The sequence below is a fragment of the Stenotrophomonas sp. A3_2 genome (assembly GCF_036624925.1).
Classification (GTDB): domain Bacteria; phylum Pseudomonadota; class Gammaproteobacteria; order Xanthomonadales; family Xanthomonadaceae; genus Stenotrophomonas; species Stenotrophomonas hibiscicola.
In genome coordinates, this window is record NZ_JAZKVY010000277.1 from 1 (window position 1) to 55,161 (window position 55,161).

General features: G+C 66.7%; 55 protein-coding genes (1 of these 55 only partly in view). 36 read left to right on the plus strand and 19 right to left on the minus strand.

Translation table 11 applies throughout. The features are described 5' to 3' along the window. Positions 1-83 precede the first annotated feature (83 nt). On the minus strand, positions 84-530 hold the full coding sequence (locus tag R5H29_RS13300; RefSeq protein WP_134730360.1) for a copper chaperone PCu(A)C: 447 nt from the start codon (positions 528-530) through the stop codon (positions 84-86). A 34-nt stretch (positions 531-564) separates the two neighbouring features. Between R5H29_RS13300 and R5H29_RS13305 the strand changes: the two genes are divergently transcribed. The 4 genes from R5H29_RS13305 (at position 565) to R5H29_RS13320 (ending at position 4,276) form a co-directional block, all read left to right on the plus strand. Further along, the gene (locus R5H29_RS13305; protein WP_019659300.1) at positions 565-1,341 is read left to right on the plus strand and encodes an enoyl-CoA hydratase/isomerase family protein; all 777 of its coding nucleotides are present in this window, start codon (positions 565-567) and stop codon (positions 1,339-1,341) included. Positions 1,342-1,420: 79 nt separating this feature from the next. Further along, entirely contained in the window at positions 1,421-2,320 is a 900-nt protein-coding gene (gene tesB / locus R5H29_RS13310; RefSeq protein WP_032953622.1) for an acyl-CoA thioesterase II, read from the plus strand. A gap of 4 nt (positions 2,321-2,324) precedes the next feature. Further along, positions 2,325-2,834 (plus strand): pathogenicity-like protein, encoded by a 510-nt coding sequence (locus tag R5H29_RS13315; RefSeq protein ID WP_332329275.1) that lies wholly within the window; start codon positions 2,325-2,327, stop codon positions 2,832-2,834. A gap of 224 nt (positions 2,835-3,058) precedes the next feature. Further along, the gene (locus R5H29_RS13320) at positions 3,059-4,276 is read left to right on the plus strand and encodes a sigma-70 family RNA polymerase sigma factor (protein ID WP_332329276.1); all 1,218 of its coding nucleotides are present in this window, start codon (positions 3,059-3,061) and stop codon (positions 4,274-4,276) included. 51 nt (positions 4,277-4,327) lie between these two features. Here the strand turns inward: R5H29_RS13320 and R5H29_RS13325 are convergent, their stop codons facing one another. Then, positions 4,328-4,888 carry an EF-hand domain-containing protein gene (locus R5H29_RS13325; protein WP_164145504.1) on the minus strand — a complete coding sequence of 187 codons (561 nt, stop codon included), beginning with the start codon at positions 4,886-4,888 and terminating at the stop codon, positions 4,328-4,330. 156 nt (positions 4,889-5,044) lie between these two features. Here R5H29_RS13325 and R5H29_RS13330 point away from each other — a divergent pair, with 156 nt between their 5' ends. Together R5H29_RS13330 and R5H29_RS13335 are read left to right on the plus strand one after the other, a co-directional pair. Beyond that, the gene (locus R5H29_RS13330) at positions 5,045-5,800 is read left to right on the plus strand and encodes an arginyltransferase (protein ID WP_005408547.1); all 756 of its coding nucleotides are present in this window, start codon (positions 5,045-5,047) and stop codon (positions 5,798-5,800) included. Between the two features lie 38 nt (positions 5,801-5,838). Next, a complete protein-coding gene (locus R5H29_RS13335) occupies positions 5,839-7,053 on the plus strand; it encodes an endonuclease/exonuclease/phosphatase family protein (protein ID WP_332329277.1) in 1,215 nt (404 codons plus the stop codon). Positions 7,054-7,182: 129 nt separating this feature from the next. Here the strand turns inward: R5H29_RS13335 and purT are convergent, their stop codons facing one another. After that, complete coding sequence (purT, locus tag R5H29_RS13340) at positions 7,183-8,370, minus strand: formate-dependent phosphoribosylglycinamide formyltransferase (RefSeq protein ID WP_155029135.1); 1,188 nt, start codon at positions 8,368-8,370, stop codon at positions 7,183-7,185. A gap of 137 nt (positions 8,371-8,507) precedes the next feature. On the opposite strand from purT, the gene R5H29_RS13345 reads away from it, so the two are divergent. From R5H29_RS13345 to R5H29_RS13365, 5 genes are read left to right on the plus strand one after another with little or no spacing between them, the layout of a single operon-like run. After that, the gene (locus R5H29_RS13345; protein WP_332329278.1) at positions 8,508-9,389 is read left to right on the plus strand and encodes an SPFH domain-containing protein; all 882 of its coding nucleotides are present in this window, start codon (positions 8,508-8,510) and stop codon (positions 9,387-9,389) included. Positions 9,390-9,434: 45 nt separating this feature from the next. Further along, entirely contained in the window at positions 9,435-9,614 is a 180-nt protein-coding gene (locus R5H29_RS13350; RefSeq protein WP_019659309.1) for a hypothetical protein, read from the plus strand. After that, entirely contained in the window at positions 9,611-9,790 is a 180-nt protein-coding gene (locus tag R5H29_RS13355) for a DUF4177 domain-containing protein (RefSeq protein WP_019659310.1), read from the plus strand. Before R5H29_RS13350 ends, R5H29_RS13355 begins: the two co-directional genes overlap by 4 nt. A 3-nt stretch (positions 9,791-9,793) precedes the next feature. Continuing rightward, complete coding sequence (locus R5H29_RS13360) at positions 9,794-10,387, plus strand: PH domain-containing protein (RefSeq protein WP_019659311.1); 594 nt, start codon at positions 9,794-9,796, stop codon at positions 10,385-10,387. A gap of 9 nt (positions 10,388-10,396) precedes the next feature. Next, complete coding sequence (locus R5H29_RS13365; protein ID WP_332329279.1) at positions 10,397-11,206, plus strand: M15 family metallopeptidase; 810 nt, start codon at positions 10,397-10,399, stop codon at positions 11,204-11,206. A 383-nt stretch (positions 11,207-11,589) separates the two neighbouring features. Here the strand turns inward: R5H29_RS13365 and R5H29_RS13370 are convergent, their stop codons facing one another. From R5H29_RS13370 to R5H29_RS13385, 4 genes are all read right to left on the minus strand, one after another. Next, positions 11,590-11,961: a DUF423 domain-containing protein gene (locus tag R5H29_RS13370; RefSeq protein ID WP_019659313.1), complete on the minus strand. Its 372-nt coding sequence runs from the start codon at positions 11,959-11,961 to the stop codon at positions 11,590-11,592. Positions 11,962-12,064: 103 nt separating this feature from the next. Beyond that, complete coding sequence (locus R5H29_RS13375; RefSeq protein WP_021203110.1) at positions 12,065-13,138, minus strand: SRPBCC family protein; 1,074 nt, start codon at positions 13,136-13,138, stop codon at positions 12,065-12,067. A gap of 234 nt (positions 13,139-13,372) precedes the next feature. Continuing rightward, positions 13,373-14,014 (minus strand): response regulator transcription factor, encoded by a 642-nt coding sequence (locus R5H29_RS13380; RefSeq protein WP_021203109.1) that lies wholly within the window; start codon positions 14,012-14,014, stop codon positions 13,373-13,375. Continuing rightward, complete coding sequence (locus tag R5H29_RS13385) at positions 14,014-15,216, minus strand: sensor histidine kinase (protein WP_019659315.1); 1,203 nt, start codon at positions 15,214-15,216, stop codon at positions 14,014-14,016. Before R5H29_RS13385 ends, R5H29_RS13380 begins: the two co-directional genes overlap by 1 nt. 151 nt (positions 15,217-15,367) lie before the next feature. On the opposite strand from R5H29_RS13385, the gene R5H29_RS13390 reads away from it, so the two are divergent. Genes R5H29_RS13390 through R5H29_RS13410 form a run of 5 tightly spaced genes read left to right on the plus strand, consistent with a single transcriptional unit; the run spans position 15,368 to position 18,394 of the window. Beyond that, a complete protein-coding gene (locus R5H29_RS13390; protein ID WP_019659316.1) occupies positions 15,368-15,964 on the plus strand; it encodes a GNAT family N-acetyltransferase in 597 nt (198 codons plus the stop codon). After that, positions 15,910-16,755: a septum site-determining protein MinC gene (minC, locus tag R5H29_RS13395; protein ID WP_019659317.1), complete on the plus strand. Its 846-nt coding sequence runs from the start codon at positions 15,910-15,912 to the stop codon at positions 16,753-16,755. The genes R5H29_RS13390 and minC overlap by 55 nt, the downstream gene beginning before the upstream one ends. Before the next feature lie 37 nt (positions 16,756-16,792). Then, positions 16,793-17,602: a septum site-determining protein MinD gene (gene minD / locus R5H29_RS13400; protein WP_019659318.1), complete on the plus strand. Its 810-nt coding sequence runs from the start codon at positions 16,793-16,795 to the stop codon at positions 17,600-17,602. 2 nt (positions 17,603-17,604) lie between these two features. Then, the gene (minE, locus tag R5H29_RS13405; RefSeq protein ID WP_005408532.1) at positions 17,605-17,865 is read left to right on the plus strand and encodes a cell division topological specificity factor MinE; all 261 of its coding nucleotides are present in this window, start codon (positions 17,605-17,607) and stop codon (positions 17,863-17,865) included. A 46-nt stretch (positions 17,866-17,911) separates the two neighbouring features. Next, the gene (locus tag R5H29_RS13410) at positions 17,912-18,394 is read left to right on the plus strand and encodes a hypothetical protein (protein ID WP_288041194.1); all 483 of its coding nucleotides are present in this window, start codon (positions 17,912-17,914) and stop codon (positions 18,392-18,394) included. Positions 18,395-18,514: 120 nt separating this feature from the next. Here the strand turns inward: R5H29_RS13410 and R5H29_RS13415 are convergent, their stop codons facing one another. From R5H29_RS13415 to R5H29_RS13425, 3 genes are all read right to left on the minus strand, one after another. Further along, a complete protein-coding gene (locus tag R5H29_RS13415) occupies positions 18,515-19,759 on the minus strand; it encodes a DUF819 domain-containing protein (RefSeq protein ID WP_019659320.1) in 1,245 nt (414 codons plus the stop codon). A 136-nt stretch (positions 19,760-19,895) separates the two neighbouring features. Then, the gene (locus tag R5H29_RS13420; protein WP_019659321.1) at positions 19,896-21,974 is read right to left on the minus strand and encodes a S9 family peptidase; all 2,079 of its coding nucleotides are present in this window, start codon (positions 21,972-21,974) and stop codon (positions 19,896-19,898) included. Between the two features lie 288 nt (positions 21,975-22,262). Beyond that, positions 22,263-24,227, minus strand: a complete 1,965-nt coding sequence (locus R5H29_RS13425) for an OPT family oligopeptide transporter (RefSeq protein ID WP_021203105.1) — start codon at positions 24,225-24,227, stop codon at positions 22,263-22,265. A gap of 328 nt (positions 24,228-24,555) precedes the next feature. On the opposite strand from R5H29_RS13425, the gene R5H29_RS13430 reads away from it, so the two are divergent. From R5H29_RS13430 to R5H29_RS13440, 3 genes are all read left to right on the plus strand, one after another. Further along, entirely contained in the window at positions 24,556-25,071 is a 516-nt protein-coding gene (locus tag R5H29_RS13430; protein ID WP_021203104.1) for a hypothetical protein, read from the plus strand. A gap of 56 nt (positions 25,072-25,127) precedes the next feature. Next, entirely contained in the window at positions 25,128-26,276 is a 1,149-nt protein-coding gene (locus R5H29_RS13435; protein ID WP_332329280.1) for a heparan-alpha-glucosaminide N-acetyltransferase domain-containing protein, read from the plus strand. A 79-nt stretch (positions 26,277-26,355) separates the two neighbouring features. Continuing rightward, a complete protein-coding gene (locus tag R5H29_RS13440) occupies positions 26,356-28,110 on the plus strand; it encodes a peptide MFS transporter (RefSeq protein WP_019659324.1) in 1,755 nt (584 codons plus the stop codon). A 57-nt stretch (positions 28,111-28,167) separates the two neighbouring features. Here the strand turns inward: R5H29_RS13440 and R5H29_RS13445 are convergent, their stop codons facing one another. Together R5H29_RS13445 and R5H29_RS13450 are read right to left on the minus strand one after the other, a co-directional pair. Continuing rightward, positions 28,168-30,150: a S9 family peptidase gene (locus R5H29_RS13445; protein WP_134730378.1), complete on the minus strand. Its 1,983-nt coding sequence runs from the start codon at positions 30,148-30,150 to the stop codon at positions 28,168-28,170. A 167-nt stretch (positions 30,151-30,317) separates the two neighbouring features. Continuing rightward, positions 30,318-30,953, minus strand: coding sequence for a LysE/ArgO family amino acid transporter (locus tag R5H29_RS13450; RefSeq protein ID WP_019659326.1), 636 nt, complete (start codon positions 30,951-30,953; stop codon positions 30,318-30,320). A 139-nt stretch (positions 30,954-31,092) separates the two neighbouring features. On the opposite strand from R5H29_RS13450, the gene R5H29_RS13455 reads away from it, so the two are divergent. From R5H29_RS13455 to R5H29_RS13525, 15 genes are all read left to right on the plus strand, one after another. Beyond that, positions 31,093-31,998 (plus strand): LysR family transcriptional regulator ArgP, encoded by a 906-nt coding sequence (locus R5H29_RS13455; RefSeq protein ID WP_019659327.1) that lies wholly within the window; start codon positions 31,093-31,095, stop codon positions 31,996-31,998. Positions 31,999-32,156: 158 nt separating this feature from the next. Beyond that, on the plus strand, positions 32,157-32,591 hold the full coding sequence (locus R5H29_RS13460; RefSeq protein ID WP_308304934.1) for a hypothetical protein: 435 nt from the start codon (positions 32,157-32,159) through the stop codon (positions 32,589-32,591). Positions 32,592-32,789: 198 nt separating this feature from the next. Then, positions 32,790-33,374 carry a hypothetical protein gene (locus R5H29_RS13465; protein WP_021203099.1) on the plus strand — a complete coding sequence of 195 codons (585 nt, stop codon included), beginning with the start codon at positions 32,790-32,792 and terminating at the stop codon, positions 33,372-33,374. Positions 33,375-33,559: 185 nt separating this feature from the next. After that, positions 33,560-34,006, plus strand: coding sequence for a GNAT family N-acetyltransferase (locus tag R5H29_RS13470; RefSeq protein WP_332329281.1), 447 nt, complete (start codon positions 33,560-33,562; stop codon positions 34,004-34,006). 191 nt (positions 34,007-34,197) lie between these two features. Then, complete coding sequence (gene mqo, locus R5H29_RS13475; RefSeq protein ID WP_100477724.1) at positions 34,198-35,886, plus strand: malate dehydrogenase (quinone); 1,689 nt, start codon at positions 34,198-34,200, stop codon at positions 35,884-35,886. Between the two features lie 357 nt (positions 35,887-36,243). Beyond that, a complete protein-coding gene (locus tag R5H29_RS13480) occupies positions 36,244-38,436 on the plus strand; it encodes a TonB-dependent siderophore receptor (protein WP_332329282.1) in 2,193 nt (730 codons plus the stop codon). Between the two features lie 187 nt (positions 38,437-38,623). Continuing rightward, complete coding sequence (gene mdcA, locus R5H29_RS13485; RefSeq protein ID WP_021203095.1) at positions 38,624-40,267, plus strand: malonate decarboxylase subunit alpha; 1,644 nt, start codon at positions 38,624-38,626, stop codon at positions 40,265-40,267. Positions 40,268-40,276: 9 nt separating this feature from the next. Next, on the plus strand, positions 40,277-40,597 hold the full coding sequence (mdcC, locus tag R5H29_RS13490) for a malonate decarboxylase acyl carrier protein (protein WP_332329283.1): 321 nt from the start codon (positions 40,277-40,279) through the stop codon (positions 40,595-40,597). Beyond that, a complete protein-coding gene (locus R5H29_RS13495) occupies positions 40,594-41,502 on the plus strand; it encodes a biotin-independent malonate decarboxylase subunit beta (RefSeq protein WP_332329284.1) in 909 nt (302 codons plus the stop codon). Before mdcC ends, R5H29_RS13495 begins: the two co-directional genes overlap by 4 nt. Next, positions 41,499-42,209 carry a biotin-independent malonate decarboxylase subunit gamma gene (gene mdcE / locus R5H29_RS13500; protein ID WP_021203092.1) on the plus strand — a complete coding sequence of 237 codons (711 nt, stop codon included), beginning with the start codon at positions 41,499-41,501 and terminating at the stop codon, positions 42,207-42,209. The genes R5H29_RS13495 and mdcE overlap by 4 nt, the downstream gene beginning before the upstream one ends. Then, positions 42,202-42,843: a malonate decarboxylase holo-[acyl-carrier-protein] synthase gene (mdcG, locus tag R5H29_RS13505; RefSeq protein ID WP_111098258.1), complete on the plus strand. Its 642-nt coding sequence runs from the start codon at positions 42,202-42,204 to the stop codon at positions 42,841-42,843. The genes mdcE and mdcG overlap by 8 nt, the downstream gene beginning before the upstream one ends. Then, positions 42,840-43,697: a triphosphoribosyl-dephospho-CoA synthase MdcB gene (mdcB, locus tag R5H29_RS13510; protein ID WP_180876126.1), complete on the plus strand. Its 858-nt coding sequence runs from the start codon at positions 42,840-42,842 to the stop codon at positions 43,695-43,697. The genes mdcG and mdcB overlap by 4 nt, the downstream gene beginning before the upstream one ends. Beyond that, positions 43,694-44,614 (plus strand): malonate decarboxylase subunit epsilon, encoded by a 921-nt coding sequence (mdcH, locus tag R5H29_RS13515; RefSeq protein WP_332329285.1) that lies wholly within the window; start codon positions 43,694-43,696, stop codon positions 44,612-44,614. Before mdcB ends, mdcH begins: the two co-directional genes overlap by 4 nt. A 104-nt stretch (positions 44,615-44,718) precedes the next feature. Continuing rightward, on the plus strand, positions 44,719-46,086 hold the full coding sequence (locus R5H29_RS13520; RefSeq protein WP_111101831.1) for an SLC13 family permease: 1,368 nt from the start codon (positions 44,719-44,721) through the stop codon (positions 46,084-46,086). 40 nt (positions 46,087-46,126) lie between these two features. After that, positions 46,127-46,846: a GntR family transcriptional regulator gene (locus R5H29_RS13525; RefSeq protein WP_171952338.1), complete on the plus strand. Its 720-nt coding sequence runs from the start codon at positions 46,127-46,129 to the stop codon at positions 46,844-46,846. Between the two features lie 92 nt (positions 46,847-46,938). Here the strand turns inward: R5H29_RS13525 and R5H29_RS13530 are convergent, their stop codons facing one another. Both R5H29_RS13530 and R5H29_RS13535 read right to left on the minus strand, forming a co-directional pair. Beyond that, a complete protein-coding gene (locus R5H29_RS13530; RefSeq protein ID WP_134970911.1) occupies positions 46,939-47,265 on the minus strand; it encodes a hypothetical protein in 327 nt (108 codons plus the stop codon). 444 nt (positions 47,266-47,709) lie between these two features. Then, the gene (locus R5H29_RS13535) at positions 47,710-48,141 is read right to left on the minus strand and encodes an SMI1/KNR4 family protein (RefSeq protein WP_245152099.1); all 432 of its coding nucleotides are present in this window, start codon (positions 48,139-48,141) and stop codon (positions 47,710-47,712) included. Positions 48,142-48,447: 306 nt separating this feature from the next. Between R5H29_RS13535 and R5H29_RS13540 the strand changes: the two genes are divergently transcribed. Further along, positions 48,448-49,395, plus strand: a complete 948-nt coding sequence (locus R5H29_RS13540) for a nucleoside hydrolase (protein WP_005415667.1) — start codon at positions 48,448-48,450, stop codon at positions 49,393-49,395. A 4-nt stretch (positions 49,396-49,399) separates the two neighbouring features. Here R5H29_RS13540 and R5H29_RS13545 read toward each other — a convergent pair whose 3' ends face one another. The 5 genes from R5H29_RS13545 to R5H29_RS13565 form a co-directional block, all read right to left on the minus strand. Next, positions 49,400-50,659: an MFS transporter gene (locus R5H29_RS13545; RefSeq protein WP_332329286.1), complete on the minus strand. Its 1,260-nt coding sequence runs from the start codon at positions 50,657-50,659 to the stop codon at positions 49,400-49,402. Between the two features lie 184 nt (positions 50,660-50,843). Continuing rightward, positions 50,844-52,157 carry a HAMP domain-containing sensor histidine kinase gene (locus R5H29_RS13550; protein ID WP_332329287.1) on the minus strand — a complete coding sequence of 438 codons (1,314 nt, stop codon included), beginning with the start codon at positions 52,155-52,157 and terminating at the stop codon, positions 50,844-50,846. Next, positions 52,154-52,894 carry a response regulator gene (locus R5H29_RS13555; protein ID WP_019659345.1) on the minus strand — a complete coding sequence of 247 codons (741 nt, stop codon included), beginning with the start codon at positions 52,892-52,894 and terminating at the stop codon, positions 52,154-52,156. The genes R5H29_RS13550 and R5H29_RS13555 overlap by 4 nt, the downstream gene beginning before the upstream one ends. Positions 52,895-52,951: 57 nt before the next feature. After that, positions 52,952-53,497 carry a redoxin family protein gene (locus R5H29_RS13560; RefSeq protein ID WP_019659346.1) on the minus strand — a complete coding sequence of 182 codons (546 nt, stop codon included), beginning with the start codon at positions 53,495-53,497 and terminating at the stop codon, positions 52,952-52,954. Between the two features lie 3 nt (positions 53,498-53,500). Then, on the minus strand, positions 53,501-54,289 hold the full coding sequence (locus tag R5H29_RS13565; protein ID WP_332329288.1) for an alpha/beta hydrolase: 789 nt from the start codon (positions 54,287-54,289) through the stop codon (positions 53,501-53,503). 342 nt (positions 54,290-54,631) lie between these two features. On the opposite strand from R5H29_RS13565, the gene R5H29_RS13570 reads away from it, so the two are divergent. Next, positions 54,632-55,161: the 5' portion of a DoxX family protein gene (locus R5H29_RS13570; protein ID WP_019659348.1), read on the plus strand. The gene runs 115 nt beyond the window's last position; the window shows 530 of its 645 coding nt (coding positions 1-530); it begins with the start codon at positions 54,632-54,634; its stop codon lies off the right edge, out of view.

The following is a 55,161-nucleotide window of genomic DNA, read 5'->3' on the forward strand; positions in this document are numbered from 1 at the left end:
GGGCATGGCCCGGCGCTACCCAGGCATGACCGCCGGATCATCACTGGTAGCGCCGGGCCATGCCCGGCGGAACGGGCGACGCGTTACGGCGCAGCCTTGCGCACGGTCAACGTCGCACTCGCTTCGCCGCCGCCTTCCAGCTGCAGCCGCAACGGCAACGCCTGGCCTTCCTTCAACGCGCCCTTGCCCTGCATCAGCATCAGGTGCAGGCCGCCGGGCTTGAGCTCGGCACGCGCGCCCGGCGCCAGCGGCAGGCGTTCGATCGCGCGCATCCGGCTGACGCCATCGACAATCGTGGTCTCGTGCAGTGACACATCATCGAAGCTGCTGCTGGCTGCGCCAGTGATCGCCACCGCCTTGCTGCAGCCGTTGTGGATCACGCCGTAACCAGCGGTCATCGGCATCGCCGGATTCGGTGGCAACCGCGCCCAGCCCTGCTCCACCGTGACGCAGGCCGGTTCGGCCGCTGAAGCCGATGCTGCGGCCGCACACAGAACCCACAGTACGCCAACGAATGGTTTGGTTATCATCGCCCAGGTTCCTTCTTCGCAACGAGACCGCAGCATGACGACGCTCATCGAGGTGATCAACCACGGCCCCATCCGCGAGCTGCGCCTGGCCCGGCCGCCGGTCAACGCACTGGACACCGACCTGTGCCGGCAGTTGATCCACGCCATCGAGCTGGCCATGGCCGAAGACGCGCACGGCATCGTGCTGTCGGGCAGCGAGCGCATCTTCACCGGCGGCATGGACGTGCCGCACCTGCTCTCGCACGGCGATGACAAGCACAGGCTGCTGGACACCTGGAACGCCTTCTTCGGCGCGGTGCGCACGCTGGCCGAGAGCCGTATCCCGGTGGTGGCCGCGATCACCGGCCACGCGCCGGCCGGTGGCTGCGTGCTGGCGCTGTGCTGCGACTACCGGGTGATGGCGCGCAGCGCCGATCCGTCGCGCCCGTATGCCATCGGCCTGAACGAAGTGCAGGTCGGCCTGATCGCGCCGGAGGGCATCCAGCGCCTGCTGCGGCGTGCGGTGGGCGTGCACCGCGCCGGCGTGCTGCTCACCACCGGTTCGCTGGTGCCGGCCGAACAGGCGCTGCAGATCGGGCTGGTCGATGAGCTGGCCGAGGGTGACCTGGTGGTGGCACGTGCCGTGGCCTGGCTGCAGAACCTGCTCAAGCAGCCGCGCCAGCCGATGCTGCTGACCCGCGCCATCGCCCGCGCCGACCTGCACGAGGCGCTGCACCCGGACCTGATCCAGCTCGACCGCTTCGTCGAGGCCTGGTTCGCCCCGGATGCACAGAACGCGCTGCAGGCGCTGGTGGCGCGGCTGGGCAAGTAGCCGGCGCTACCGATGATGGGCTGGCCTGCACCGGTATAATCGGGGCCTCTTCACTGCTGTGGCCGCCCCCTTGAACGACATGCCCGAACCCGTCGTCTCCGAGCTGATCGACCTGCTCACGCTGGAGCGGCTGGAGGACAACCTGTTCCGCGGGCAGAGCCGCGACATCGGCACCAAGTACGTGTTCGGCGGGCAGGTGCTGGGCCAGGCGCTGGCCGCAGCGCAGGCCACGGTCGACAATGGCCGCCACGTGCACTCGCTGCACGCCTATTTCCTGCGCGCCGGCAACATCGACCACCCGATCGTCTACGACGTGGACCGCACCCGCGATGGCGGCAGCTTCTCGGTGCGACGGGTCACCGCGATCCAGCACGGCAAGGTGATCTTCTTCTGCGCGGCCTCTTTCCAGCAGGCCGAGACCGGCGCCGAGCACCAGCACAAGATGCCCGAGGTGCCGCAGCCGGAAGACATCGAACCGAACCGGCCGCTGCCGGCGGAAGTGCTCGAACGCCTGCCGATCAAGGTGCAGCGCTGGCTGTCGCGCGGTGGCCCGTTCGAGTTCCGCCACGTCTATCCGCGCGACGAACTGAACCCGCCCAAGCGTCCGCCCTACCACCAGGTCTGGCTGCGCCTGAGCGAGCCGGTCGGCGATGCCCCGGAGCTGCACCAGGCACTGCTGGCGTACGCGTCCGACTTCCACCTGCTGGGCACGGCGACCTTCCCGCACGGCATCAGCTACTACCACCCGCACGTGCAGATGGCCTCGCTCGACCATGCGATCTGGTTCCACCGCCCGTTCCGCGCCGACGACTGGCTGCTGTACTCGCTGGACAGCCCCAGCGCGCAGGATTCACGCGGGCTGGCCCGTGGCCAGTTCTTTACCCGCAACGGCGTACTGGTGGCCAGCACCGCGCAGGAAGGCCTGATCCGCGTCGTTCCGGACCAGGCCGCGGCCGCCGCCGTGCCGGCCAAGGAGTAAACCGATGCGCCAGATCTTCAGCAGCCAGCGCGTGGAAACCGTCGAAGGCGTCGCCGAGCTCCTGCGCGGGCATGGCATCGAGGTCAAGGTGACCAACGGGCGCTCCTACAAGACCCGTCGCCGCGGCCAGTTCAGCTATACCGACCTGGGCAATGCCAGCGCCTATCCGGCGGTATGGATCGTACGTGCTGACGACCAGCCACGTGCGCGCGAAATCCTGCGCGATGCGCGCCTGCTCGATACCACCCGTCGCGACCATCCGACCGCCGAATTCGCCTTCCGCGACACGGCGGAACCGGGCAGCGGCGGCCGCAGCTGGGCCTGGCGCATCCGCATCGCCCTGCTGGTGGTGATTGCTGGCGTGGCGTTGGTCATCGGCCTGCGCCATCGTGGTGCCCCGGCACCGGTCGCGCCGGCCCCTGCCCCGCAGGCCCAGCCGCAGCAGGCACAGCCGGCACCGCAGGCCGCGCCGGCAGAGGAAGAAGTGCGGGTCCGCATCCAGCCCTCCAAGTAAGAGGCGGTAGCGCCGGGCCATGCCCGGCGAGCGCAGCGGCCTGTCAGCAGGGCCGCGACTTCACCGTAACCCGTCAGGATTGGCCCCCCCTTGTTGTTCAAGGGGGCGCGCCAACGGCGCGGGGATGAGGTGGAATGCGCGGACCGAAGATGCATCAGCATCTGCGGTCACACTTCGCGCGCGGCTCCGTCATGGGACACAATCCCAGCAGGAGAGCCGCCGCCATGACGACGTTCGCCGCATCGATCGACCAGACCCTGGAACGCGAACTGCCCGCCGCCGCAAGCGGTTGCCAGCACGCCTACGGGCGCATCGTGCTGGCCTGCCAGAACACGGTCACCGCCATCGCGCTGGCCATCACCCGCGACCGCCAAGCCAGCGAGGACATCGCCCAGGAGGCCTTCGTCAAGGGCTGGCAGCAGCTGCACCAGCTGCGCCGTTCGACCAGCTTCCTGCCGTGGCTGCGGCAGATCACCCGCAACCTGGCCCGCGACTGGCTGCGCGCCCAGCGCGGGCGCCCGCTGACTGGCGAGGCGGCCGAGGTGGCGATGGGCATGGCCGCCGACCCCGCCCCGGGTGCTGCCGACCGCCTGCAGCGGGTGGAAGAGGAGATCGCCGCCGAGGAGATCATCTCTGCCCTGCCCGCAGACAGCCGCGAAGTGCTGCTGCTGTACTACCGCGAGGGCCAGCGCTCGCAACAGGTGGCCGACCTGCTCGGGCTCAGCGACGCTGCGGTGCGCAAGCGCCTGTCGCGCGCCCGCGCGCTGGTGCGCGACGGCCTGCTGCAGCGCTTCGGTGAGTTCGCGCGTAGCAGCGCACCCAGTGCCGCGTTCGCTACGGCGGTGGTTTCGATGGTACTGGTGGCGGCGCCCGGCACCGCCAGTGCCGCAATCCTGCTCGGCACCGGTGTCGGCATCGGTGGCAGCAAGCTCAGCCTCGGTGGCGCCAGTGCCGCCGGCGGTACCGCGATGGGCTCGCTGACCGCCGCACTGGGGCAACTGCACATGATGCCGGCTGAAAGCTGGGGAGCGGTCATCGGTGGCGTGGTCGGCGGCACGGTCGGCAGCTACTTCGGTGGACGCTTCCTGATGTCGTACACCCGCAGCGAGGCCGAGCGCGCCGACGTCCGCCGTTTCCTCTATCTCAACATCGGCACCTGCATGCTCTGGTGCCTGACGATCCTGATGGCAGTGCTGCTGCAGGCGCCGCTCTGGGCCGTCCTGCTGGTGCAGGTCGCGGGCCTGGCCGTAGTCAACTACCAGTGCCTGGTACCGCTGCAGCGGCTGATGGCGCCGATGATCGCGCGTGACTCGCTGCAGCGCGGGCTCACCGGAACCAACTGGAAGTACGAGGCCATGTACGGCCGCACCGGCATCATCGCCATGAACCTGATGGTCATCGCGCTTGTGCTGTATTCGCTGGTGCGGAGCGGCCGGCTGTAACGGACAACGCCGGCGATGCGCCGGCGTTGTCGTCAATCACTGCATTGAAACTCAGCGCTGCGGCTTCGGCGCGCTGCCATCACGCGGGCCACCGTGGCGCGGGCCGCCGTGCATCGGACCCTTGGCCGTGTCGAACTCGGCCTTGCTCAGCTGGCCGTCCTTGTTGGTGTCGGCGGCGGCAAACCAGGCATCACGATGCTGCTTCATGCGCAGCTCGCGATCGGCCTTGTCCAGGTAACCGTCCTTGTTGAGGTCGAGCTGGTCGAAGCGCGCAGCCAGGCGCGGATCGGCCTTGGCCTCGTCGCGGCTGATGCGACCGTCCTTGTTGACGTCCAGCGTGGCCCAGCGCTCACCGCCATGGCCGCGGCGGCCGTGCTGCCAGCGCGGCAGTTCGTCGCGCGAGAGCTTGCCGTCCTTGTTCTTGTCCAGCTCGTCGAATTTCGCAGCCAGGCGCGGGTTGGCGGCCGCCTCGCTGCGGTCGATGACGCCGTCACCGTTGGTGTCCAGCTTGGCCGGGCGCGGTGCCGGCGTGGCCGGGGTGTCGGCGGCCAGCGCGATTCCGGAAGCAGAGGTGCCCAGCAGCAGGGCCAGCAGCAGGGGGGTACGGATCATGAGGTCACTCCTGGGGATGGGAACAGCGTCGGGGTGATCACTTCACCCTCGAGGGACAACAACGCCCGGACGCGACATCGGTTGACGCTGCTGCCGGTTCCGTTCATCCGGCGGACAGTCGCCGCCACTGCGACGGGCTGGGGCTATGCTGTGTCCATGGCGATCCATGGCGACAGAGACGACGAACTGCGACTTTTCCAGACCGGCGAGCACCCTTGCGGGTACTGGTCGGACCGGGTGGCACGCGACCTGGTGCTGGACCCGAACGACCGCCGCCTCGGTGCGCTCTATCCGCTGGCACTGAGCTGGGGCTTCCGCCGCAGCGGCGATCTGGTCTACCGGCCCCATTGCGCGCACTGCCAGGCCTGCGTGGCGGTGCGGATCCCGGTGGCGCGCTTCGCTCCGGACCGCAGCCAGCGCCGCTGCGCCGCCCGCAATGCCGACCTGGAGGTACGGATAACCGCCGCCACCGCCCGCGACGACCTGTTCGCGCTGTATCACCGCTACCTCACCCACCGACACGCCAATGGCGGCATGGACGACCACGGCCCGCACGAATTCGAGCAGTTCCTGATCGGCAGCTGGTCGCACACCCGCTTCATGGAGATGCGCCTGCCCGGCCACGACGGCCAGCCCAGCCAGCTGCTGGGGGTGGCAGTGACCGACGTCACCGAGCATGGCCTGTCGGCGGTCTACACCTTCTTCGACCCGGACCACGCCGCACGCGGGCTGGGTACCTTCGCGATCCTGCAGCAGATCGAGTGGGCGCGCCGCGAGGGGCTGCCCCACGTGTACCTGGGCTACTGGATCCGCGGGCACCAGAAGATGGACTACAAGCGCCGCTTCCATCCGCTGGAAGCCTACGATGGCCGCCGCTGGCACGATTTCGACAATGATCTGGACGGGCGCTGACAAACCGCTGACACCGGGCCGGGTGCACAATACGGCCCATGAACATGACCCGCCGCCATCCCCTGATCCTCGCCCTGGCCCTGCTCTGCGGCGCCACGGCCCCTGCCTTCGCCACGTCCCCTGCGATGACCGAAAAGCCGTCCGCTGCGCTGCGCCTGACCACCTACAACACCTCGCTGTACTCCGATGACGCCGGCGGCCTGATCAAGGAGCTGGAAGGCGATAGCGAGCACGCGCGCAAGATCGCCGCAGTGCTGCAGCAGGTGCGCCCGGACCTGGTGCTGCTGAACGAGTTCGACTTCGACGACGCCCATCGCGCCGCCGACCTGTTCCAGAAGCGCTATCTGGAAGTCGCCCAGCCCGGTGGCGGCAAGCCGCTGCATTTCGCCTATCGCTACCTGGCCCCGGTCAACACCGGCGTGCCCAGCGGCCTGGACCTGGACAACAACGGCGTGGTCGGCGGCGAAGGCCGCAGCCGTGGCAATGACGCGTGGGGCTACGGCCTGCACCCCGGCCAGTACGGCATGCTGGTGCTGTCGCGCTACCCGATCGACGAAGCCAAGGTGCGCAGCTTCCAGCTGCTGAAGTGGAGCGCGATGCCCGGCGCGATCCGTCCGGTCGATCCGCGCACCGGCAAGAGCTTCTACAACGACCACGTGTGGTCGCAGCTGCGCCTGTCCTCGAAGTCGCATTGGGACGTGCCGGTGAAGACCCCGGGCGGCGTGGTCCACGCGCTGGTCTCGCACCCGACCCCGCCGGTGTTCGATGGCCCGGAAAAGCGCAACGCGGCGCGCAACCATGACGAACTGCGCCTGTGGCAGGAATACCTGTCCAAGGGTGACAAGCCCTGGCTGTGCGACGACAAGGGCCAGTGCGGCGGCCTGGCGCAGGATGCGCGCTTTGTGATCCTCGGCGACCTCAACAATGACCCGGCCGATGGCGATGGCCGCCATGAGGCGATCGTCGAGCTGATCGAGAACGCCCGCGTGCTGCGCTACCCCACCCCGCGCAGCGTCGGCGGCGAGCAGACCAGCCTGGCCTATGCGGCCAAGGGCATCGAGCGCAAGGGCGCACCGTTCCACGCCACTGGCGATTTCGGCCCGAAGTCCGGCACCATGCGCCTGGACTACGTGCTGCCCTCGACCGGTTTCGAATACGTGGGCAGCGGCATCTTCTGGCCGGCCAATGAGAGCCCGGAAGCGAAGATCGCCGACGGCAGCGACCACCACCTGGTGTGGGTGGATGTGCGGTAGAGTCGACTGTTAGTCGACTGCACGGAAATCTGTACCGACCAACGGTCGGTACCCACCGGAAAAAGGGGACGGAGGGGATTAAGCCGTTTGTGCCACAAACGACTTAATCCCCTCCGTCCCCTTTTTGCTTTACGGACGCAGTTCGACGCCGATGGCGTCGGCGGCATCACGCGCGATGGCGCGTGCTTCGTCGATGGTTTCCGCGCGCGCCAGGGTCACGCCCACGCGGCGGTGGCCATGCACGCTCGGCTTGCCGAACAGCCGCACGGCGGTGTCCGGCACCTGCAGTGCGGCGGCGACGTTGTTGAAGTACGGCACGCCCTCGCCGTGGGCCAACAGCGCGCACGATGCCGACGGGCCGCTCTGGCGGATCAGCGGGATCGGCAGGCCGAGGATGGCGCGCGCATGCAGCGCGAACTCACTCAGTTCCTGCGATACCAGCGTCACCAGGCCGGTGTCGTGCGGGCGCGGCGACACTTCGCTGAACCACACTTCGTCGCCCTTCACGAACAGCTCCACGCCGAACAGGCCCCAGCCGCCAAGGTCGTCGGTGATCGCACGTGAGATCTCCTCGGCACGTGCCAGTGCCGCGCTCGACATCGGCTGCGGCTGCCAGCTTTCGCGGTAGTCGCCATCCTTCTGCAGATGGCCGATCGGCGCACAGAACGAGGTGCCACCGGCATGGCGCACGGTCAACAGGGTGATCTCGTAGTCGAAATCGATGAAACCTTCGACAATGCAGCGACCGGCCCCGGCACGGCCACCGGTCTGCGCGTACTCCCATGCCGGGGCGATGTCCGCCTCGCTGCGCAGGGTGCTCTGGCCCTTGCCCGAGGACGACATCACCGGTTTGACCACGCACGGCAGGCCAATGGCGGCCACCGCAGCACGGTACTCGGCCTCGGTATCGACGAAGCGGTACGGCGAGGTCGGCAGGCCCAGGGTTTCGGCGGCGAGGCGGCGAATGCCTTCGCGGTCCATGGTCAGGCGTGCAGCACGCGCGGTCGGGATCACCCGCAGGCCCTGCTCCTGTTCCAGCTGGACCAGGGTCTCGGTGTGGATGGCCTCGATCTCCGGCACCACCAGGTGCGGCTGCTCCTCGGCGATCAGAGCGCGCAGCGCCATCGCATCGAGCATGTCGATCACGTGCGAGCGGTGCGCGACCTGCATGGCCGGCGCATCGGCGTAGCGATCGGCGGCGATCACCTCCACGCCCAGCCGCTGCAGCTCGATGGCCACCTCCTTGCCGAGTTCGCCCGAGCCCAGCAGCAGCACGCGGGTGGCGGAGGGGGACAACGGAGTTCCAAGCTTGGCCATGGCGGTTCCAGCAGCAATGTGAAGGCGGATGGGCATTCTAGCTGGCCGCGCCCTCTGGCCATGCCATCCGACGAACGGTAGCCTGGAACTGATATCACTTTGATATCTTCCGTTCGAACCCTCAAGGACGTACCGCCATGAAAGAGAAGTCGCTGTCTTCCCTCAACGGCCTCGGCACGCTGGTCGGCGCCCTGCTCGTCGGCCTCGCCGGCGCCGCCCTGTTCGTGGTGGGCGTGGCAGCCAAGGCCAGCACCGGCTCGCCCAACCTGCTGCTGATGCTGCTGGGGGCGTTGCTGGTAGTCCTGGGCGTGTTCACGCTGGCCGGCCTGTACACCATCCAGCCCAACCAGGCGGCGGTGCTGAGCCTGTTCGGCAAGTACGTGGGCACGGTGAAGGACAACGGCCTGCGCTGGAACAACCCTTTCTATGCCAAGCGCCGGGTCAGCCAGCGCGTGCGCAACTTCGAGAGCGGCAAGCTGAAGGTCAACGAGCTGGACGGCAGCCCGATCGAGATCGCCGCGGTGATCGTCTGGCAGGTGGTCGATGCCTCCGAGGCCGTCTACAACGTGGACGACTACGAGAGCTTCGTGCACATCCAGTCCGAATCGGCACTGCGGGCGATGGCCACCAGCTATCCCTACGACCAGCACGAGGATGGACAGCTGGCCCTGCGCAGCCACGCCAGCGAGATCTCCCAGCACCTGAAGAACGAGCTGGCCGAGCGCCTGGCCGATGCCGGTGTACAGGTGATCGACGCGCGCATCAGCCACCTGGCCTACGCCGCCGAAATCGCCCAGGCGATGCTGCAACGCCAGCAGGCCAACGCGGTGATCGCCGCCCGCACGCGTATCGTTGCTGGTGCGGTGGGCATGGTCGAGATGGCCTTGGCCGAACTGCAGAAGAACGGCGTGGTGCAGCTGGACGAGGAACGCAAGGCGCACATGGTCAGCAACCTGCTCACCGTGCTGTGCTCGGACCGCGGCACCCAGCCGATCGTCAATGCCGGCTCGCTGTATTGAGCCACACTCGCAACGGGGTGCCCCACCGCCCCGCCAGGAGCCCCCATGAGTGAGAAGAAAGCCTACCCGCTGCGCATCAATGCCGACGTCCTGGCTGCTGCGCAGCGCTGGGCTGATGACGAACTGCGCAGCCTCAACGCGCAGATCGAATACGTGCTGCGCGACGCCCTGCGCAAGGCGGGACGCCTGCCGAAACCCGCGCCATCGTCGGAGGACAAGGAATGAGCAAGCGTTGGAGCTACCAGACCATCGAGGTCAAGACGTCCATGATGGGCCTGCTCAAGGCCGAGGACATCCAGGCCGAACTCAGCCGCCAGGGCCAACTGGGCTGGGAACTGGTCAACATCATCATCCCGGCGCCGATGCGCCCGGCGATGCTGGTGTTCAAGAAGGAGGCCTGACGCATGGGCGGCAGCGACCCGAAGACGTTTGAAGTGGCCGAGAGCTCGCCGTTGCGCGTGCTCTGGATCGTGCTTCCGCTGCTGGCTGCCTTCGTGGCGTGCGTGTACGCACAGCTGTACAAGGCGCCGGCCAGTGCCCCTTGGATCGAAGTAGCGCTGTCGCCGCCCTGGTTCCGGATGGGTGGCAGTGCCGCCTGGAGTCTGCTGGTGATCGCGGTACTCGGCATCGGGTTGGGCGCAGCATTCTTCCGTCGCCGGGTGGAACTGGACGACAACGTGCTGGATGTGCGCTCGACGATGTACCGCCGCCGCGTCCCGGTGGCACAGCTGCGGCTGGACCAGGCCGAGGTGGTCGACCTGCAGCGTGACCGCCGCTATGGCATCCGTGTCAAAACCAATGGCTATTCAGTGCCAGGCTTCTATTCCGGCCACTTCCGCCTGCACGGGGGCGGCAAGGGCTTCGCTCTGGTCACCGATCGTGCGCGTGTCCTCGCCCTGCCGGTCAGTGACGGCAGCACGCTGCTGCTCAGCGTGGACCGGCCGCAGGCGCTGCTCGATGCGCTGCACAAAGTGGCCGCGTCGGCGCCACGGCAGTAAGCTGCTGAGATGCAACGACGCGCCCCCCTGCTGATCAACACCGAGGCCATCGAGCTGTGGCCCGCGCACCTGCTGCGTGCACGCAGCAACCTGGATGCACGCCTGCTGTCGCAGGCACACTGGGTGCTGCGGCGCAAGCGCGATGGCCGCTACCTGGCGGCGGTATTGGCGCAGGGTGTGCACGCCATGGTGCCGCGCCTGCCACGCGAGCCCGGGGTCGAGGAAGCACTGGCGCTGCTGGATGCCGCGGCAGCGCGGCCCTTCGCCGCCGGGCTGGAAGAACAATGGCTGCCGCTGGCCGGGTTGCAGCAGCGCTTGCAGCAGCTTGGCCTGGATGCACAGCGCTACGCAGACGGCAGCGGCTTGCCGCTGGAATCCGAACCCTGCCTGCTGCACTTCGCCGGCCGCGACCGCTTCGCCCGCCCGTTGTGGCTGCACCGTGCCGCCGCGCAGGGCTGGCGGCGGATGCGACTGCACGCGGCACAGGATGGAATTGCGCTGGACGCCATCTCCGGCTTCCGCAGCCATGCCTACCAGTTGGGCATCTTCGAGCGGAAGCTGGCGCGCGGCTTGAGCGTGGCAGAGATCCTGAAGGTCAATGCCGCCCCGGGTTTCAGCGAACACCACAGCGGCTACGCGCTGGACATCGGCACACCTGGCGATGCGCCGGCCGAAGAATCGTTCGAAGCCACCGACGCGTTCGCCTGGCTGCAGGTGCATGCCGGCGGGCATGGCTTCCATCTGAGTTACCCACGCGACAACCCGCACGGCATCGTCTACGAACCCTGGCACTGGTGCTGGAGACCGGCCAACGGCTGAGCCCCTCGTGGCGAAAGCCTGGAGCGGTCAGCGCATGGCCGCGGGATGGAACAAGACAGCAAAGACAAAAGCCGGTCGCTTCGCTCGAAGCCACTACAACGGATCAGCGCGCGGCTGTTGGGTCCGCCTTCAAGCGAGCCGAGCACCGCAGGTCCGGCGAGGGCGAAGAGGTGCTTGCGATTCTGTAGAGCCGAGCCATGCTCGGCTGCTCTCCGCACCGCCCCTCGATGCGCCGAGGAGCGCAGGGGACCGGTGCGCAGCACTGGCTCGTGGCCGGCGGCGCGTTTCTTTTGGTTACTTTTCTTTTCGCGAAAAAAGAAAAGTAACGCCCATGAACGGTGCAGATCGCATCTGCATGGATCGAAGCGACAACGTCGACTCAGTTACCGCCTCAACGCATTGATCGCCAGCAACACCCATCCGGCCATCATGCTGGTGCCACCGATCGGTGCCATCCGCGTCGGCCACTGCCACAGCGCACCACCCACCAGGCTGCCGGAAAACAACAGCACACCCAGCAGCAGCACGTACAGCGCAAGGTGCGCGATCGCTCCCTGCGCGCGCGGCCCCAGCGCCACCAGCACCGCACCGTGCGCGAACGCATACAGCGCCGCCATGTTCAGATGCTGCTGCGCCAGCGGATCAGCCACGCCATGCGATGCATAGGCGGACAGGCCGATCGAGGCGGCGGCCAGCAGTGCCCCCAGGCAGGCCAGCAGCGAAGGCTTACGTGCGCGACGTTCGAGATTGAACATGTGGGCTCCTTGCGCAGCGCCCTTGCCGGGCGCCAGATGAAAAAAAACGCGCCGCAATGAGCGGCGCGTTTTCGTGTCCAGCACTACATGGGTCAGCCGAAGCTTACTTGACGGCCCAGTAGATGTCGTAGGTACCTTCCGGGGTGAACGACTTGTCGATGCCGTCCTTCCAGGTTTCGTACGGACGGTCGATCACTTCGTTGCCGGAGGTCACCGCCCAGGCACGCAGGCCGTTGCGGGCCACGTCAAGACCCGCCATGTGGCCGGTGTAGGCCGCATGCGCCGAACGGTGCGGAGCCACATGCACGTACTTGACCGGCGCGCCGCCGTCGATCTTGACGGTCAGCTCTTCAGCGGTGGCACCTTCAGCACCCTTCTTCTTCACCGGCTGGGCGATGTCGAAGGCGTACTTCTCCTGGCCGAAGTCGGTGGTGATGATGCGGAACGGACCGGCGGCTTCAAGGCCATTGGCCTCCATCACGCGCTTGATCCACTCCTGGTTGTCCTTGATGGACTTGGTGATCGTGTCCTGACCGCGGTCCACGTTACCGGCGTTGACGACCAGCAGGTCCTCAGCCGGCACATCGACGATGCCCAGATCGGTCAGCGGGGCTTCCGGCGTGCGGTAGTCGACGTTCGGGACGGTGGCCAGCATGTTGGCCATGCGCGACAGGCCCATCTTGATGTCGTCGCCGATCTGGCGGCTGACATACAGGCCGGCATAACGGCCGAACAGGTCGAAGCCGTACTTCACCGAGTAGTCCTGGGTGATCTTGACGTTACGGCCACCCTTGCCGGTCGGCTCCAGGGTGAAGGTGGTGATCTTGTCGTGACCCTTGGTGGCGTCATCGATGGCGATCGCAACACGCTTGTTCTCTTCGGCTTCGGTGATCTTCCAGGAACCGGTGCCCAGGTCCTTGGAGGTGAAGTCGAGGGTGGCACCGACGCCGGAGGCCGGGCCGGACAGCTTCAGTTCAACGGCGGGATCGCGCAGTACCAGCGGGTTCCAGTCCTTGAAGCGGCGCAGGCTGCTGACCGTGTCGTACACGATCGTCATCTTGCGGTTGGTCTCGATGCTTTCGGTGATGTGACGCTCGCCCGGCAGACATACGCCAATGATGACGAACAGGCCAGCCACGATCCCCAAGGCGATCAGGAACTCGATAATACGGGTCATTCAGAGAGTCTCCGGGGCCGATCCCACGGCCGGGTTGATTGAAGCGAAGCGCCAATCCTAGCAGGCTTCGCGGGCATTGTTTATCGGGATTGGCGCACCGGTTTCCGTGCCGGCTGCGTATTTGTATGGACAAAGAAATCGAAGGGTACCGCATACCGACGCCCCTGAAGTAGGGGGCAACCCCGCCGGAGGGCCATGAATGGACCTCAAGTCATTGTCCTGAAAAGAATTTCTTCACACCAGCTGCAGCTCGAACGCCTTCAATACGGCGCGGGTACGGTCGCGCACGCCCAGCTTGGAAAGGATGTTGGACACGTGGTTCTTGATGGTGCCTTCGGCCACCCCCAGCGAATTGGCAATCTCCTTGTTGGAGAAGCCGCTGGCCATGAGGCGCAGGATCTCGGTCTCGCGGTCGGTCAACGGGTCCGGACGGTCCAGGCTGACAAACTCGTTGCGCATGTGCTCCAGGCCGGACAGCAGCCGCTGGGTCACGGCCGGCTGCACCAGCGAACCGCCGTCGGCCACGGTGCGGATGGCACCGACCAGCTGTGCCAGGGTCACGTCCTTGAGCAGGTAACCCTTGGCGCCGGCCTTAAGCCCGGCCAGCACCAGCTGGTCATCGTCGAAAGTGGTGAGGATGATGGTCGGCGGCAGCAGGTCCTGACGCGACAGGACCTGCAGCGCCTCCAGCCCGGACATCACCGGCATGCGCATGTCCATCAGCACCACGTCCGGCCGCACCTGCGGTATCAGCTCCACCGCCTGGCGGCCGTCGCCGGCCTCGGCCACCACCTCGATGCCGTCGTCGAGCGCCAGCAGGGAGCGGATTCCCTGCCGCACCAGGGTTTGGTCGTCGACCAGGCAGACGCGAATCATCAACGCACTCCTTCAGGAACCTTGGTAAGGGCGGCCACCAGCACCGTTGCCGGTACCGTCGCCCGCAGCCGGAAGCCTTCACCGGGCCGGGTCTCGACCTGCAGCTGGCCACCACATTGTTGCAGTCGCTCGCGCATGCCGCGCAAGCCATTGCCCACATTGACCGTATCCGCGCCGACGCCGTCGTCGCGGGCCTCCACCACCACCTGGTCGGGGGCTTCACGGTACACCTTGATCCACAGGTGGCGGGCACCGGCATGGCGAACCGCGTTGGTGATGATCTCCTGGGTACACCGCAGCAGCACGTGGGCCCGCTGCGGGTCCTCCACGTTCAGTGGATCCTCGATGTCCAGCTGGATGTCCAGCGAGGGCACGTTCTCGGTCAGCGGGCGCAGCGCCGCGGCCAGATCGATGGCACCGGTCTCGCGCAGCTGGCTGACCACCTCGCGCACGTTGCCCAGCAGCAGCTTGGCCAGGGCATGCGAGCGCTTCACATGGTCCAGCGCCTGGCCTTCGGCCAGGTGGCCTGCCACTTCCAGGTTCAGGGTCAGCGCGGTCAGCTGATGCCCCAGAAGGTCATGCAGCTCCCGCGAAATACGGGTGCGCTCGTTGACGCGGGCGCTCTCGGCGAGGAGGGCACGGGTGGCGCGCAGCTCTGAATTGAGCCTGCGCTGTTCGTCGCGGGCCTCGGTCTGCTGTCTCGCAACAAGGCTGGTCACGAAGATGAACATGGAAAAGCCGCCATACAGCAACGACTGCATCACCGCTTCGAACAGCGGGAAGCGCAGCAGCAGGTAATAGACCGGCGCCACCGCCAGCTGGCTGACCAGCAGCCACAGCACGCACAGGCGTACCGAAAGCATCCACGGAATGACGCCGGCAGCCACCATCATCAGGATGCTGCCAAGGCCCGAGCCGCTGAGGAAACTGACGCCCAGCGCCGAGACCGTCAGCAGCAGCAGCAGGCCGCGGTCCAGCCAGCTGGTGTGGCTGCCGCTGTCGCTGCGCAGCAGGCGGGTCAGCCAATAGTACGCCGCGCCGAAGGACAGGTAGGCGACAAACAGCAGGATCGCCCAGCCGCCCATATCGCTGCGGCTGTGCAGGTTCTCGAACTGCGAATACGCCAATGGAAGGCCGACCATGACCCAGGTGAACAGGCCGGCCAGACGGAGAACGCGGGTATGGCTGAGGACTCCCAACATGCCAGCACTCTACGGGCCCGGCCTGCGTCGCGCACTCCCACGGAAGTCATGCATCCGCGCCCCCCTGTTCATGCCGCAGCCCACCCCGGGCATGCAATAATCGTGCGCAGGGTCCCCTGACGGACCAACCGCGTTACCCCACGGAGTCACAATGTCGATTGTCATCCGCGACGTGCGCGAGCACGAGCTCGATTCCGTCCTGGCTTTGAACAACAACGCTGGCCTGGCCATCCTTCCCCTGGATGCGGCCCGCCTGCGCCTGTTCTATGAAACCGCTGAGTATTTCCGCGTTGCCGAGCGCGACGGCAACCTTGCCGGCTTCCTGATCGGCTTCGGCAGCGACAGCCAGCACGACAGCAGCAACTTTGCCTGGTTCAAGCAGCAGCTGGACGCCCCGTTCTTCTATATCGACCGCATCGTGGTTGCCAGCCGCCGCCGTGGTGGTGGCGTCGGTCGCGCGTTCTATGCCGATGCGCAGAGCTTCGCCGAGCTGCGCTACCCGCAGATGACCTGCGAGGTCTTCCTCGACCATGGCGCCGATGCCGCCCTGCTCTTCCACGGCAGCTTCGGCTTCCGCGAGCTGGGCCAGAACACCATGCCGCAGGTCGATGTGCGCGCCAGCATGCTGGCCAAGGAACTGTGCAGCTACCCGTGGGTGAAGGAGACCTACGGCGGCAAGCTGCCGGATGTGGCATGGACACGTGCCCGGCAGCTGCCGGCGCAGGCACAGCGGCCGACGGGGACCTGAGCGTGGCGGTGAATTTCGATTACGAACAGGCCGGTGAACTGAAGATCGGCCAGGTGGGCATCGCCAACCTGCGCATCCGTACGCTTGACGTCGAACGCCTCGTGCAGGAAATGCGCGAACGCGTTACCCGGGCGCCGAAGCTGTTCGGCCGCGCCGCGGTGATCCTCGACTTCGGCGGCCTGAGCCAGGTACCGGACGTGGCCACGGCGCAAGCGCTGGTCGATGGCCTGCGCAGCGCCGGCGTGCTGCCGGTGGCACTGGCCTATGGCACCAGCGCGGTCGACCTGCTCTCGCAGCAGCTCGGACTGCCGCTGCTGGCCAAGTTCCGCGCCCAGTACGAGCGAGCCGAGGCCGAGCCGCCCCCGCCCCCGCCCGCTCCGGAACCGCGCCGCGCAGCGCGCGCCGAACCGAAGCCGGCGCCGGCCGCGCCGACAGCCAGGGTTGCCGGCGCTGCGGCACCGCAGCCGGGCCGCATGCAGCTGGGCAACGTACGCTCGGGCCAGCAGCTGTACGCTGAAAACTGCGACCTCACCGTGATGGCTACCGTCGGCGCCGGCGCCGAAGTCATCGCCGACGGCAGCATCCATATCTACGGCACCCTGCGCGGCCGCGCGCTGGCAGGGGCGCAGGGCAACACCGCGGCACGCATCTTCTGCCGTGATTTCCATGCGGAACTGGTGGCCATTGCAGGCCACTACAAGGTACTGGACGATGTCCCGGACAACCTGCGCGGCAAGGCCGTGCAGGTATGGCTGGAACAGGACCAGGTCAAGATCGCTGCGCTGGACTGACGCAGCTCCAAACTAATGCAGAACCAGGAGAAGTCCTTTGGCTGAAATCATCGTAGTCACCTCCGGCAAGGGCGGCGTGGGCAAGACCACTTCCAGCGCGAGCCTGGCCTGTGGCCTGGCGAGGCGCGGCAAGAAGGTGGCGGTGATCGACTTCGACGTCGGCCTGCGCAACCTCGACCTGATCATGGGCTGCGAACGCCGCGTGGTGTACGACTTCGTCAACGTCGTGCACGGCGAAGCCACCCTCAAACAGGCCCTGATCAAGGACAAGCGCTTCGACAACCTGTACGTGCTGGCCGCCTCGCAGACCCGCGACAAGGACGCACTGACCCAGGAAGGCGTGGGCAAGGTTCTGAAGGACCTGGCCGCCGACGGCTTCGACTACATCATCTGCGACTCGCCGGCGGGTATCGAAAAGGGTGCCTTCCTGGCGATGTACTTCGCCGACCGCGCCGTGGTGGTGGTGAACCCGGAAGTGTCCTCCGTGCGCGACTCCGACCGCATCATCGGGCTGCTGGATTCGAAGACCCACAAGGCCGAATCCGGGCAGAACGTGCCAGCGTTCCTGTTGCTGACCCGCTATACCCCGCTGCGCGTGGAAACCGGCGAGATGCTCAGCATTGCCGACGTCGAGGAAGTGCTGGGGCTGAAGGCGATCGGCGTGATCCCCGAGTCGGGTGACGTGCTCAATGCCTCCAACAAGGGCGAGCCGGTCATCCTGGATGTCGAATCCGCAGCCGGCCAGGCCTATGAGGACGCCGTTGCGCGCATCCTTGGCGAGGAGCGGCCGATGCGCTTCACCACCGTGGAGAAGAAGGGCTTCTTCAGCAAGCTGTTCGGAGGGTAAGCATGGGCCTGTTCGATTTCCTCAAAGCGAAGAAGACCACCGCCGAAACCGCAAAGAACCGCCTGCAGATCATCATCGCGCAGGAACGCAGCCACCGCGGTGGCCCGGACTACCTGCCCCTGCTGCAGCGCGAGTTGCTGGAAGTGATCAAGAAGTACGTGAACATCGACGTCGATGCGGTGAAGGTCGACCTGGTGAAGGATGGCCAGCACGACGTGCTGGACATCTCCGTGGCGCTGCCTGAAGGCCCGGACAAACCCTGATCCCCCGCCCCGCCCGTGCCTGCATGGGCGGGGCTGCGTGACCTGCATGACCGATACGACAACCACCGTGGGCATCACCTGCGTGGGCGACATCGCCTTCGCCGACGCGCAGCGCCTGCTCGCCGCGCATGGCCTGCGGCTGCACCACGTGGCGCCCGGCGAACCGATTCCCGGCAGTTACTGGGGCGAGCCAGAGGCCGGCATCATCGCCAGCAACGTGTACGTGCGCGACGACACGCCCGTGCATTCGATGCTGCACGAAGCCTGCCACCTGATCGTGCTGCCGCCGGAGCGGCGTGCGCAGGTGCATACCGACGCCACCGACTCGGTGGCCGAGGAAGATGCCACCTGCTACCTGCAGATCGTGCTGGCCGGGCAGCTGCCGGGTGTTGGCAGCGCGCGGTTGATGGCCGACATGGACGCCTGGGGGTACACGTATCGGCTGGGGTCTACACAGGCATGGTTCGAACAGGACGCCGAAGACGCGAAGGCGTGGTTGATCGAACGCGGGTTGCTGCAGGCGGCGTAACCGCCATCCACGCATGGCGTGGATCTACTGTAGAGCCAAGCCCATGCTCGGCTGCTCTTCGCTGTCACGAGCGCGAATGCAAAGCCAGAAGCAGCCGAGCATGGGCTCGGCTCTACAGGATCACCCCTGCCCGGCCAGCGCGCGCAGGGTAATACCGACGATGTAGGCCAGGTAGGTGCCGGTGGCATAGCCCATCGTGCCCAGCAGCACGCCCACCGGCGCCAGCGCCGGATGGAACGCGGCGGCCACCACCGGCGCCGAGGCCGGGCCACCGATGTTCGACTGCGAACCGATGGCGAAATAGAAGAACGGCACCTTCAGCAGCTTGCCCAGGCACCACAGCAGCACGATGTGCACGGCGATCCAGATCAGGCCGAGCAGGAACAGCCACGGGCGGTCCAGCAACGCCAGCAGATCCATCTGCATGCCGATGCAGGCGATCAGGAAGTACAGCAGCAACGAACCCAGACGCGAGGCACCCGCGCCTTCCAGGTTGCGTGCGCGGGTGAAACTCAGGCTCAGGCCCAGGGTGGTCGACAGCACCACCACCCACACGAACGGTGCGTCCAGGCTGAACTGCGCGGCCCAGCTGACATTTGCCTTGAACCACGCCGCCAAGGGCGCACCGATCGCGTGTGCCAGTCCGACGCCACCGAAGGCCACGGCCACGATCAGCATCAGATCGGTGAGGCTGGGAATGCGCTCATGCTCGGCCTGGAAGCGCGCGATGCGCTCCTTCAGTTCATCGATGGCCGAGGTATCGGCGCCACTGCGTGCATCGATTTTCGCCGCACGACCGGCGAGGAAGATCAGCGCCGCCATCCACACATAGCCGACACCCACGTCGACCACGGCGAACTGGCCGAAGGTGGTCGCGTTGACGTCGAACACTTCGCGCATCGCCAGCATGTTGGCGCCACCACCGATCCAGCTGCCGGCCAACGCAGCCATGCCGGCCCAGGTGTCACCGGCCACGGTTTCCGGATGCACGGCGCGCATCAGCAGGAAGGCCACGACCGCCCCGAGCATGATGCTGGCCGATGCCCCCAGGTACATCAGCACCAGCTTCGGGCCCAGCCGCAGGATGCCCTTGATGTCCACCGCCAGGGTCAGCAGGATCAGCGCCGCCGGCAGCAGGATGTCGCGTGCGATCGGGTTGTAGAGCCGGGTGTTCTGCCCGTCGATCAGGCCGACGGTGTTGTAGATGCCGGGAATCAGGTAGCACAGCAGCAGCGCCGGCACGAAGGTGTAGAAGCGTTTCCACAGGCCCTGCTCGCGCGAGGCGGTCCAGAAAACGGCGCCGAGCGTGGCGGCGATCAAACCGAAGACGACGATGTCGTTCTGGATCAGGGCAGTCGAAGGCATGCAGGCGCTCTGGTAGAGCCGGCCGCTGGCCGGCTGCTGTTGGCGGCAGATAAGGTGTGCCGACCAACGGTCGGCACCCACCGGTAAAGCAGATGGTGAAACAGAAGCGCCGCCCCGGAGGGCGGCGCCGCAACCATCAGTTGCCGATGTGCTGCTTCAGCCAGGCATTGACGGTGTCATGCCACAGGATGCTGTTGTTCGGCTTCAGCACCCAGTGGTTTTCATCCGGGAAGTACAGGAACTTCGATTCGATGCCCTGGCGCTGGGCGGCGGTGAACGCGGCCAGGCCCTGCTCGACCGGGATGCGGAAGTCCTGCTGGCCGTGGATGACCAGGATCGGCTTCTTCCAGTCCGCCACGTGGTTGACCGGGTTGAACTTCTCGTAGTTCGCGGCCTTCTGGTACGGCGTGCCGCCCTGCTCCCACTCGGTGAACCACAGTTCTTCGGTGGCGTAGCCCATCATGCGCTGGTCGAACACGCCGTCGTGGTTGACCAGGCACTTGAACGGGCTGTTCCAGTTGCCGGCGATCCAGTTGACCATGAAGCCGCCGTAGCTGGCGCCCAGCGCACAGGCCTTGTCACCGTTGAGGAAGGAATACTTCTTCAGCGCCGCATCCCAGCCCTTCTGCAGGTCTTCCAGCGGGCGGTCGCCCCAGTGCTGGCTGATCGCATCGGTGAACGCCTGGCCGTAGCCGGTGGAGCCGTGGAAGTCGATCATCACCACCGCGTAGCCCTGGCCCGCATAGGTCTGCGGATTCCAGCGGTAGCTCCAGCCATTGCCGAAGCTGCCCTGCGGGCCGCCATGGATCAGGAACGCCACCGGGTAGGACTTGCCTTCCTGATAGTTGTGCGGCTTGACCACGTAGCCATGCACGGTGTCGTTGTTCCAGCCCTTGAACTCGAACTGTTCGTAGTCGCCGAAGGACACGTCCTTGAGTACGTCGCCAGCAGCCGGGGTCAGCGCGCGCAGTTCGCCGATCGGCTGGCCTGCGGCCGGCAGCAGTCCGACCAGCACCTGGTCGTTGCTCTTCAGGCTGTTGCGGGTGATCGCCACGCTGTTGCCGGCCACATCGACCGAGGTCACGCTGCCGTCGCCAACCAGCTTGGTGGCCTTGCCGCTGGCCACGTCGATCTGGAACAGCGGATGCTCGCCGAGGTCGTCGGCGGTGGTGTAGATGCTGGCGCCGTCGGCGGACAGGGTGATGCCGCCCGCCGAACGGTCCCACTGCGGCGCGATCTCGCGGGTCTTGCCGCTGGCCAGGTCCATCGCCATCAGGCCGAAGCGGTCGGCCTCGAAGCCCGGGCGCTTCATCGCACGATAGAACAGCGTCTTGCCGTCGGCGCTGAACACCGGGCCGGCATCCCAGGCCGGGTTGGAGGCGGTCAGGTTGACCGGCGCCTGCTTGCCCGCGGCGTCGAAGCGGTACAGATCGAAGTTGGTCGACCACGGTTCCTGCTTGCCGGCCACACGGATGCTGGCCACTACGCTGGCGCCGTCCGGCGACCACGCGAAGTCATCATTGCCGCCGAACGGCTTGGACGGCGCATCACCATCGATGGTCGCGCTCAGTGCCGAGGCGCCCTTGACTGCACCGGCCTTGGCCGCAGGCAGCGGAGCGACGAACAGGGTGTTGCGGCGGCCGTCGTTCCAGGTGTCCCAGTGGCGCACGAACAGCGAATCCCATACCTGGCCGCTGGCCTTGGCGTCCTTCTTTTCCTTCAGCTTCTTCTCGGTGCAGGCCAGGTCCGAGGCGCAGGCCTGGAACACGCCGGCGCTGAACAACACGCGGTCGTCCTGCGGCGACACGTGGTAGCTGTCCACGTCGACCGGGAAGTCGGTCAGCTGGCGCGGAGTACCGCCGTTGATAGGCTGCGCGTACAGCTGCTGGCTGCCGTTTTTGGCGCTCAGGAAATACACCGTCTGGCCATCGGCCGACAGCGAGGCGGAATTGACGTTCCAGCCGGCCGGGGTGATCTGCTTCGGCGGCGCTGCGTCGCGGGTGCGCAGGTTGCGCGCGAACAGCGCGGTGGAGGCCTTCAGGTTGGCGTCCACGCTGCGCTTGGCGAACACCACGGTGCCACCGTCTGCGGTCAGCACCGGCGCGGAAACGCGGTCCATCGCCACCATGTCGCGGACTTCCAGGCCACGGGCAGCGGCAACACTGGGCAGGGCGGCCAGCAGGCTCAGTGGCAGCAGGGCATGACGCAGTTTCATCGGGGTCTCCGCAGGACGGCAAAAAACCGATGGTAGGCCCGCATGGCCGGGGCTGCCAAGGCCATCGGTCATGGCTGCAGGCGGGCAATCGCCATAAACAGCAAACCCCGCCGAAGCGGGGTTTGCGGTACTGCCGGGCGCGGGGCGGGCACCCCGGGGGTGAAGGGGGTGCGGGCGGGGCCGCCCCCGGGGGCGCCCCCTCCCGTACTTGCGGCCGCCCGGGGGCGGCCACCCCGGGGTATCCGGGGTGCCCGGGTTGGCGGGCCCGCGGTCGGCACTACCCGTCCCTTACGCCTTGGCGTACTTGCCGGTGCGGTAGATCAGCCAGCCGACCAGGAACAGCACGGCCAGGCCGATCCACTGTGCGCCCGGCAGGTGGAACGGCACTGCCAGCACATCGGCGCGGCTGCTGACCACGATCGGAATCGCGATGGCGATGCCCATCAGTGCCTCACCGGTGATCAGGCCGGCGGCAAACAGCACGCCCGGCTTGTGCACGCGGTCGCGGCCTTCTTCGTCATCGGCGCGCACCCTGTGGAAGCGCTCGACCAGATGGGCGATCAGGCCGCCGAGGAAGATCGGCACCATCAGTTCCAGCGGCAGGTAGATGCCGATGGCGGCGGCCAGCACCGGCACGCGGAAGCGCGCGTTGCGGGACTTCAGCCAGCTGTCGAAGGCGATGATGGCAGCGCCGACCACAGCACCGATGCCGATGAAGGTCCACGGCAGTTCACCACCGAACAGGCCCTTGGCCACCGAGGCCATCAGGTTGGCCTGCGGCGCAGCCAGCGCGTTCGGGTGCAGCTCGGACTTCACGCCGATGCCGTAGGCAGTGGCCAGCAGGTTCAGTACCGGGGCCATGATCAGCGCGCACGAGAACGCACCGATGCCCAGCATCAGCTGCTGCTTCCACGGGGTGGCACCGACGATGTAACCGGCCTTGAGGTCCTGCAGGTTGTCACCACCGACCGCAGCGGCACAGCACACCACCGCACCGATCATGATCGCGGCCACCGCGCCCAGCGGCGCCCCGCCGGCACCGACCGGCTTGAGGCCGTCAGCGCCCAGCAGCACGACCAGCACGGCCGACGCGAACAGGATGGTGGAGATGGTGATGCCCGAGACCGGGTTGTTGGACGAACCGATCAGGCCGGCCAGGTAGGCGGAGACCGAGACGAACAGGAAGCCGGCGACGATCATGATGAGGGTCATCGGGATCGACACGTGCCACTGGCCGACGATGGCCTGGTACAGGGCCAGCAGCGGCAGCACGAACGCCACCAGGGCAACCAGCATCCACTTCATCGGCAGGTCGCGCTCGGTATGCGCCAGCACCGGGCCACCGCTCTTGCGGGCGGCGGCAAAGCCGCTCTTGACGCCGTTGAGCAGCGACTTGCGCAGCGAGATCAGGGTCCAGATGCCACCGATCAGCATCGCGCCGACACCCAGGTAGCGCATCTTCGCGCCCCAGATGGCGAACGCCGCCTCGGTGGACGAAGCCGCGGCAACCGACGCGGCCAGCGCCGGATCGGTGTTCATGAAGAACGCCTGGTAGATCGGGATGGCGATGTGCCAGGTCAGGATCGAACCGGACACCACCACGATGCCGACGTTGAGGCCGACGATGTAGCCCACGCCCAGCAACGCCGGTGACAGGTTGGTACCGATGAAGGCGGTGACCTTGGAGCTGCCGACATAGGCCGAGGTGGCCCAGGCATCTGGAATCAGGCGCATCCCGCTTTCCGCGGCCAGCTTGACGAAGGCGCCGATCACCGCCGACAGGCCGAGGATCTTCAGGCCCGGGCCCGGGTTCTCGCCGGCCTTGAGCACTTCGGCCGCCGCCTTGCCTTCCGGGAACGGCAGCGGATCTTCGACGATCATCGAACGGCGCAGCGGCACCGAGAACAGCACGCCCAGCAGGCCGCCGAGGCCGGCGATGCCCAGCACCCACCAGTACTTGAAGTCCGGCCAGTAGCCCATGATCACCAGCGCGGGGATGGTGAAGATCACGCCGGCGGCGATCGACGAACCGGCCGAAGCGCCGGTCTGCACGATGTTGTTTTCAAGGATGGAGCCACCGCCCAGCAGGCGCAGCACGCCCATGGAAATCACCGCGGCGGGAATGGCGGTGGCGATGGTCAGGCCTGCGAACAGGCCGAGGTAGGCGTTTGCGGCCGACAGCACCACCGCCAGCACGATGGCCAGGGCCACTGCGCGGAAGGTGAGCTGCTTGGGCGCAGCGTCGTGGTTCATGGAAGCCCCTGCTGGCAAAAAATCCCTGCCACGCTAGCGTTCAGGGGGCGGCAAGTCCAGTGCGGTTGGTACCGGCTGGCAAGCCCTCGCCCAGCGCTGCGCCCTAGCAGGCCCCTGGCCCCTTCAGATGTGTCGTGTTTGACCAAGTTGTGCACAGGGCACCGGTGCGTCGGAGCGGGGGGGCCCTTGACCCCAATCCCCCGACGCCCCCGGCCCATCGGGCGATGCGCGCCAGGCGGGGGGGTTTGCGATTCAGCACCTGCTTGAGTCGATTCCCGGAATCCAACACCGTGCACTGCCACCAACACAACGTCGGCAAGGAGACCGCATGGCAGACGCACCATTGATCACGATGATGCGTGCCCTCCTCGTTGCAGCGGGCGCGATGCTGTGCCTGCTGCTGGGTATAGGCAACGTCAACGCCTACAGCGGGTTCGGCACCGCGGTGATCGAGGATCGGGAAGGAATACCTTGTTTCGGCCTGCCGCCGCGGGCACTGGAATGGGTCCGATCGCCCCGTATCCTGCAAGCGGTGATCGTGTATCACCACGACACGGTGAAGGCATGGTCGTTCATGTACGACCTGACTCCCGTAGAGCCTTTGGCACCGGGCCAGTGCATCGTCTACGGCGATCTGCCAGCCTCGGCCACGCTGCGCACTTCTCCACAGCCATTGATTCCTGCAACCTTGTACGAGGTCTACCTCAACGCTCCCACCAATGGCCCAATCAGGGGCTACACGGCGAAGTTCTGCCTGAAAGCTGCGCCTGACGGATCGACTCGGGTGATCCCCATCAGGTACGACAAGCGGACGGGTTGGAGCGCAGCTGTCTGCCAACCCTGACGGGCTACGCAGCAGAACGTTATGTTATATCCTGTCACGCCGGTCGAACATCCCACGTGGCCTCTTCCCCCTCCCTCCGCCTTGCCTCCATCGACCAGCTGCGCGGCACCGTGATGCTGTTGATGTTGCTCGACCACGTGCGCGAGACCTTCTTCCTGCAGCACCAGGTAAGCGACCCGATGGACGCGGCGACGGTCTCCCCTGCGCTGTTCACCTGCCGTCTGCTGGCGCACCTGTGTGCGTCCGTGTTCGTCCTGTTGACCGGCCTGTCGGCCTGGCTGTACGGCCAGCGCCAGGCGGATCCGCGCCGGGCCACCGCAGCCTTCCTGCTCAAGCGCGGGCTGTTCCTGGTCGTGCTGGAACTGACCCTGGTGAACTTCGCCTGGACCTTCCAGCTGCCGCCGGACACGCTGTACCTGCAGGTGATCTGGGCCATCGGGCTGAGCATGATCGCGCTGGCCGGGCTGCTTTGGCTGCCACGCCCGGCACTGCTGGTGCTGGCAATCGCGGTGGTGGCCGGGCACAACCTGTTCGACGGCTTACGGGTGCAAGGCAATGGCCTGCTGGCGGTGCTGTGGAAAGTGCTGCACCAGCGCGACTGGATCGAGGCCGGTGCGCTGCGCCTGCGCACGTCCTATCCGCTGCTGCCGTGGATCGGGGTGATCGCACTGGGCTACCTGATGGGGCCGTGGTTCGGTCGCGAGCGCGCGCCAGAGCAGCGCCAGCGCTGGCTGCTGTGGGCAGGCATCGGCGCGCTGGCCCTGTTCGCACTGCTGCGGTTCGCCAACCAGTACGGGGATGCACCGTGGCAGTACCAGACCACCACGCTGCGCACCTGGCTGAGCATCCTCAACATCACCAAGTACCCGCCGTCATTGCAGTTCCTGCTGCTGACCCTGGGCGTGGGCCTGCTGTTGCTGCGCCTGTACGAATGGCCGCCCCTGGCGCTTGCGCTGCGCCCGCTGGCCGATATCGGCGCCGCGCCGATGTTCTTCTACCTGCTGCACCTGTATGTGCTGAAGGGGCTGTACTTGGCCGCGCTGGCGATCTGGGGACCGACGCACGGTGACCTGTACGCACTGGATTCGGTGACCGGCCTGCTGCTGGTGGCCTGTGCGCTGGCGGTGGTGCTGTACCCGCCGACGCGGGCCTTCGCGCGGTTCAAAGCGCGAAGGCGCGATCTGCCGTGGTTGCGATACCTGTGATCGCCCAGACCAGTCCGGCAATCCACGCATGGCGTGGATCCACTGAAAGCGGATCGGGCCACAGGCCTATAATTCCGCGATGAATTCCACCGCTATCGCTTCCGACGATTTCCTGGGCCACCCCAAGGGCGTCTACGTCTGCTTCTTCACTGAAATGTGGGAGCGCTTCTCCTTCTACGGCATGAAGGCGCTGCTGCTGCTGTACCTGACCAAATACCACCTGTTCGGCGACAAGGCCGGCCTGGACCTGCTCGGCGCCTACGGCGGCCTGGTGTACTGCATCCCGGTGTTCGGCGGCATGCTGGCCGACCGCTGGCTGGGCATGCGCCGGGCGGTGCTGTTCGGCGGCATCCTGCTGGTGCTCGGCCACCTCGGCATGGCCTTCGAGGGCCATGCAGCCTACCGGGTGAACGGCGAAGTGGTGCGCGACACCTCGGCACTGGCGGTGACCTACCTGTCGCTGGCGCTGATCATCATGGGCGTCGGCTTCCTCAAGCCGAACATCTCCACCATCGTCGGCAAGCTGTACGCCAAGGACGATCCGCGCCGCGATTCGGGCTTCTCGCTGTTCTACGCCGGCATCAACCTCGGTGCGCTGTTCTCATCGCTGGTGTGCGGCTTCCTTGGTGAGGCCTACGGCTGGAAGTATGGATTCGGTGCGGCCGGCGTCGGCATGCTGGCCGGCCTGGCAATGTTCCTGTGGGGCCAGAAATACCTGCAGGGCCACGCCGAACCGCCGCAGCCGGCAGCGCTGAAACAGAAGGTGCTGGGCCTGCCGCGCGAATGGCTGATCTACCTGTGCGCGGTGCTCGGTGTGCTGCCGGTCGCCTGGCTGATGTGGGCCGCCGGCAATGGCGCGTTCGCGCTGGGCGGTGAAATCAGCCTGGCGCTGATGCTGATGCTGGTGGTGCTGGGCGGCGTGCTGGTCTGGTTCGCCTGGTTCACCGGCACGAAATGCACGCCGGTGCAGCGTCAGCAGATGATCGCGCTGATGGTGCTGATCTTCATGGCGCTGGTGTTCTTCACGATGTACGAGCAGTCCTACGGCTCGTGGGTGACCTTCACCGACCGCCTGCTGACCAAGGACATCGTGCCCTCGCTGGTGATCACCGGCGGCACGCCGCTGCCGTGGTCGATTCTCTCGCTGCTGCTGGCACCGCTCGGCTTCGTGGTCAGCGCGCGCCTGTCGGAACGGCGCCCGGGCTCGGCTGCGCCGCGCACGTTCTTCGCCGCCATCGTCGTGCTGATGCTGGTGCTGCTGGTGCGCGACTGCCTGGTGATCCCGCAGACCGCAGGCTCGCTGACCTACCTGGGTGGCCTGTTCCTGGTGCTGCTGGCACCGGCCTTCGCCGCACTGTGGACGTGGATGGACCGCCGCGGCTGGGAACCGGGCAAGCCGGTCAAATCGGCCTGGGGTCTGGTGATCGGCGCGCTGTCGTTCGTGCCGCTGGCACTGGCCGCACAGCAGGTCGGCGCTACCGGCGAGATGGCCAGTGTGTGGTGGCTGGTGCTGGCCTACTTCCTGCTGGCCAGTGGCGAGATGTGCCTGTCGCCGGTCGGCCTGTCGGCGGTCACCCAGTTGGCCGTGCCGCGGGTGATGAGCCTGATGATGGGCACCTGGTTCCTCGCCACCGCCTTCTCGGAGACGCTGGCCGCGCTGTTCGGCAAGCTGGCCGCGATCGAGGTGCCGGAAGGCGAATCGCTGGACATGGTGGCCGCCGCCGGCGCCTATGCGCACCTGTTCTGGCTGCTGATGTGGATCGGTTTGGGCTGTGCGCTGGCCGCCTTCATTGCCGCGCCGCTGCTGAAGAAGATGATGCACGGGGTCAAGTAAGCCCGGTGCAGGCGAAATCCGGGGCGGCGGATCGATCATCCGCCGCTCCCGGCGTGCTCAGGGCGCGCTGCTCTTTTCCGCAGGCGCGGCCTGCGCGGCCACCTGTCCCCCCAGGCTGCGCGAGAGGAAGGCCAGCAACCTGCTGTAGTACGTGCGTTGGTTGGCAGGCGAATAGAAGCCATGCCCTTCGTTCCTGACGTACAGGGTTTCCACCGGCGAACCCGCCTTCTTCAATGCCGCTTCCATGCGTTCGCTGTGCACGATCGGCGCACGCTGGTCCTGGCCACCTGCGGCCAGGAATACCGGCACCCGTACCTGCGCAGCCAGATTCACCGGGGAACGCTCTGCCAGATCCTTGGGCGATCCCAGCCAGTTGCGCAGGTAGGCCAGGCCTGACTCATCACTCTGGATATCTCCGCGGGCGTACATCAACGGCAGATCGTAGATGCCGACGTAGCCGGCCGCGCACTGGTAGAGGCCTGGTTCGCGCACTGCCCCCATCATCGCCGCATAGGCACCGTAACTGGCCCCGTAGATGCAGATGCGGTTCTTGTCGGCCACGCCCTGGTCGATCGCCCACCGCGTGGCATCGGTGACGTCATCCTGCATCGACAGCCCCCATTGCTTGCGCGCAGCCTGCATGTGGGCCCGGCCATAGCCGGAAGATCCGCGGAAATTCACCTGCAACACCGCATAGCCTGCCGCCGCCAGCATCTGTGCCTCGGTGTCGTAGGTGCCATCGTCGGCAACGCCGATCGGGCCTCCGTGTGGCACCACTACCATCGGCAGCGCACCGGCCTCGTGGCCATGCGGGACGGTAAGGAAACCATGCAGCGGACGCCCGTCACGCGCCTTCAGGCTGATCGGACGCACCTGCGCGGCCAGCGCAGGGTCGATCCAGTCGCTGCGGCTGATCAGGTGCCGAGCACTCTTGGCCACCGTGTCATAGAGATAGAAATCGCCTGGGTTGCTGCCTGACCAGGTTTCCACCAGCACCGTCCTGCCATCGCGCGTGCTGGAGGTGATGTAGACCGCTCCGCCCAGGCCCGCTTCGAGGCTGCGGTAAAGGCGGGCTTCGTCCGAGGCATCATCGAAGAATGCCGTTCGCGGTGCACTGCCAAGGAACAGCGCCCCGACCGGTACGCGGCTGCCGGGGCGCCGGATGATGCGCGCAGGGTCGGCCGTCCCATCGCGCAGCACGGTGCGTCGCTCATTGCTGTGCGGATCCCAGCTCACAATGGCGTCAGGCCCGTCTGCCTGCTCGACCTGCAGGTACGCCAGGCGACCATCGGCCGAAAAGCCGAGCGGCAGCTCGATGCGCTTGCTCAGGGATTCATCGTTGAGCAGGATCCAGTCGCTGTTGCTGCCCGTGCGGTAATAGAGCTTCTGCGTGCCGTCGGTAACGACAGCGCGCGCGAACCGCACCTCGCCCTGCTCATCGGTCGTGAAGTCCGCATCGGGAATGGGAGCCCGTGCCACCGCATTGCGGCGACCGGTGATCACGTCCATGCGCTCGACCTGTGCATGCGAACTGCCGACCAGCGGGATTACCGTCACCAGTGCGTTGCGGTCGTCGTCCTTGAGTTCATCACTGAGGTACGCGGCCACCAGGCCCGCCGGCTTGACCTTGATGTTGGTACCCAGGCTCTGGTCGGCAACCCGGTAACCCACCAGCAGCTCGCCGCCCTTGCCATTGGCATTGATGCCGAACAATTCGCCAGTCGGCGTCGGCCGCTCCAGCACCCCGAACTTCTGTGCCATGCCGACCAGAAGCCGCTCGTTGCTGACCCAGTCGAAGGTGTGGGCGTGATCGTTGCGGGGCGGGCGGAAGCTGCCCACCATCTTCATGTCGGCAATGCGGTAGATCGCCAATGCGGTCCCGGCCTCCAGCGGAACCGTCGCGGCGATGTACTCGCCCCCCGGTGAAATCTTGATGTCGGTAAACGACTCCTGCCGCAGATAGCGATCCAGGTCCAGCGTCGCCGCCGATGCTCCGCCCACAACCGCTCCCAGCAGTACAGCAAGCACAATCCTGCGCATCCTTCCCCCATGGAAAACCGGACACCCTGTCCGGATGCACGATTCTAGGCACGTGACCGTTTGCCGCGCCACATCGGCAGAAAAAACGACGGCACCGTTGCCGGTGCCGTCGTTACCACTACCTTGGAGAGAGAGTCAGGACGTGGGTTCGGGGGGCATGCGCCGGGTCAGTGGACCCCGCGCACCGCCAACGTTAGGGCCAGGATGCTGAGGATCACGGCGATGGTGCCGTCAAGCACACGCCAGGTGCTGGGCTTGGTGAACAGCGGCGCCAGCAGGCGTGCGCCCAGTCCCTGCGCGGTCAGCCAAAGGCAGCTGGCGGTCACCACGCCGGCGGCGAAGGCCATGCGGGCGTTGCCGAAGTTCTCGGCGATCGAGCCGATCACCATCATGTCCAGCCAGAAGTGCGGGTTGATCAGCGAAAAGCCGACTGCGGCCATCAGCACCGCGCGGCGGCTGCCGTCGTCGCTGTCAGCCTCGCCCATGCCACCGCCACCCGCGATCGCACGGCGTGCCGACTTCATCGCATACCAGGCCAGGAAGGCCACGCCGGTCCACAGCACGGCGCTGGTCAGCCACGGCAGCGCCGAGGTGAGCGTGCGCAGGCCGGCCACGCTGGCGAAGATGAAGATGGCATCGATGGCCGCGCAGGTGGCGACCACCGGCACGATGTGCTTGCGCAGGATGCCCTGGCGCAGAATGAAGGCGCTCTGGGCGCCGACCACGGCGAACAGGCCGATGCCGGTGGCTGCACCAGAGAACCAGGCACCGAGGCCGGTGCTGGCGGAGATGACCGAGAACATGGGATTCACTGCCTTGTATTGCTTGGGGGGGACGGTGCCTCGCGAAGGCGGACAGCACCGGAACGGACGCCATTGTCGCGCCGCAACATGGAAAAGACGAGCTAAACTTCCTAAACCAACATTAGCGGAGCTTAATTCGATGCGCATCGATCATGCCCAGCTGCGCGCCCTGGCCGCGGTGATCCGCGAAGGCAGCTTCGACCGCGCCGCACAGTCGTTGAATGTCACGCCCTCGGCCATCTCGCAGCGGGTCAAGGCACTGGAGGACCGGATCGGCCGCCTGCTGGTCAAGCGCGGCACGCCTGCCACCGCCACCGCCGAGGGGCAGCTGCTCGTTCAGCTGGCCGAGCAGACCGCCCTGCTCGAACACGATGCGCTGCACCGGATGGGCCTGGCCGATGAGGATCTGCCCCAGGCCAGCATCCCGGTGGCGGTGAACCACGACAGCCTGGAAACCTGGTTTCCGCAGGCCGCCTACCAGTTCGCGCAGACCACCGGCACCACCCTGGACCTGCGTGTGGAAGACCAGGACCACACCGTGGAGCTGCTGCGCCAGGGCACGGTGCTGGGCGCAGTGACCACGCTGGACGAGCCGGTGCAGGGCTGCCAGATCCATGCGCTGGGCAGCATCCGCTACGCAGCGACGTGCACCCCCGAATTTCGCGAACGCCACTTCGCCAAGGGCGTGACCGCGCAGGCGCTGGCACAGGCACCGGTGCTGGTATTCAACCGCAAGGACGACATGCAGTCGCGCTTCGCCCGGCGCATGGCCGGCGACGACCTGCCCAGCACTGCACCGACCTGGTGGATTCCGTCCACGCGCGCCTTCGTGCAGGCCAACCTCGGCGGACTGGGCTGGACCATGAACCCGCTGCCACTGGTCAAGCGGCACCTGGACGCCGGCCGCCTGGTCTACGTGCGCCAGCGCGCGTGGGAAGACGTGCCGCTGTACTGGCAGCACTGGAAGGGCGACGTGCAGACCATGGCCCTGCTCACCCGCGCGGTACTGGATGCCTCCTCGGCGCTGATCCGGCGCAAGCGCTGAGTTGGCTTCTCAGGGGGTGTAGATCTTGGTTGACAGGCGCTTTCGGCTCACGGGGTCAAAATGCGAGACGATCGCGACACCAGATAGCGCACTTGCCAGCCGCCAGGTGCACTTTTTTTACGTAGGCTGGAAGGCTTGTCATCTGTGAGTCAAACCGAATGGAACTTCCTGACGAAATCTATGAGCAGGTCACTGACCTCTCAGAGCAGGGAAACGTCCTCATGGATGCCGATGACCATGCTGGCGCGACTCGGTGCTGGCTGCAGGCTTTAGAAGCGTTGCCAGCTCCTGCCAAGGATTGGGAGGCCTACACTTGGCTCTGTGCTTCACTTGGAGACGCGAGCTTTCTTTCCGGTGACGTAGTGGCCGCCCTGAAGTACTTCATGGATGCATTGAATGGTCCGGACGGGCGTGCCAATCCCTTCATTCTGTATCGCGCTGGCCAATGCAACGAACTTCTGGGGCAGCGGGATCGGGCCCTTGAATACCTGCTCAGGGCGTATGCACTGGACGGCGAGGACATATTCAACGCTGACGATGAAGGCGGGAAGTATCTTGCCCTGCTGCGACAGCAGGGCCTTACTTCGCCCTGATACCACCAAGCCGGCCAAGCGCTGAGAATACCGCGCCTGGTCGCCAGGACGTGGCCAGTCCTCAGCCATGGACGAATCAGGGCGAGAGCGACTTAATCTCCTCCGTCCCTTTTTTCTCCGCTCTTCTGTGCGTGACCGGGGTCCGTTCCGGGGCGCCCGGTTGTGCCAGCATCGCAGCACCCGACACGGAGCGCCGCGATGCAGACCGATCCGCTGTTCCTGCACATCCGGGTGGTGATGGGCATCATCCTCGGCCTGTCGATCACCACCGTGCTCAAGGGCCTGGCGCAGATCATCGAGCATCCGCAGCGCCGCGGCTGCTCGGCCCTGCACCTGGGCTGGGTGGCGTGGACGCTGATATCGCTGGTGACCTTCTGGTGGTGGGAGTTCCGCCTCATCGAGGTGCACCGCTGGACGTTTGAAACCTACCTGTTCGTGATTGTGTACTGCGCGACCTGGTTCCTGCTGTGCGCGCTGCTGTTTCCCGACGACCTGCGTGAATACGGCAGCTACGGGAACTATCTCATGCAGCGCCGGCGCTGGATCTTCAGCGTGGTGGCTGCACTGACCCTGCTCGACCTGGTCGATACCGCCATCAAGGGCAGCAGCCGCTGGAAGCTGCTGGGAGCCGCGTACCCGTTGCATGCCGTGTTGATGCTGGCGGTGGCGGTGCTCGGCTGGCGACTGCGCAGCCAACGCACACAGCTGCGCCTGGTGCTGGCAACGCTGGCTTACCAGATCGGCTACTTCGCCGTGGAGTACTTCACCGTCGGCAGTGACTGACCGGGGTGCAAGCGCCTGCTGAAAGCCTTTCACTGCCACGCCGCCGGGCGACATCGGCATCAGCGGCACCGATCCCCCCTATCCCCTGCTGCTGCGGGGCCTCCATCCAATCTCCATCAACCCTACACATCGATTCCATGCGCCATGCAGATACTCAGCGGCCGATCACCGCAAGGATGCCCTGCATGCCTGTATTCGTCCGCGACGCCCGCCCCGAAGATACCGCCGCCTGCATCGACCTGCGCGGGCGCACCCGTGAGAACGCCTTCAGCGCGGCCCAGCTTGCGGAACGGGGCATCACGGTGGACAGCTGGGCGGCCGGCATCGCCCAGGGCGATTCGATCGGCCGCATCGCCTGGGACGGCGAGCGCATGGCCGGCTACTGCTTCGCCGACCGTGACAGCGGCGAGGTGCTGGTGCTGGCCCTGCTGCCGGACTACGAGGGCCGCGGCATTGGCCGCCAGCTGCTGCAGGACGTGGTCAGCCTGACCCGCGATGCCGGCCACCAGCGGCTGTTCCTGGCCTGCTCCGCCGACCCGCGTTCGCGCTCGCATGGCTTCTACCGCCGCCTGGGCTGGCGCCCGACCGGCGGGGTCGATGAGGCCGGCGACGAGATCCTTGAGCTGGTCTGATCCCACCGTTGCCGGGCGTCGCCTGCCGTCCATGTGACAGCGCCGCGAAACGTCGGATGCTGCGTTGCATCAAAAAAGGACCGGATCCGGTTAGAATCGCGGATGGATGCTGCAAGGCGTTGTTTCTTCACGCCCTTTCCCTGCCCCACGCGCATCCTGACCCCTTCCCCTCCGCCAACGATCCCGCCCCCATGAAGAAATTTGGCAAGGCTCTTCTCGCCCTGCTCGTGCTGCTGTTGCTGGCCGCCGCGCTGTTCCTGTACTGGCCGCTGACCCAGCGCTCGGTGCCCGCCGCCAGCAACGACAAGCCCGTCGATGTTGTGCTGGTCGGCGCCGGCATCATGAGCATCACCCTGGCCACCTACCTGCAGGAACTGCAGCCGGACTGGAACATCCAGGTCTACGAACGCCTCGACGGCGTCGCCGGTGAAAGCTCCGACGGCTGGAACAACGCCGGCACCGGCCATTCGGCCTTCGCCGAACTGAACTACACCCCGGAACTGCCCGATGGCAGCATCGAGACCAAGCGCGCGGTCGGCATCGCCGAATCGTTCGAGGTCTCGCGCCAGTTCTGGTCGCACCAGGTCAAGGAAGGCCGCCTCAGCCGGCCCAGCGACTTCATCAACCCGACGCCGCACATGAGCTTCGTCTGGGGCGATGACAACATCGCCTACCTGCACAAGCGCCAGCAGGCGCTGGTGAAGAACCCGCTGTTCTACGGCATGCAGTACTCTGAAGATCCGGCGCAGATCAAGCAGTGGGCCCCGCTGCTGATGGAAGGTCGTGACCCGAAGCAGAAGGTTGCCGCGACCTGGATGCCGCTCGGTACCGACGTCAACTTCGGTGTGATCACCCGCCAGCTGACCGCCGGCCTGCAGCGCAGCCCGAACTTCAGCCTGCACCTGAACCATGAAGTGACCGCGCTGCGGCAGAACGCCGACAAGAGCTGGAACGTCACGGTGAAGGATCTCAAGGCCGGCACCGAAACCACCACCCACACCCGCTTCGTCTTCATCGGTGCCGGTGGCGCCGCGCTGAAGCTGCTGCAGATGTCGGGCATTCCGGAATCGAAGGACTATGCCGGCTTCCCGGTCGGTGGCCAGTTCCTCGCCTTCCAGGGCCAGGACGTGACCTCGCGCCATGGCGTGAAAGCCTACGGCATGGCCGAGACCGGTTCGCCGCCGATGTCGGTGCCGCACCTGGATGCGCGCAAGCTGGACGGCAAGCCGGTGGTCCTGTTCGGGCCGTTTGCGCTGTACAGCACCAAGTTCCTCAAGCACGGCTCGTGGTGGGACCTGTATTCCTCGGTGACCCACAACAACGTTGGCCCGATGCTGGAAGTGGGCAAGGACAACCTGGACCTGGTGCAGTACCTGATGGGCCAGGCGCGTCTGAACGATGCCGACCGCCAGGCCGAGCTGGTCAAGTACTTCCCCAATGCCAAGCCGGGCGACTGGAAGCTGGTGACCGCCGGCCAGCGCGTGCAGATCATCAAGCGTGACCCGCTGAAGGGCCCGGTGCTGCAGTTCGGCACCGAGATCGTGACCGACAAGGACCACACCCTCGCCGCCCTGCTCGGCGCCTCGCCGGGTGCGTCGACCTCGCCGCCGATCATGCTGGACCTGATGGCCAAGGCCTTCCCGGAGCAGATGAAGGCCGGCTGGGAAACCCGCCTGCGCGAGATCGTGCCGTCGTACGGGCGCAAGCTCAACGACAGCCCGGCGCTGGTGAACGAGATCCGTACGCTGACCAGCCAGACCCTGCAGTTGCCGTACCTGGAGGTGCCGGTGGATGCGAACGCGGCATCGCCCGCGGCGGCCACGGTGCCGGCACAGGCCAAGGAAAAGCGCAACGCCAATGAGGAACTGCAGGCGCTGTAAGCCCGCACGTTCCTTTCGATGCAAACGGACGGCCACCTTCGGGTGGCCGTTCGCGTTTGTGCGGTGACAGGTCGGATCCCTCCCGCACGTGAGGGCTCTGACCTGCGCCTGGGCACCGGGGTGGAGCCAGGGCCCATTGCCTCCGTCAACGGGATCCGACCCCGGCCCAGCCGCTGCCATGCGCCTGAAAGCCCTTCCTCAGTGACACGAATTGTAATGTTGTTAAGAATTATTTACATTTGCACCCCGCGCAGTGACCGCGCGCCTTAGCAGCCGGACCTGACCGTGCCCGAAGCCGCCGCCCGGGTGCCGGACGACTGTTGCCGCCCTTCCCCGCCTCCACGCTCCGAGCCGCCCATGTCCCCGAATTTCCCCAATCGCCAGCCCCGCCGCGCGCTGCTGCCGGCCGCCCTGCTTTCGTCGCTGACCGTGCTGGGCGCGCCCAGCGCGTTCGCCGCCGCCGAAGGCGCCGCCGACGCCAAGACCCTTGATCGGGTCAGCGTGCGTGCCGAGCAGTCCGCTCCGCCGGCCAGCACTACGCGCCTGCCGATCACCCTGCAGGAAACCCCGCAGTCCGCCACCGCCATCAGCCTGCAGCGCCTGCAGGACGAATCACTGTTCAGCATCAACGATGTGATGCGCAACGTGACCGGCGTCAGCGTGTCCTTCTATGACACGCAGCGTCCGCTGTACTACGCGCGTGGCTTCGCCATCACCGACTTCCAGGTCGACGGCATCCCCACCTACAGCGGGTCCACCAACCAGGAATACGACACCGCCTTCTACGACCGCATCGAAGTGATCCGCGGCGCCAACGGCCTGCTCAGTGGCGCTGGCGTGCCGTCGGCCACGGTCAACCTGCTGCGCAAGCGCCCCGGCAAGGAATTCGACGCGTCATTCGCGGTCAGCGCCGGCAGCTGGGACTTCCGCCGCATGGAAGCCGACGTGACCGCGCCGCTGACCGATGATGGCCGTTTCCGCAGCCGCGTGGTCGCCGCCTACACCGACCGCGGGCTGTACTACGACCGTTACGACGAGAACAAGATTGCCGGCATGGCGGTGCTTGAAGGCGATGTCAGCGACAGCACCACGGTCACCGTCGGCTACCAGACCCAGGACAACAACCCGACCGGTTCGACCTGGGGCACCGTGCCGTTCTTCGACAACCAGGGCAATTTCGCCCATCTGCCGCGCTCGACCAACCTGTCGCCGAAGTGGAGCTACTGGAAGCGCGAGAGCAACACCGCCTTCGCCAACCTGGAACAGCGTTTCGGCGACAACTGGCTGTTGAAGATCAACACGGCCTACACCCGCGGCAACGTGCAGAACGTGCGCCTGTACGGCACCGGCAACCCGGACCCGGTGACCGGATCGGGCATCTACCTGCGTGCCGCCGCCGGTGATTCGAAAGACACCCGCCGCAATGTCGATGCTTACCTGACCGGCAGCTTCCCGCTGTTCGGCCGCGACCACGACCTCACGGTCGGCGCCCAGTGGTCGGATCTGGAAGGGACCACGAACACCTTGGCGCTGAACTTCCCCGGCGACTGGGCCACCTGCGGGCGTGAGCGCTGCTACTACATCCCCAATGTGTACTCCTGGAACGGCGACATTTCCGAGGTGACCTACACCCGCACCGGCGCACGCCGTGTAGCGAAGACCACGCAGAGCGGCGTCTATCTGGCCACCCGCCTGCGCCTGGCCGATCCGCTGTCGCTGATCGCCGGTGCACGCCTGAGCCGGTGGGAAACCCTCACCCGCTCCTACAACGCCGCCGGCGCCTATACCGGCACCAGCGGTGCGTACAAGGTGAGCGATGAAGTCACTCCGTACGTGGGCCTGGTCTACGAGATCACCCCGAACGTGTCGGCCTATGCCAGCTACACCGAGATCTTCAATCCACAGAACTACAAGGACCGCAACGAAAACCTGCTGGCGCCGGTGCAGGGCTCGAACCTGGAAGCGGGCATCAAGACGCAGTGGTTCGATGGCCGCCTGACCGCAAATGCCGCTGTGTTCGAGGCCAAGCAGGACAACTATGCTGTGCGTGACATGGGTGTGCCGGAGGGTTCGCTCAGCGATGGCACCTCCGCCTACGTCGGCGTCAACGGCACCAAGGCGCGCGGCTGGGAGATGGACGTCAACGGCGAGATCCTGCCGGGGTGGACGGTCAATGCCGGCTACACCCACGTCAAGGTCACCCGAGCGGCTACCGACCTGCTGTACGCCAATCCGCCGAAGGATCTGCTGCAGCTCAACACCCAACTGCAGCTGCGCGGCGCGCTGGAACGCCTGAGCGTTGGCGGCGGCCTGCAGTGGCAGAGCAAGGTGCAGGGCTACAACATCGCCTACCCGCTGGGCGGCACGGTCACGGTGAACCAGCCGGCGTACATGCTGGTGCAGTTCAACGCCAACTACCGCATCAGCGACAGCTGGACCGCAACGCTGAGCGTGCGCAACGCACTGGACAAGACCTACTGGGCCAACCTGGACTACAACAACTACGGCGAGCCGCGCTTCGTGTCGGCCAGCCTGCGCTGGAAGTTCTGAGCAACCCGCGACCCGGTGGGTGCCTGGTGGGTGCCGACCGTTGGTCGGCACGCCCTCCGCCACGACCCACCGTCGTGGCCTACCTGAATGGGCCCGCCTCCGCTCGGGCCTTTTTTGCTGCACTGCGGGTTGCACTCCGCTCCGTAATTATGCCGTAATTATTCCAACGCCAGTCGGAAGCCCGTCGATGAACCCGAGTTGGGATACGTTGGAGCGCAGCCGCCAGGCGCGCCTGGAGCGGGCCGCGCCGTGGGCGCGCGGCCACCAGGTCGCCGCCGGGGACGTGGGTGAACTGCTGCACGCGCTGCTGGAGCCCGGCGACAAGGTCTGCCTGGAAGGCAACAACCAGAAGCAGGCCGACTTCCTGGCACAGGTGCTGGCCGGCCTCGATCCGGCACGAGTGCACGACCTGCACATGGTGCAGTCGGTGCTGTCACTGCCCTCGCATCTGGATGTGTTCGAGCGCGGCATCGCCTCCCGGCTCGACTTCTCCTTCTCCGGCCCCCAGTCGGTGCGGCTGGCCAACCTGGTCGCCGAGGGCCGCATCCAGATCGGTGCCATCCACACCTACCTGGAACTGTTCGGCCGCTACTTCATCGACCTGACCCCACGGGTGGCGCTGGTCACCGCGCAGGCCGCCGACCGCCACGGCAACCTCTACACTGGCCCGAACACCGAAGACACGCCGGTGATCGTCGAAGCCACTGCGTTCCGGGGCGGGATCGTCATCGCCCAGGTCAACGAGATCGTCGACAGCCTCCCCCGCGTCGATATTCCTGCGGACTGGGTCAACTTCGTGGTGCAGGCGCCGAAGCCGAACCATATCGAGCCGCTCTTCACCCGCGACCCGGCGCAGATTTCCGAGATCCAGGTGCTGATGGCAATGATGGCCATCAAGGGCATCTACGCCGCGTACGGCGTGAATCGTTTGAATCACGGCATCGGCTTCGATACCGCCGCCATCGAACTGCTGCTCCCCACCTATGCCGAATCGCTCGGGCTGAAGGGAAAGATCTGCCAGCACTGGGCACTGAACCCGCACCCGGCACTGATTCCGGCGATCGAATCGGGCTTCGTAAAGTCGGTGCATTCGTTCGGTTCGGAACTGGGCATGGAGAAATACATTGCCGCGCGCGGCGATGTGTTTTTCACCGGAGCCGACGGCTCGATGCGTTCCAACCGCGCGTTCTCGCAGACCGCAGGCCTGTATGCCTGCGACATGTTCATCGGTTCCACCCTGCAGATCGACCTGCAGGGCAACAGTTCCACTGCCACCCGCGACCGCATCGCCGGCTTCGGTGGCGCACCGAACATGGGCTCGGACGCACGTGGCCGCCGCCACGCCAGCGAGGCCTGGATCAAGGCCGGCCAGCAGGCCGCACGCCCGGGCGAGATGCCACGCGGGCGCAAGCTGGTGGTGCAGATGGTGGAAACCTTCCGCGAGCACATGGCCCCGGCCTTCGTCGAGCGCCTCGATGCCTGGGACCTGGCCGAGCGCGCACAGATGCCTTTGCCGCCGGTGATGATCTACGGCGATGACGTCAGCCATGTGCTGACCGAGGAAGGCATCGCCAACCTGCTGCTGTGCCGCACGCCGGAGGAACGCGAACAGGCGATCCGCGGCGTATCCGGCTACACCGCCGTCGGTCTTGGCCGCGACCGCGCGATGGTGGAGAACCTGCGCGACCGTGGCGTGATCCGTCGCCCGGACGACCTGGGTATTTCGCCGCGCGACGCCAGCCGCGATCTGCTGGCCGCACGCTCGGTGAAGGACCTGGTGCGCTGGTCCGGTGGCCTCTACGACCCGCCCAAGCGCTTCCGCAACTGGTAAGGACAGAGCATGGATACCCTCGACTATCGATTCGACGGCCGCACCGCCGTGCAGTTCCCGCGCGATGCGGTGCTGGTGGGCGTGCTGGCGTCGGGCAACCTGGAAATCCTGCTGGAACCGGTGGCGCAGCAGGGCGCGATGACGGTGCGCGTCATCACCGCCGCGCAGGGCTTCGGCAGCATCTGGCAGGCGGTGATCAACGACTTCGCAAAGCGTCATCCGCTGCGCGATGTGCGCGTCTCGATCAACGACGCCGGTGCGACCCCGGCCGTGGTCAGCCTGCGCCTCGACCAGGCCGTCGAAACCCTGCTGGCCGGAGGCACGCCATGAGCCACGTACAGCGCCACAGCTACTACGAAGCCGATGCGCGCGAACGCATCGCCGCGCTGGTTGACGCCGGCTCGTTCCGCGAGTTCCTTGGCCCGGCGCGGCGGATGATGAGCCCGCACCTGGCCCAGCTGGACCAGCCGGCCGCGTTCGACGATGGCATCGTCGTCGGCGAGGCCACGCTGCGCGGCAAGCACGTACTGCTGGCCGCGCAGCAGGGGCAGTTCATGGGCGGTGGCGTGGGCGAAGTGCATGGCGCCAAGCTGACCGGACTGCTGCGCCGTGCGGCGCACACCCGCCCTGACGGCGTGCTGCTGCTGCTCGATACCGGCGGCGTGCGGCTTCACGAAGCCAATGCGGGCCTGATTGCGATCTCCGAAATCATGCGCGCCACCCTGGACGCGCGTGCAGCGGGCGTGCCGGTCATCGCGCTGATCGGCAGCGGCAACGGTGCGTTCGGCGGCATGGGCATCGTCGCCCGCTGCTGCACCACGGTGATCATGTCCGAGGAAGGCCGGCTGTCGTTGTCCGGACCGGAAGTGATCGAGACGGTACGCGGCGTCGAAGAGTTCGACTCGCGCGACCGTGCACTGGTCTGGCGCGTGACCGGCGGCAAGCACCGCTATCTGATCGACCAGGCACAGGTGCTGGTACCCGACGCCATCGAAGCCTTCGCGCAGGCCGCAAGCAATGCGCTGCAACCCGATGCCACCAGCACGGATACCGATGCTGCGCTAGCCGCGCTGCAGGAACGCCATGCGGCGTTGAAAGCCCGAATGCAGGCCTGGGGCGACTGCCGCGATGGGCTGGAAATCTGGGCCCGCCAAGGCATCGCCGAACCCGAACGACTGCCGTTGCTGGACACCGACGCCTTCCTTGCCGCCACCGCCGCCCGGAGGCTGCCATGAGCGCACCGCTGCAGTCTCTGCTCGATGCCTTGTTCCCGCGTGGCCATCGTATCGACATCCAGGATTCGGTGCTGACCGGTACCGCCACCACCGACGATGGCGAGGTGACCGTGATCGGCACCACCGATCGCATCGAGGTTGGCGTCGACCATGCATTGGCGCTGGCCGGGACCGTGCTTGCCAGCACCGCCGCACACCCGCAGCGGTCGATCGTGATGCTGGCGGACACTGCCGGCCAGCGCCTGGCGCGCCGCGATGAGCTGCTGGGCATCAACGGCTACTTCGCGCATCTCGCGCAGGCTCTCGATCTGGCCCGCCGCCGTGGCGCGCGTCTGGTCACCCTGGTCTACGGCGAATCGGTGAGCGGCGGATTCCTGTCCTTCGGCCTGATGGCCGACCACATCCATGCCCTGCCCGATGCACAGGTACGGGTGATGGACCTGCGCGCGATGGCCCGGGTAACCAAGCAACCGCTGGAGAAGCTGCAGGCACTCAGCCAGAGCTCGCCGGTGTTCGCGCCGGGCGTGGCCAACTACGTGGCGATGGGTGCGGTGGAATCGCTGTGGGATGGCGATCTTGCCCAGCACCTGCTGCGGGCCCTGCGCACACCCAGCGACGGCGATGCACGCGCGGCGCTGGCTGCACAGCGCGGCGGTCGTGCACTGGCGGCGGATGTTGCAGATGCGGTGGCCCGCAGCGATGCCTGATCAGCCCGCACGCCACATGCTGGTCTGGCTGTCGGCCCACGCCGACTGGCGGGCCGACGTGGCTGCGCAGGAACCGCGCCTGGCAGCGTGGTTCGCGCAGGGTCTGCCGGCCATGGTGGCGCGCCGCGCCGCGGATGACCCCGACCCGCGCCTGCGCTTGGGCGTGCCGCTGCCACCGGGCGAAGGCAAGCTGCGCCTTGCGCTGCGCGTGCCGCAGCAGGATGTGCAGCGCCTGCAATTGCCGCCCGCACTGGACGCGGTACTCACCCGGGGCGTGCCAACCGACTGGCAGAGGGCCCTGCACGCACTGGCGAGCGTTGCACCGGCACGCGTGTTCGGCGCCTTCGCCTGGCAGCACCTCAGCGGCCTGCCCTATGTGCACGCATGCTCGGACATCGACCTGCTGTGGCAGGTTGAGAGCCGTACGCAGGCCGACGCGCTTGCCGCACGCCTGAACGCCTGGGAGCACGCGCATGCCCGCCGGGTCGATGGTGAACTGTGCCTGCCTGATGGCGGCGCGGTGAACTGGCGCGAGTTTGCCGGTGACAGCCGCCAGGTGCTGGTGAAGCGCCTGGAGGGTGCTGCACTGGACGTCCGCGAGCGCCTGTTCGAGACTGCCGGAGCGGCGGCGTGAGCGCGGTCTTCCAGTCCCGGCTGCAGGATGCAAACGCGATCGACAGCGCGCGTCTGGGCCGCTTGGCCATCACCAGCCTGCATGCCGAACTGGCCTGCGCGCCCAAGCCAGGGCTGGTCACCCCCTTCGATACCGGCAGCCATGACGACATGGACGCCGGTACGTTCCTGCGCAGCCTGTTCTCGCTGCGCCACTTCTTCACCGCGATTGCCGACGCCGGTGCCGCTGACGCGCCGTTCGCCATCCTGCGCGCGCACGGTATCGCCGCCGAGCACGCGATGCTGCGCGCCACTGGCGGTATCAATACCCACCGCGGCGCCATCTTCAGCCTGGGCCTGCTGGTCGCCGCTGCCGCACGCTGCCGCCGCCAGCAGGGCCACGCCGCGCCGGCCGCGCAGGTCTGTCTGGCCGTGCAGCACTGGGCTGATGCGTTCGCCACGGCACCGCTGGATGCCTCCAGCCCCGGCCAGCGCGCGCGCGTGCGCCACGGCGTACCGGGCGTGCGCGAACAGGCCGCCGCCGGTTACCCCGTGTTGCGCGACTTGGCCGTACCGACCCTGCGCCATGCCCTGCACACCGGCCTGCCGCGTGACGCGGCGATGTGCCAGACCTTGATGCAGTTGGTCGCGCACGTGGACGATCTCAACCTGCTGCACCGTGGTGGCGCCGACGGCCTGGCCTGGGCGCAGCAGGAGGCGCGCCGCTTCATCGAAGCGGGCGGTGCCTTCGCACCCGGCTGGCAGTTACGCCTGCACCGCGTGGGTGAGGGCTTCATCGCGCGCCGCCTGAGTCCCGGTGGCAGCGCCGACCTGCTGGCCTGCAGCTGGTTCCTGCTGCAGCAGGAGGGCGCATGAGCCTGGCCCTGCTCTGCCCCGGCCAAGGTGCGCAGCATGCGGCGATGTTCGACCGCGTGCGCGATCTGCAGGCCGCGCGCGACGTACTGGAGACCGCCAGCGCAGTGCTTGGACGCGATGTGTTCGCGGCGGCCGCTGACGAATCGCGCTTCGGCAATGCACTCGCGCAGCCCCTGCTGTGTGCAGCCAGCCTCGCGCACTGGCAGGGACTTCGCGAAGCAGTGCCAGCACCGGTGCTGGTGGCCGGCTACAGCATCGGTGAACTGGCGGCGCATGTGGTTGCCGGCAGCGTTGATGCGAGCACCTGCCTGAGCCTGGCCGCGCAGCGCGCGCGGCTGATGGATGCCGCCAGCCCTGCCGATGCAGGCCTGCAGGCCGTGCTGGGGCTGGAGCGCCATATCCTGCAGCCGCTGTGTGATGCACACGGCGCACATTTGGCCATCGCCAACGGCCGCGATCACTTCATCGTCGGCGGCACGCAGACCGCTCTGCAGGCGCTGGCCGATGACGCTCGCGCGCAGGGTGCGGAGATCCGCCCGCTGCCGGTGCATGTGCCCGCGCATACGCCGCTGCTCCGCTCTGCTGTCGCACCGTTCGCCGCCGCACTCGATGCCTCGGCGCTGCAGGGCCCACGCTTGCCGCTGCTGGCCGGCATCGATGCGCGTCCGGTGCGGGATCGCGCAACGGCGGTCCACACGCTGTCGTTGCAACTGGCGCAGACCATCGAGTGGGCGCAGGTGATGCGCCAGGCCTACGAGCGCGGTGCGCGGGTGTTCCTGCAGCTGGGCCCGGGCAATGCCTTGGCCCGCATGGTCGCGTCCGATTATCCGTGCTGCGAGGTGCGCGCGGTGGAAGAGTTCCAGAGCCTGGCCGGCGCCGCGGCATGGGTCCGCAGCGCGCTGGAACGGCTTCAGTAACGGGTTCGAGCAGTACGTATCACGCAATACGCCGTACGTCGCCTTACCCCGGGATGGCGGGTCTCCATCCGCGCTGTACGTGAGCCACGTGTCTGGGAGGGCGCATGAGTCCACAAATCGCAACGATCATCGGCCTGGTGATCATGTTCATCGTCGCCACGGCGATGCCGATCAACATGGGTGCCGTCGCCTTCGCGCTGGCCTTCATCATCGGTGGGCTGTGGGTTGACATGGGCGGCAAGGAGGTCCTGGCCGGATTCCCCGGCGATCTGTTCCTGACCCTGGTCGGCATCACCTACCTGTTCGCCATCGCGCAGAAGAACGGCACCATCGACCTGCTGGTGCACTGGGCTGTGAAAGCCGTGCGCGGCCATATCGTGGCCATTCCGTGGGTGATGTTCGTGATCACCGCGGTGCTCACCGCGTTCGGTGCGCTGGGCCCGGCGGCGGTCGCGATCATCGGCCCGGTCGCGCTGCGCTTTGCCAAGCAGTACAACATCAACCCGCTGATGATGGGCCTGCTGGTCATCCATGGCGCGCAGGCCGGCGGGTTCTCGCCCATCAGCGTGTACGGCAGCATCACCAACGGCGTGGTGCAGAAAGCCGGGCTGGACGTGACTGAAATGGCGGTGTTCCTGACCAGTCTCGGCTTCAACTTCATGATGGCCACGATCTGCTTCTTCGCCTTCGGCGGCATCGCCCTGCTGCGGCGTGGTTCGGTCACCGCGGCCGGAACGATCGGCAGTGCCGAACTGGCAATGGCCGGTGGCCCGCAGGCATCCTCACGCCAGTTCGCCATCGAAGGCCACGGCGCGCTGGTAGCCGCTGGCGGGGGCACCCTGTCCAATGATCCCGCCGCTCTGGATGCGGTGAACCTGACCCGCGAACGGCTGTTCACTCTGATCGGCCTGCTGGGCCTGGGTGTTGCTGCGCTGATCTACAACCTCAACGTCGGCCTGGTCTCGATCACCGTGGCGGTGGCGCTGGCGCTGCTGTCGCCGCAGAGCCAGAAGGGCGCGGTCGATGGCATCAGCTGGTCCACCGTGCTGCTGATCTGTGGCGTGGTGACCTACATCGGCGTGCTGGAACATGCCGGCGCGGTGGATTTCATCGGCAACGGCGTGTCCAACATCGGCATCCCGCTGCTCGGTGCGCTGCTGGTCTGCTACGTGGGTGGCATCGTCTCCGCGTTCGCCTCGTCGGCCGCAGTGCTGGGCGCGACCATTCCGCTGGCGGTGCCGTTCCTGATGCAGGGCCATCTCGGCGCGGCCGGCGTGATCTGCGCGCTGGCGGTGTCGTCCACCATCGTCGATGTCAGCCCGTTCTCGACCAATGGCGCGCTGGTCGTCGCCTCGGCCGCCAAGGAAGAACGGGAGACCCTGTTCCGCCGCTTCCTGGTCTACAGCGGTCTGGTGGTGGCGCTGGGGCCGCTGCTGGCGTGGTTGGTGTTCGTGGTGCCCGGCTGGATGTAACCACCCAGCGGCCGGCACTACCTGGCGGTACACTTCCACCATGGTCATCGCCCCTGCTCCACGGTCCCCGAAGAAGCGCGCGCCTCTGTACGAAGAGGTGGCCGAACACGTGCGCGAGCGCATCTATGACTACCGGTTGCCGCCGGGCGGGTGGATCGACGAGCCCGCGCTGTGCGAAGAACTGGGCATCAGCCGTACGCCCCTGCGCGAGGCGCTGAAGCTGCTGGCCGCCGAAGGCCTGGTGCAGATCGATGCCGGTCGTGGCAGCCGGGTCACCCGGCTGACCCTGGAAGACCTCAACCAGCTGTTCCCGGTGATGGCCATGCTGGAAGGCCGTTGCGCACACGAGGCGGTCAGGCACATCGACGATGCCGGCGTGCAACAACTGGAAGCCCTGCATGCAGCGATGGAAGCGGCGGCGGCCGAGGGCAACATCGCCGAGTACTACCGCAACAACTACCTGATCCACGAAACCGTGCAGCATTACGCCGGCAACCCGTGGCTGATCCGCATCACCCACGACCTGCACCGCATCCTGAAGATGCATCGCGGCCGCCAGCTGCTGACCCCGGGGCGCACCGCGCAATCGCTGGCCGAACACCGCGAGTTGATGGAGTGCTTCCGCCGCCGCGATGCGCAGGCTGCCGAACGCACCATGGAGCGCCATCTGCTCAGCCAGGGCCAGGCCCTGGCCGCCTATGTGGCAGCGGGCGGGCTGTTGAACGTGCCGGCGCCATTGCCGACCGAAGGCGGCGGTTGAGCGGATGAGGTTGCCGGCCGGCGGCCGGCACTACCCAGCCGAGGTCACGCCCTGGTAGTGCCGGCCGCTGGCCCGCATCCCGGAACATCTCGTCAATCGCCGCCACCGCAGCTGCCGCCGTCACCGCTGCCACCGTCGCTTCCGCAGTCGGAGCTGCTGTAGCTGTGATGGCTGTGGTTGTCACTGGCATAGCCAACGGAGGTGTCATGGCTTCCGCCGCCATCCCCCCGGCTGCCGGAGCCATCGGCCGTGGCCACTGCCAGGCACAGGATGGCGCCGACCAGCGGCAGCAGCCATACCAGCAACAGCTGCACCGTCCGGCCGCCCGCCGACACCTCTTCGCGCCCCAGCACCACGAAGGTGGCGACGAGGTTCAAGCCCAATACCAGGGCGACCAAGACCAGGGTTACCACCAGCATGGCGCAGCTCCTTGAGCAGGGGGGGGCATACCTACCGCGACTGATCCATTGGTTGCAGCGCGGCTTTTCCATCGGATTTCCGCTCGAATAAATACTCTGCGAGGCTATCGATAAATGTTGACCAAGCATTTTAGTCAGACCTGCAGGAATTCTACAAACCATCTTGCGCGAGCCGGACATCCTCCGGTTCGCTTAGCAATTCAAGATGTCTGATATAGCAGCTGGCCGCTCCTGACCTACTCCTTCTACACCGTTCTATCTCCAGCTACTTCGGCCCATCACGCAGACTTCTGACAATCCTATTCCAGTAGCGCACAGCCTCAAAATGCTGCTCTCTCGTCAACCAGGCTTTGTTCTCAGGGCTGACCGGATCACCACCAACGATAACGGGTCTAAGCTCGAACAGCTCCATGCCTTTAGGGCGTGCGTGCTTATCCAGGCCAATCATTCTCGCTCTGCCAATTGCGCAAATAAATCCGGAAGGTCGGCCGCTACCACGATGGCGTATTGACGATCCATGCCTATAAAAGGAATCATTACTACCGGCATAGCGACATCCCACATGTCGAATCCATACGCTTCTCCTCCCCCGCTGGAGCCGAACAAAAATACACCGGGCGCATCCGTCTCGACTTCATATTCACGATTGAAATCAACCAGCTCTTCTGCCCTCCAAAAAATTATGTAGTTATCGCCAATGAATCCTTCGCCGCCGTCGTGAATCTTAAGGAATTCAAGGTAGCTCTTAGGGAGTGCCGTTCTCAAGTCTTCTGGCAGGCTATCAATGGCCGAAAGTTGAGCTGGACCATTGAGCTGTCCTTCTGTTAGTTGATATTTCATCGCTATTTTCCTGAAACTCTCTGCAATTGTTTCCACCAAGGAGTCACCTCCTGCCAATGAGCCAGGTGCGCTCTTCAAATACGGAACTGCTGCCGTTCTCTGCATAGTAGGTGTCGGCAATGCAAAGTGGCACTGGCTCGTCATCGATGAAGATGGTTCGGAGTCTGGCAGGACAGCTCTCAAACGGTTCGAGTCGACACCCTACCTTGAAGGCGATGATATGCCCCCACCGACGCCGCGGTTCGCCCTGCCTGTCATGAAGATGGGACAATGTAGGGCGCGCCGGCCTGCCTTCGGGCCGCCGGCGCCCCCCGCACCACACGGAAGAAGAAGAACAACAACATGCTGAAAGTCATTTTCGATACCGACCCGGGCGTCGACGACGCCCTGGCCCTGCTGTACCTGCACAAGCACGCCCAGATCGACCTGATCGGTGTCACCACCACCTTCGGCAATGCCTCGGTGGAGTCGACCACGCACAACGCGCTGTACCTGAAGCAGGCCTGGGGCTTCGCCGCCCCGGTCGCGCGCGGTGCCGATGGCCCGCTGCAGCCGGAAGCCACCCCCGAAGCCTGGCCGGTCCACATCCATGGCCACAACGGCCTGGGCAACCACCCGGTGCCGGCCAGCCTGGACGTGGCCGCCGATGCCCGCCCGGCCCATCAGCTGATCATCGATCTGGTCCGCGCCCATCCGGGCGAAGTGACCCTGGTCGCAGTCGGCCGCATGACCAACCTGGCCCTGGCCCTGCAGCAGGCCCCGGACATCGCCGGCCTGGTACGCGGCGTGGTGATCATGGGCGGCGCCTTCCACGTCAACGGCAACATCACCCCGGCCGCCGAGGCCAATATCTGGGGCGATGCCGAAGCCGCCGACGTGGTGTTCACCGCCAGCTGGCCAGTCACCGCGATCGGCCTGGACGTGACCACCCGCGTGGAAATGGACCGTGACGGCCTGGATAAGCTGGCCACCATCGGCGGTGCCGACGCCGAGCTGGTCCGTGCGCTGTCGCAGGATTATGTGGACTTCTACCTGCAGGCCGGCCACAAGGGCATGGTCGTGCATGACTGCTGCGCGTGCATCGCGCTGACCCGCCCGGAACTGTTCCAGTTCGAGCGCGCCAGCGTGCGCGTGGCCACCGACGGCGTCGCCCGCGGCATGACCATTCCCAAGCCGGAAGGCCTGGCATTCGGCCCCAGCGTGTGGGACGGCCACGTGGTGCAGTCGATCGCCATCGGTGTGGATGCGGCCGCGGTACTGGCCGACATCGAGCAGACCCTGAAGGTCTGACCGGCTAGCGCCTGGCCCTGCCCGGGACCGTCTCGGGCAGGGTCCACAGCACCGGCAGCACCAGCACCGCCACCAGCGCGATCATCGCGCCCGGCGCCGCCGCCCAGCCGCTGCGCTCCACCCACCATTGCGCCAGCCATGGCGTTGCCCCGCCGAAGAAGGCAGTGGCCATTGTTACTCCCAGTGCCAGCCCGCTGACCCGGCCTTCGCCTGGGAACTGCTCAGCCGTGGCCGGGGCCGCCACCGCGCTTACACCGCCGGCCACGCAGGCCAGCAGCACCGCCGCCAGCACGATGCCCAGCGCCGTCGCCTGTGCCATCCACGCAAACAGGGACAGCGGCAGCAGCGCTGCCAGCACGGTCAGGCCCAACAACACCGGACGTCGTCCGACGCGGTCCGACAATGCGCCACACAGGGGCGTGATCGCGATCACTGCCACCGCCGCGATCGTCGATAGCCACAGTGCGTCACCCTCATCGTGGCCCTGCGCGTGCAGGAATGCAGGCACATAGGTGATGCCCACGTAGTAAGTGATCGATCCCAGCGCCGAAATCGCGAACGTGCGCGCCACCGCCAACGGATGATGCTGCAGGACATGCCGCAGTGGTGTGGCGGGAATGCTGCCTTCGCGGCGCTGGCGCTCGAACTCCGGCGACTCGTGCATGCCCGAACGCGCAATCAGGATCACCAGCGCAAGCGCAGCGCCGACGAGGAACGGAATCCGCCAGCCCCAGCTGTCCAGCTGCGGTGTGGGCAGCAGCGCGACGGTAAGTGCAGAGATCGCTACCGCCAGCAGGGCGCCCACTTCGCTGGCGGCCGAGGCCAGCGAGGTCACCAGGCCACGTCGTCGCGCCGGTGCGCTTTCCAGCAGGTACGCCACCACCCCGGTGTACTCACCGCCCACCGAAAACGCCATCACGCAGCGCAGGATCAGCAGCAGCACGCCGGCCGTCGTACCGGCCGTGGCCTCTGTCGGCAGCAGTGCAGTGGCCAGCATCGCCGCTGCCATCAACGCCATCGAAGCCAGCAGCATCCAGCGCCGGCCCAGGCGGTCGCCCAGGTGGCCGAAGCACAGCGCGCCCAGCGGACGCATCAGGTAGGACACCGCGAAGCCAGCCAAGGTCACCAGCAACGCCTGCTCGCCACCGCCGAAGAACACCCGCGACAGCACCGTGGCGAAGTACAGGTACAGGGTGAAGTCGTACCACTCCACCACCGTGGACAGGCCCGCCACCCACATCGAGCGCTGCCGCGCCGCAGTCATTGCGTGTTCGCCTTCAACAGCCTCGGTCCCGGTTGGGCAGGTTCCGCGCAGCGTGGCATGGACGGGGTGAAATGCCGGTCATCGGCTGTCGACTGCGTGCATGCACTGGGTTTCATGACCGGTGAAGCGCTCACCGCCAGGGCCGAAGCAGAAGCATCCTTGCTGGAACACAAGGCCGGGCAACTCAGCCCGGCAGCTGCAGTTCCGCCCGCAGCCCTCCACCCTCGCGGTTGTGCAACCTCAGCGAACCACCCAGCGACTGCGCCAGCTGCCCCGCGATGGCCAGTCCCAGACCGGTCCCTCCGGTATCGCGGTTGCGCGAGCTCTCCAGCCGGTGGAACGGTGCCAGCACTGCCTGCAGCTGGTCCTCGGGAATGCCGGGGCCACGGTCGGAAATGCTGATCCACACCCTTCCGGCCGTATCGCGGCCCGCCTCGATCTCGGCGGCGCCGGCGTAGCGCAATGCGTTGTCGACCAGATTGCCGACCACGCGGCGCAGCGGCTGCGGCCAGGTCTGCACGACCAGTCCAGCGGGCGCACCGCCAGTGACCGGCTTGCCCATGTCCTCGTAGTCGCCGACCACACTGGCGAGGAACGCGCCCAGGTCCATCGACACCGGCGCGCCAGCGGCAACGTGGCTGCTGCGCGCATAGGCCACGCCCTCACGCACCAGCTGCCCAAGGTGATCGAGGTCGGCCAGCAGGCGCTGCTGGGTGCTGTCTTCAGGCAGGGTCTCCACCCGAAGCTTCATGCGCGTGATGGGGGTCTGCAGGTCATGCGAGATCGCGGCCAGGATCTGCAGGCGTTCACTGACATGGCCACGAATGCGTGTCTGCAGGGCATTGAGTGCGGCTGCTGCGCCGCCTACTTCCGCAGGGCCATCTTCAGGCAGTGCAGGCCCGTCCTTGCCCGGCTGCAGATGCTCCACCGCATGCGACAACTGCTGCAGCGGGCGCATGGCCAGACGCACTGCGAGCCACGCGCACACCAGCAGCAGCGCCAGCTGCAGCAGCAGCACGGCGGGCAGCCAACGTGCCAGCGGCAGGCCCGACGGGGTGACTTCAATGGTCAAGGGTGTGCCGTCGTGCAGGCGCAGTTCCACCTCGAACCGCTCCGGCAGGCGAGCCACCTGGCGCGCCTGCAACGGATAGCGGTGCTGCAGGCTGTCGTCGATGATCGCCGTGACCTGGCGTGCACGATCGGTCTGCAGCCCTGGTCCGGCCGCGGCCGGGCGCAGCAGATAGCGGTAGGTGCGCCGCTCCAGCCGCGGCACCCAGGCCTCACGCTGCTCCGCAGGCAAATGTTCCAGCAGCGCGACGCTCACTGCCACATCCTCGTCGAGGTTGCGCAGCATCATGCTGCGGGTGGACTGGTAGCGTTCGAAGAACAGCAGGCCGAAGGACAGTGCGTGGGCCAGGGACAGTCCGCCCAGCAGCACCAGCAGCAGACGCGCCGACAGCGTGCGTGGCCAGCGTGGACGACGTGCGGCGGTGTTCATTCGTCCGGCCCCAGCAATTGCACCGGCAGGCTGAACACATACCCTTCGCTGCGCACGGTCTTGATGTAGGTCGGCTCGCGCGCGTCATCACCCAGGCGCTGGCGCACGCGGCTGACCAGCAGGTCGATCGAGCGATCAAACAGTTCGGCATCACGGCCCTGGGTGAGGCTGAGCAGCTGGTCGCGGCTGAGCACCCGATTGGCGTGATCGAGGAACACGCGCAACAGGCGGAACTCGGCGCCGCTGAGCGGATACGCGGTGCCCTGTGCATCCAGCAGGTGGCGGGCGGTGGTATCCAGGCGCCACTCGCCGAAGGCCAACTGGCGGCCGGCTTCGCTCACCTGCAGGTTCGGCGGCAGCATCTGCGTGCGACGGATCACCGCATTGATGCGTGCCAGTAGCTCGCGCGAAGAAAAGGGCTTGGTCACGTAGTCGTCGGCGCCCATTTCAAGGCCGATGATGCGGTCGGTCTCGTCGTCGCGCGCGGTCAGCAGCACCACCGGTACCGCCCGATGCTTGCCGGCGCGCAGGTTGCGGCACAGGCTCAGTCCGTCCTCGCCCGGCATCATCACGTCCAGCACCACCAGATCCACGGCATGGGTATCCATCAGCGCCCGCATGGCCCGGCCACCGTCGGCCTGGCTCACGCGCAGGCCGTTGCGCTGGAGGTAGTCGGCCAGCATCTGGCGGATCTCGCTGTCATCGTCGACGACCAGGATGTGCGGTACATGGTTCATTGCGTTCTCGATGAAGACGGAGGTCAGGGCCGCGCTGCGCGGCCATGGTAGCGCGGCTCAGGGGCTGGCCAGCAGGCGCTGGATCTCGCTTTCGGTACGTGCGTAGTCGCCCTCGCCGTAATGGCGGTAGACCACCCGCCCCTGCCGGTCGAGCAGGTACAGTGCGGGCCAGAAGCGGTTGCGCCAGGCGTTCCAGATCCGGTATTGGTTGTCCTGCACCACCGGCCAGGTGATGTCCAACCGTGCGATGGCCTTGCGCACGTTGCCGGGCAGCCCTTCATGGGCAAACTCCGGCGTATGCACGCCGATCACCCTCAGACCCTGCGGCGCGTAGCGTGCATGCCACCGGTGAACATACGGCGCCACGTTGAGGCAGTTGCTGCAGGTGTAGGTCCAGAACTCGACCAGCACCACCTGCCCCCGCAACTGCTTCAGTGTGAGCGGTGGGCTGTTGTGCCAGGGCCCGCCACCGTCGAACCCGGCGGCGGGAACGGCCTGTGCCGGCTGCGCGTCGGCCTCCGGGCTGCGCCAGGCCATCAGTAGCGCAGCCCCACCCAGCAGGCTCAGCAGCAACGGCAGCGCACACACACGCAGGGCGGCCATCGTTCAGCCCCCCTGCTCGGCCAGCGGCAATTCGGCCGGCTTCACTCCCGCCGCTTCCAGGATGCTGTCGGCCACCTGCGCCGGATGCGAAAGCAGCGACACATGGCTGCTGCCGATCGATTGCAGCTGTGCACCGATGCGCTTGGCGGTGGCGGCCTGCAGCTGCGGCGACAGCATGCGGTCATCGCGGCTGAGCACGTACCAGCTCGGCTTGCTGCGCCACGCCGCAACGTTCACTACTTCGCCCAGCGCGCTGGCCTTCAACGGGACCTGCGTGCTGTACAGCAGTGCGGCCGACTTCTTCATCACGTCCGGCGCGAAGTCCTGGGCGACGGCATCAGCCGGCAACGTCAGGTAGCCATCCCTTTCCTGCAGTCGGGCCAGGCCCGGGCCAACCGGGAAACCCTCGCCCTGTTGCGCCGAAGACTGTCCTGCATCCGGTGCGAACGCGGCCACGTACACCAGCGCCTGCACCTTCGGGTCATTGCCCGCTTCGGTGATGACCGTGCCACCCCAGCTGTGGCCGACCAGCACCACCTTGCCAGGCGCAGCGGCAATCGCACGACGGGTGGCGGCGACGTCGTCGGCCAACGAGGTGAGCGGATTCTGCACGGCCACCGCCGGCAGCTTCCAGTCATGCAGGGTGCTGATGACCTTGCTCCAGCTGGAGCCATCAGCGAACGCGCCGTGCACCAGGATGACGGTGGGCGGTGCAACGGTATCGGCCTGGGCAACGAAGGCAGGGGCGGCGGCGAGGGCGAGAGCGGCGGCCAGCAAGCAGGTACGGATCATGGGGGGCACTCCGGAGTTGGGAGTGGCCATTTCCGCCTGCCGGTGTATCGGCGCTGTTTCTCCGCAGCGCGGAGTTGTACCGGACTGTAGGGCGCAGGCGGGTTTCTACAGTGGGATACATTCGCGCGCCGGTCCTGGCCGGGCGCTTTCGGGTGGATATCGCTGCCCGCACGCGGGCGCGCAACGCCCCGATGCGCATCAGCGCATCGTCTTTGTATCTGACTGTACGAAACCCCGGCCGCGGCCACAGTCGCTGACAAAACCCCGGGCAACGGCACACGTTGCCGATACCTGCGCCGCCTGGAATGGCTTCCATCGACCACTGGCCCGCAGGACACCACCATGATCAGCACCGCTTCTTCCGTGTATACGCCCCGCCTGGACGCCGTCGGCCGCTGGCTCTCGCCGTTGGCGCTGCGCACCCTGCTGGCCTGGGAGTTCTTTGAATCCGGCCGCGAGAAGCTGGGCGGCCAGAACTGGTTCGCCGACTTGGAAGGCCGCTTCCCGTTCCCGTTCTCCACACTGCCCGCGTCGCTGAACTGGCAGCTGGCCACGTGGCTGGAACTGGTGGGTGCAGTGATGCTGCTGCTCGGCCTGGCCACGCGCTCGGTTGCCTACGTGTTCTGGGTACTCACCATCGTTGCCATCGCCGCCGTGCACTGGCCCGACCAATGGAACGGCCTGGGTGAACTCTGGCAGGGCTATGCGATCACCGACCAGGGCTACGGCAACTTCAAGCTGCCGTTGCTGTTCCTGGCCATGCTGCTGCCACTGATCCTCAACGGCGGTGGCGCACTCAGCGTGGACCGGCTGCTGGCCGGCCCCGGCCGTGCCACGGCAGGCAATGACGGCCTGGGTTGGGGCGTCAGCCT

What these genes read in the sequence shown, in the direction of transcription:
- R5H29_RS13325 (WP_164145504.1), bottom strand. Translation starts at nt 4,888, where the DNA reads ATGATCCGTACCCCCCTGCTGCTGGCCCTGCTGCTGGGCACCTCTGCT.
- R5H29_RS13315 (WP_332329275.1), top strand. Translation starts at nt 2,325, where the DNA reads ATGCGCCAGATCTTCAGCAGCCAGCGCGTGGAAACCGTCGAAGGCGTC.
- R5H29_RS13410 (WP_288041194.1), top strand. Translation starts at nt 17,912, where the DNA reads ATGACCGATACGACAACCACCGTGGGCATCACCTGCGTGGGCGACATC.
- tesB (WP_032953622.1), top strand. Translation starts at nt 1,421, where the DNA reads ATGCCCGAACCCGTCGTCTCCGAGCTGATCGACCTGCTCACGCTGGAG.
- R5H29_RS13560 (WP_019659346.1), bottom strand. Translation starts at nt 53,497, where the DNA reads ATGGCCGCCCTGCGTGTGTGTGCGCTGCCGTTGCTGCTGAGCCTGCTG.
- mdcE (WP_021203092.1), top strand. Translation starts at nt 41,499, where the DNA reads ATGAGCGCACCGCTGCAGTCTCTGCTCGATGCCTTGTTCCCGCGTGGC.
- R5H29_RS13450 (WP_019659326.1), bottom strand. Translation starts at nt 30,953, where the DNA reads ATGTTCTCGGTCATCTCCGCCAGCACCGGCCTCGGTGCCTGGTTCTCT.
- R5H29_RS13470 (WP_332329281.1), top strand. Translation starts at nt 33,560, where the DNA reads ATGCCTGTATTCGTCCGCGACGCCCGCCCCGAAGATACCGCCGCCTGC.
- R5H29_RS13375 (WP_021203110.1), bottom strand. Translation starts at nt 13,138, where the DNA reads ATGACCCGTATTATCGAGTTCCTGATCGCCTTGGGGATCGTGGCTGGC.
- R5H29_RS13550 (WP_332329287.1), bottom strand. Translation starts at nt 52,157, where the DNA reads ATGAACACCGCCGCACGTCGTCCACGCTGGCCACGCACGCTGTCGGCG.
- R5H29_RS13360 (WP_019659311.1), top strand. Translation starts at nt 9,794, where the DNA reads ATGGGCGGCAGCGACCCGAAGACGTTTGAAGTGGCCGAGAGCTCGCCG.
- mdcA (WP_021203095.1), top strand. Translation starts at nt 38,624, where the DNA reads ATGAACCCGAGTTGGGATACGTTGGAGCGCAGCCGCCAGGCGCGCCTG.
- R5H29_RS13420 (WP_019659321.1), bottom strand. Translation starts at nt 21,974, where the DNA reads ATGAAACTGCGTCATGCCCTGCTGCCACTGAGCCTGCTGGCCGCCCTG.
- R5H29_RS13390 (WP_019659316.1), top strand. Translation starts at nt 15,368, where the DNA reads ATGTCGATTGTCATCCGCGACGTGCGCGAGCACGAGCTCGATTCCGTC.
- minC (WP_019659317.1), top strand. Translation starts at nt 15,910, where the DNA reads ATGGACACGTGCCCGGCAGCTGCCGGCGCAGGCACAGCGGCCGACGGG.
- mdcC (WP_332329283.1), top strand. Translation starts at nt 40,277, where the DNA reads ATGGATACCCTCGACTATCGATTCGACGGCCGCACCGCCGTGCAGTTC.
- R5H29_RS13440 (WP_019659324.1), top strand. Translation starts at nt 26,356, where the DNA reads ATGAATTCCACCGCTATCGCTTCCGACGATTTCCTGGGCCACCCCAAG.
- R5H29_RS13455 (WP_019659327.1), top strand. Translation starts at nt 31,093, where the DNA reads ATGCGCATCGATCATGCCCAGCTGCGCGCCCTGGCCGCGGTGATCCGC.
- R5H29_RS13385 (WP_019659315.1), bottom strand. Translation starts at nt 15,216, where the DNA reads ATGTTGGGAGTCCTCAGCCATACCCGCGTTCTCCGTCTGGCCGGCCTG.
- R5H29_RS13335 (WP_332329277.1), top strand. Translation starts at nt 5,839, where the DNA reads ATGAACATGACCCGCCGCCATCCCCTGATCCTCGCCCTGGCCCTGCTC.
- R5H29_RS13415 (WP_019659320.1), bottom strand. Translation starts at nt 19,759, where the DNA reads ATGCCTTCGACTGCCCTGATCCAGAACGACATCGTCGTCTTCGGTTTG.
- R5H29_RS13540 (WP_005415667.1), top strand. Translation starts at nt 48,448, where the DNA reads ATGCTGAAAGTCATTTTCGATACCGACCCGGGCGTCGACGACGCCCTG.
- minE (WP_005408532.1), top strand. Translation starts at nt 17,605, where the DNA reads ATGGGCCTGTTCGATTTCCTCAAAGCGAAGAAGACCACCGCCGAAACC.
- R5H29_RS13380 (WP_021203109.1), bottom strand. Translation starts at nt 14,014, where the DNA reads ATGATTCGCGTCTGCCTGGTCGACGACCAAACCCTGGTGCGGCAGGGA.
- R5H29_RS13370 (WP_019659313.1), bottom strand. Translation starts at nt 11,961, where the DNA reads ATGTTCAATCTCGAACGTCGCGCACGTAAGCCTTCGCTGCTGGCCTGC.
- R5H29_RS13305 (WP_019659300.1), top strand. Translation starts at nt 565, where the DNA reads ATGACGACGCTCATCGAGGTGATCAACCACGGCCCCATCCGCGAGCTG.
- R5H29_RS13555 (WP_019659345.1), bottom strand. Translation starts at nt 52,894, where the DNA reads ATGAACCATGTACCGCACATCCTGGTCGTCGACGATGACAGCGAGATC.
- R5H29_RS13350 (WP_019659309.1), top strand. Translation starts at nt 9,435, where the DNA reads ATGAGTGAGAAGAAAGCCTACCCGCTGCGCATCAATGCCGACGTCCTG.
- R5H29_RS13545 (WP_332329286.1), bottom strand. Translation starts at nt 50,659, where the DNA reads ATGACTGCGGCGCGGCAGCGCTCGATGTGGGTGGCGGGCCTGTCCACG.
- R5H29_RS13465 (WP_021203099.1), top strand. Translation starts at nt 32,790, where the DNA reads ATGCAGACCGATCCGCTGTTCCTGCACATCCGGGTGGTGATGGGCATC.
- R5H29_RS13330 (WP_005408547.1), top strand. Translation starts at nt 5,045, where the DNA reads ATGGCGATCCATGGCGACAGAGACGACGAACTGCGACTTTTCCAGACC.
- R5H29_RS13530 (WP_134970911.1), bottom strand. Translation starts at nt 47,265, where the DNA reads ATGCTGGTGGTAACCCTGGTCTTGGTCGCCCTGGTATTGGGCTTGAAC.
- mdcH (WP_332329285.1), top strand. Translation starts at nt 43,694, where the DNA reads ATGAGCCTGGCCCTGCTCTGCCCCGGCCAAGGTGCGCAGCATGCGGCG.
- R5H29_RS13300 (WP_134730360.1), bottom strand. Translation starts at nt 530, where the DNA reads ATGATAACCAAACCATTCGTTGGCGTACTGTGGGTTCTGTGTGCGGCC.
- R5H29_RS13430 (WP_021203104.1), top strand. Translation starts at nt 24,556, where the DNA reads ATGGCAGACGCACCATTGATCACGATGATGCGTGCCCTCCTCGTTGCA.
- R5H29_RS13460 (WP_308304934.1), top strand. Translation starts at nt 32,157, where the DNA reads ATGGAACTTCCTGACGAAATCTATGAGCAGGTCACTGACCTCTCAGAG.
- R5H29_RS13425 (WP_021203105.1), bottom strand. Translation starts at nt 24,227, where the DNA reads ATGAACCACGACGCTGCGCCCAAGCAGCTCACCTTCCGCGCAGTGGCC.
- R5H29_RS13480 (WP_332329282.1), top strand. Translation starts at nt 36,244, where the DNA reads ATGTCCCCGAATTTCCCCAATCGCCAGCCCCGCCGCGCGCTGCTGCCG.
- purT (WP_155029135.1), bottom strand. Translation starts at nt 8,370, where the DNA reads ATGGCCAAGCTTGGAACTCCGTTGTCCCCCTCCGCCACCCGCGTGCTG.
- R5H29_RS13520 (WP_111101831.1), top strand. Translation starts at nt 44,719, where the DNA reads ATGAGTCCACAAATCGCAACGATCATCGGCCTGGTGATCATGTTCATC.
- R5H29_RS13355 (WP_019659310.1), top strand. Translation starts at nt 9,611, where the DNA reads ATGAGCAAGCGTTGGAGCTACCAGACCATCGAGGTCAAGACGTCCATG.
- R5H29_RS13565 (WP_332329288.1), bottom strand. Translation starts at nt 54,289, where the DNA reads ATGATCCGTACCTGCTTGCTGGCCGCCGCTCTCGCCCTCGCCGCCGCC.
- R5H29_RS13345 (WP_332329278.1), top strand. Translation starts at nt 8,508, where the DNA reads ATGAAAGAGAAGTCGCTGTCTTCCCTCAACGGCCTCGGCACGCTGGTC.
- mqo (WP_100477724.1), top strand. Translation starts at nt 34,198, where the DNA reads ATGAAGAAATTTGGCAAGGCTCTTCTCGCCCTGCTCGTGCTGCTGTTG.
- mdcG (WP_111098258.1), top strand. Translation starts at nt 42,202, where the DNA reads ATGCCTGATCAGCCCGCACGCCACATGCTGGTCTGGCTGTCGGCCCAC.
- R5H29_RS13365 (WP_332329279.1), top strand. Translation starts at nt 10,397, where the DNA reads ATGCAACGACGCGCCCCCCTGCTGATCAACACCGAGGCCATCGAGCTG.
- R5H29_RS13495 (WP_332329284.1), top strand. Translation starts at nt 40,594, where the DNA reads ATGAGCCACGTACAGCGCCACAGCTACTACGAAGCCGATGCGCGCGAA.
- R5H29_RS13445 (WP_134730378.1), bottom strand. Translation starts at nt 30,150, where the DNA reads ATGCGCAGGATTGTGCTTGCTGTACTGCTGGGAGCGGTTGTGGGCGGA.
- R5H29_RS13320 (WP_332329276.1), top strand. Translation starts at nt 3,059, where the DNA reads ATGACGACGTTCGCCGCATCGATCGACCAGACCCTGGAACGCGAACTG.
- R5H29_RS13525 (WP_171952338.1), top strand. Translation starts at nt 46,127, where the DNA reads ATGGTCATCGCCCCTGCTCCACGGTCCCCGAAGAAGCGCGCGCCTCTG.